Below are 57166 nucleotides of genomic sequence, written 5' to 3'. Positions count from 1 at the left end.
GATCGTAGCGTCTCGGTGCGACTCGTTGTTGACCGCTACCGTTGACGGCTATTCAGTTGATCTTGCTTTACGTCTCTGACCTGCAGAAACTTGGTGGAGCTAAGGGGACTCGAACCCCTGACCCCCACACTGCCAGTGTGGTGCGCTACCAGCTGCGCCATAGCCCCGTGTTGAGTTGTTCTCTGCGCTTCGGGAGTGACTCCCTCGTGCTGAAAGAAAGTTACACCACCGCCGTCACCGACTACAAATCGGCTGGTCAGAGGCGATAAGCCCCTCGGTGGCCGGTCCGCTTCGGACCGGCCACCGGCAGCTTCTACTGCGAAACCTGCGAGACCCAGTCCGGATCACCCAGGGCGTCGATCACCTGGCCGTTGTGGACCACGGCCGGGGTGCCGGTCGCACCCGACGCGGCGAGGGCCTGACGGCCCGTCTCGGCGTCTGCGGCGGCCTGCTGCATCCGCTCACCACTGGTGATGCAGTTGACGGCGGCCTCGTTGGCGCCGGCGTCCTTCGCGAGCGTCGCGAGCTGTTCGTTGGACAGGTCCGACTTGCCGTTCTCGGCGGGCTGGTTGGCGGGCGAGAACAGCTCGGCATGGAACTTCGAGTACGCGATCGCATCGCCGGTCTGCGCGACGCACTGCGACGCGGCGACGGCGCGCGTCGAGTAGTCACCGCTGGCCGAGAGCCGGTTGAGGAAGTTGAGGATGTGGTAGTTGACCGCGAGCTTGCCCTCGTCGATGGCCTGCGCCACCTCCTGGCCGTGCTTCTCCTCGAGCTGCGCGCAGTACGGGCACATCGGGTCCTCGAACACGTCGATGGTGTTCGTGACGTCCGGCAGACCCAGCCGGACGACGCCCGCGTCGCCCATCGTCACCTGGACGGCGGAGTTCTGCACCGCCCCGTATCCCTCGTTGCGGGGCTTGTTGCTGTCCCGCGTGAGCAAGATGCCGCCGATCACCAGCGCGGCGATCACCGCGATCGCGATGCCGCCGACGATGTAGGTGGCCTTGCTGGAGGTCGGTTGCGGGTTGTACTTCGCCGACTTCGGTTTCTTCGAACTCACTTCGCGTCCTTCGTCTGTTGTGAGATCCGTGCGGAACTGACCGGAGCGCCTACCGCGGGGCCGCGTGCAGGCACTACTCGGCTCCTACTCTGCCACCGTCGCCTGAGCAGGCACTGAGAACGGGGCGCGAGAGCGCGGCCCGAGCGCGAACGGACTGCGCGGGAAGATGACGAGCCACACCGCCAGCGCGAGGAACCCGACGTCCCGGGCGATCTCCCGGGCGTAGTCCCAGCCGTCGACGTCGGCAGCGCCGCCGCCGCCGAAGCAGCCGCAGTCGATCGACAGGCCACGCGCCCAGACCGAGATGATGACGCCGATGAGCACCAGCAGGGCCGCGGCCGACAGGAGCGCCGTGGCCCGCACGCCGAGTCCGATCACCAGGAACAGGCCGAGCGCGATCTCGAGCATCGGCATCGTCGTGGCGACCGGCTGAACGAGGCTTTCGGGCAGGAGCTGGTAGGCCCGGACCGCCACGACCGTCTGCGTGGGGTCGATGAACTTGATCCACCCGGAGATCAGCCACACAGCGGCCAGACCGAGGCGCGCGAGGAGGCTCACAATGCGTATCCACACGCCTCACACGCTACCGAACAGGTATGCCTCGGCTTTCTAGATCATCCGCGTTTCCGCAGCTAGATTCGGGCGTGTGAACGAAGCTGTCCCCGATCCCGAGAAGCCGAGCGCGTCGACGCCCCCGCCGCGGCCGCACGAGTTCGACCACAAACACTCGGACGTCTCCGGCGGCTGGCTGCGGGCGGCGGTGTTCGGTGCGATGGACGGCCTGGTCACCAACACGTCGCTGATCGCCGGTGTGGGCGGTGCGGGCGTGGACGCGCAGACCGTGATCCTCAGCGGCGTCGCGGGCCTGGTGGCCGGCGCCTTCTCGATGGCGCTCGGCGAGTACACGTCGGTGTCGACGTCCAACGAGCAGATCGACGCCGAGGTCCGCGTCGAGCGGCGTGCGCTGCGCAGACACCCGGAGGCGGAGGAGGCGGAACTGGTCGAGACCTTCACCGCGCTGGGCATGAGCGAGCAGACCGCGACGGCTGCCGCGGCGGAGGTCCACGCCGATACCGAACGTGCGGTCGACATCCACATCACTCACGAGCTGGGCGTCAATCCCCAGGAGAAGCCGTCCCCGCTCGTGGCCGCCGGATCGTCGTTCGTGATGTTCGCGATCGGCGCGATCATCCCGCTGATCCCCTACCTGCTGGGGTTCGAATCGCTCATCGCCGGGCTCGCGCTCGGCGGTGTGGGCCTACTGTTCGCGGGCGGGCTCGCCGCGTACTTCACCGCCCAGTCCAAGGTCCGTGGGGCCGTCCGGCAGTTGCTGTTCGGCGCGATCGCCGTCGGTGCCACGTACGTCGTCGGCGCGCTCATCGGGGTCGGGGTCAGCTGATTCGCCCGGGCCGAACCCCTTGGGCACCAGCACCCACAGCAGGATCGGCAACAGCATGATGCCGCCGGTCACGGCCCACGCCGCCTCGAAGGACAGCTTCTCTGCGAGCGTGCCCGCCACGAGGGGGCCGGCGAAGCCACCGATGTCGCTGGTCATCTGGAATGCGGCCAGCAACGGCCCACCGCGCCGCCCGGACCCGACGACGTCGGCCACCGCGGCCTGCTGGGCCGGTCCCATGATGCCCGAGCCGATCCCGGAGACCGCCGTCGCGATGTAGAAGAGAACGAGGTTGTCGGTCAGGCCCATCGTCATGGTCGACACGCCACAGATGAGGAGTCCGGCGATCACGAACGGTTTGCGCCCGATGCGGTCGGACAGCCGACCGGAGCGCAACAGGACCAGGGCGTTGCCGACCGCGAACACGGTGAGTGCGACGGCGGTGGCCGCGGTGTCGCCGTCCAGGGCCGTGACGACGAAGAGCGGGACGAGCGCGATCCGGACGCCGAAGATCACCCAGCCGGTGGCGAGATTCGACGCCAGCGCCGCCCGGAACATCGGCACCCGCAATCCCTCGCGCAGGGTCATCGTCCGTAGACCGCTGTCTCCCTCGGGCGCAGCGAGACGCGAGTTCCGGAGCGCGACGAACACGACCGCGGCCGCCAGCACGAGCGCGACGGTGTAGATCGCGAACGGCACCCGCAGCCCGAACCGGGCGAACACGCCGCCGAACAACGGGCCGGTGATGGTGCCGATGAGGAACGAGGCGGTGTAGATCCCCGACACCCGGCCGCGGCCCTGCGGCGGGGACATCCGGATCAGCAGGCCGAGCGCGGAGACGGTGAACATCGTCGATCCGATGCCGCCGAGGGCCCGGAAGACGAGCAACTGCCAGTACTCGGTCGCGACGGTGCAGGCGCCCATCGATGCCGCGGTGATGAGTAGGCCGGACATGTAGGTGGGGCGCTCACCGAGCTTCTGGACGAGGCGACCGCTCATGGGCGCGAACAGCAGGCGCATCAACGCGAACACGCTGATGACCGCGCTGGCCGCGGTGAGACCGACCCCGAAGCTGCTCGCGAACTGCGGCAGCGCCGGGGCCACGATCCCGTACCCGAGCGCGACGATGAACGCCGACACGACGAGGACCCAGATCTCCTTGGGCAGTTTCGTGTCGGCGCTCGCCGTCGCGTCAGTGTGTCTCATTGCCGATGAATCTATCGGCGTCGGTGAACGGCCGTTCAGCCCAGTCCCAGTGCGCGGGAAACGACGTCCTGCGCGGCGGCCTGCACCTGCGCGAGATGTTCGGGGCCACGGAAGGATTCGGCATAGATCTTGTACACGTCCTCGGTGCCGGACGGGCGCGCCGCGAACCACGCGTTCTCGGTGGTGACCTTGAGGCCGCCGATGGCCGCACCGTTGCCGGGCGCGGCGGTGAGCGTCGCGGTGACCGGTTCGCCGGCCAGCTCGGTCGCGGTGATCTGTTCCGGCGACAGCTTCGCCAGCACCGCCTTCTGCTCGCGGGTCGCGGGCGCGTCGATGCGGGCGTACGCGGGATCGCCGTGCTGCCGGGTGAGTTCGCGGTACCGGGCCGAGGGGCTCTGCCCGGTGACGGCGGTGATCTCGGCGGCCAGGAGCGCCAGGAGGATCCCGTCCTTGTCGGTGGTCCACACGGTGCCGTCGTGCCGCAGGAACGACGCGCCCGCGCTCTCCTCGCCGCCGAAGCCGAGCGAGCCGTCGAGCAGTCCCGGCACGAACCACTTGAATCCGACCGGCACCTCCACCACGGGCCGGCCGAGCCCGCCGGCGACACGGTCGATCATCGACGAGCTGACCAGTGTCTTGCCGACCTTCGTCGTCGGCGACCACCCCGCGCGGTAGGTGTAGAGGTAGTCGATCGCGACCGCCAGGTAGTGATTGGGGTTCATCAGGCCACCGTCGGGGGTGACGATGCCGTGCCGGTCGGCGTCGGCGTCGTTGCCGGTCGCCAGATCGAACCGGTCGCGGGCCGCGATGAGCGAGGCCATCGCGTGCGGCGACGAGCAGTCCATCCGGATCTTGCCGTCGCCGTCGAGGGTCATGAACCGCCACGTGGCGTCGACGAGCGGGTTGACGACGGTGAGATCGAGGCGGTGCCGCTCGGCGATGGCCGCCCAGTAGTCGACGGCGGCGCCGCCGAGCGGATCGGCGCCGATACGCAGACCGGACGCCCGGATCGCGTCGAGGTCGAGGACGCTCGGCAGGTCGTCGACGTACTCGGCCAGGTAGTCGTACCGTCCGGCCTCCGCGAGGGCTCGCGCGAGCGGCACCCGGGCGATCCCGGACAGGCCGGCGCGGAGCAGTTCGTTGGCGCGGTCGGCGATCACGGTGGTGGCGTCGCTGTCGGCCGGGCCGCCGTGCGGCGGGTTGTACTTGAAGCCGCCGTCGCGCGGCGGGTTGTGCGACGGCGTGACGACGATGCCGTCGGCCCGCGCCGCGGGACCGGATGCGTTGTGCCGCAAGATCGCATGGCTCACCGCCGGCGTCGGCGTGTAGCGGTCACGCGAATCGATCACCACTACAACATTGTTGGCAACGAGGACCTCGAGGGCGGTGGCCCACGCGGGCTCCGACAGCGCGTGGGTGTCGCGGCCGAGGAACAGCGGCCCGGTGATGCCCTGCGCCGCGCGGTACTCCACGATCGCCTGCGTCGTCGCGAGGATGTGGGCCTCGTTGAACGCCGAATCGAGGCTCGAGCCGCGGTGGCCGGACGTCCCGAACACCACCTGCTGCAACGGGTCGGACGGATCGGGAGTGCGCGTGTAGTACGCGGACACCAGGTGCGCCAGATCCTCCAGATCCTCCGGCAACGCCACCTGTCCCGCTCGTTCGTGCACCATCGACCCCTCCGAAATCTCGTACCGAAAACTCGGTTCCATCGTGCCAGCACCGGGGGCTACCGGCGCGTTCAAGCGGTGATCCGAAACCCCAACCACGCGAATCCGATACCGATCGCGACACTCGCCGCGACATACACGACGGATGTGACGGACTGCCGAACGCGCGCGAGGCCGACCGACTCGACGGCGAACGTCGAGTAGGTGGTCAGTCCACCGCAGAAGCCGGTGCCGAGCAGGGCGAACACGGCGGGCGGCAGCGTGGCGCCGGACAGCAGGCCCAGAATGAGGCAGCCGACCACGTTCACGACGAACGTCGGCACCGGGAAACTGCCGTACGACGCGAGGTGCCGCCCGGCGAGGTAACGCACCCCCGCGCCGACGCCGCCGCCGAGTGCGACCCACAAGACCGTCACGACGCCGTCCCCCGTCGGGTGTGCCATGCCTCGCCGATCCGCATCCCGAGTCGGGCCGCCAGCAGCGCCGGCAGCAGCGTCGCGAGGATGTAGACGACTGCCGACCCCGGGTTCTCCACGACATCGACCGCGAACGTCGAGAACGTGGTGAAGCCGCCGAGTACACCGACGCCGAGGAACAGCCGCCACAGCCGGTCGGGTCCGAGGACGGCCGCGAGGATGCCGAGCAGTAGCGACCCGACGATGTTGATCACCAGCACGGTCCAGATGCCCGGGAACTGGTGCGCGAGCAGGTACCGGGCACTGGCGCCGAGTGCGCCGCCGGCGGCGACGACAACCAACGTTCGCGCCTCGGTCATCGCCCACCTGCCCCACGGGATCGGCCGCGCGAACCGGGTGTCCGCGCCCTCATGATCATCGCCGCCACGAAGTAGCGGCACGGCGATTGTCCGACATTGGCGAACCGGTGCGTGGCGTCCGCCTCGAAGTACAGGGTGTCCCCCGGGCCGAGCATCCACTCCCGCTCCCCCACCCCCACCGTCAACTCCCCGTCGAGAACGTGCACGAACTCGTGCGAGTTGGGTGCGTAGGCAGGGAACTCGCCGGCGTCGCACCCGGCCGGCAACGTGACGTCCATCCACTCGAAGTTCACGCCCGGCACGACGGGAGTGACGACGGTGCGCGCCCATCCGCCCTCCTCGTGTGCGACGTCGTGCTCGTCGGCACGCCGCACCACGGTGCGCTCCCGCTCGTCGCCGGTGACCAGCGCGGCGAGGTCGACGCCCAGCCCGCGCGCGATGCGGTCGAGAACGACGACGGTCGGTGCCTTGTCGCCTCGCTCGATCGCCGAGATCATGCTCACGCTCACATCCGTCTGCGTCGCCGCTTCCGCCAGCGTGAGGCCTGCCGCGCGGCGGGCGCGTTGAACCCGACTACCGAGTGCCACCAAATCCATGTGCTCTATAGTAGTTTCAAAATCACCTCTATAGGAGAATTTGGAGGCAGTCGTGTCGGAGAACGCAGTGCGTCCGGCCTGGCCCGCCGACCTGGCCGACATCGCGTCGATCTACAGCCACTACGTCGCCACCACCACCGTCACGCTCGACGAGACACCGCCCGACCGCAGCGCATGGAGCAGCAAGTACTGGACGCTCGCCGAACGCGGCCTGCCGTTCCTCGTCGCCGAGGTGGACGGACGCGTCGCCGGCTACTCGTACTGCGCGCCGTGGAAGACACGTTCGGCGTACCGGTACTGCGTCGAGGAGTCGATCTACCTGGCGCCGTGGGCCACCGGACGACGCCTCGGCGGCACGCTGCTCGACCACACCCTGGACGAGTGCGCCCGCCGCGGGATCCGTGAGGTGATCGCCGTCCTGACGTCGGAAACCGATGCGCCCGAATCGAGCTCGCTGCATCTGCACCGCAGCCGCGGATTCGTGGTCGCGGGCCGGTTGTCCGGTGTCGGTTTCAAGCACGAGACGCCGGTCGACACCATCCTCATGCAGCGGGCGATGAGCGGTCAGGTTCGCGGCGGCCTCGGCACGAAATAGGCGGTGCGCTGCTGGTAGTCGCGGTAGCCGGGGCGCTGCGCCATGTGCTGCTCGAGCAGGCGAGCGCCGGTGGCGTAGACGAGGAAGTACGTCATCGCGAGCGGGGAGAGGATCGTGAGGACTCCCGGCCACGTCTGCGCGGCGATCAGGAAGATGCCCCACCACACGCACGCGTCGCCGAAGTAGTTGGGGTGCCGGGTCCAGCCCCAGAGTCCGCGGTCCATGACGGTGCCGCGGTTGGCGGGATCAGCCTTGAACGCCGACATCTGGGCGTCGCCCACCGACTCGAACACGAAGCCCACCAACCACACCGCGACACCCAGGACGGTGAACACCCCGACACCTCCGTGCGTGACGGCGGCGACCTGGACGGGCAGTGAGACGAACCACAGCGCGACGCCCTGCGTGAAGTAGATCTTGCGGATCGCGGTCAGGGTTCGGTTGCCGCCGGCGTCGTCGAGCAGCTTCTCGTAGCGGGGATCCTCGCCCTTGCCGCTGGTGCGCCGCGCCATGTGCGACGCCAGGCGCAACCCCCACACCGCGACCAGTGCGGCGAGCAGCCAGCGCCGCCACGCGTCGCCGTCACCGAACGCGGCCGCGACGAGCGCGATGACGACGAAGCCGGCACCCCACGACACGTCGACCACGTTGTGCCGGCCCCGCGCGAAGCCGAACGCCGCCGTCACGACCATGAGGATCGCCGCGGCGACCAGGCTGGTGATCGTGACGAGCGCGAAACCGCCCCAGTCGAAACCGTTCATCGCGCCGTCCATTCCATCCGATCGGGCAGGTCCGTTCCCCCGGGCCGGACCGCGAGGATCTGGTCGACGCCCATCCGCCCGTCCCGGAACGCCATTCCGCCGCCGACGAGGTACAGCCGCCACACCCGGGCCACCTCCTCGCCGACCATCGCGACCGCGTCGTCCCAGCGGGACTCGAACGTCCGGTACCAGGCGGCGACGGTGCGGACGTAGTGCTCCCGCAGCGCGTGCACGTCCCGGACCTCGAGGCCGGAGTCCTCCAACAGCGCGACGGTCTCGCCGACCGGGCGCATGAACATGTCCGGCGCGATGAAGGATTCGATGAACGGGCCGCCCCCGGGGTGCCGACCGGTGCGCGACATCTGCTGCACCAGGACCCGTCCGCCGGGGACGACGTTGTCGCGCAACGCCCGCGCGTACACCGGGTAGTTGCGCCTGCCCACGTGCTCACCCATCTCGAGCGAGGCGACGGCGTCGAACGCCCGATCCGGCACGTCGCGGTAGTCCTGCACGCGGATCTCGACGCGGTCGCCGAGACCACGCTCGGCGATCCGCTCGTCGACGAACCGCTTCTGTTCGCCGGACAGCGTCACCCCGACGACGTGGGCGCCGTACTCGGCGGCGGCGTGCAGGCTCAGCGAACCCCACCCGCAGCCGACGTCGAGCAGGCGCTGTCCGGGATGCCGGTCCAGTCCGAGCTTGCGGCACACCAGGTCCAGCTTGTCGCGTTGCGCGTCCGCGAGGGTGTAGCCGGGATCGTCCGACCTCCAGTACGCGCACGAATACGCCATGTGCGGGTCGAGGATCAGTCCGTAGAACTCGTTGGACAGGTCGTAGTGGTGACGGATGGCGGCGCGGTCGCGGACCTTCGAATGCAGGCGGCCGCGCACCCGGGCCTGCGACGCGGGCGGCGACGGCGGCGCCCCGAACACGCCGGCCCGACGCGCCAGGTGCGCGGCCCGGGCGAGCAGCGCCGGGGTGACGCGGACGCCGTGCAGTCCGCGTTCCCGCGCAACCTCCCACACGTGGGTGAGGGCGCCGTCGAGGTCGCCGAGGACGTCCAGGTCCCCCGTCACGTACGCCTGCGCGGCGCCGAGTTCGCCGGGGTGCCACAGCATGCGCCGTAACGCGTTCGGGCTGTACAGCACCACGGGCGGTGCGTCCTGCGGACCGGCGGTGCTGCCGTCCCACGCGGTGAGTCGCACCGGCAGGTCACCGCCCACGAGCGGTGCGAGGACTGCGGCGATGTCGTGCGCGATGCCGGTGTGCGTGCGCGTCGGGGCCGTGGTCATCGGGCCTCCCTACGGTCGAGGACGAACTGCTGGACGTCGAGGTAGCCGGACCGGAAACCGGCCTCCGAGTAGCAGAGGTAGAAGTGCCACATGCGGCGGAAGACGTCGTCGAAGCCGAGCTCGGTGACGCCGTCCGCCTGCGCCGCGAACCGCTCGTCCCACAGCCGCAGTGTCCGCGCGTAGTGGTCGCCCATCGACAACCGTTGCCGCACCCGCAGACTCGTCTGCCGCTCGGTGATCTCCTCGATCGCCCGCACCGACGGCAGGAACCCGCCGGGGAAGATGTACTTGTGCACCCACGTATAGGTGTTGCGAGTGGCGAGCATCCGGTCGTGCGGCATCGTGATCGCCTGGATCGCGACCCGGCCACCCGGCGCCACCAGCCGATCCAGGGTCCGGAAGTAGGTACCCCAGAACTGGTGTCCCACCGCCTCGATCATCTCCACAGACACCACCGCGTCGTACCGGCCGTCGACCTGCCGGTAATCGAGTAGGTCGACCTGCACCCGGTCGGCGTACCCGGCCTCCGCGATCCGCTTGCAGGCCAGGTCCTGCTGCTCGGTGGACAGCGTCACCGACCGCACCGTCGCACCGCGCGCGGCGGCCCGGATCGCGAGTTCGCCCCAGCCCGTGCCGATCTCGAGGACCCGGCTGCCCTCCCCGACGCCCGCGCCGTCGAGCAGGCGGTCGATCTTGCGGTGCTGCGCCGAGGCCAGGTCGTCCCATACGGGTTCCTCGACGTCGTCGCCGAACAGCGCGCTCGAGTACGTGAGGGTGTCGTCGAGGAACAGCGCGAACAGCTCGTTGGACAGGTCGTAGTGGCGGGAGATGTTCGCCCGGGTGTTGCGGGTGGTGCCCTTCTCGCTGCCCGGCGGCTTCGGGATCACCATGCCGCGCAGTCGTTGCAGCGGACGGGGAATCAGCGTCGCCGCCCGCGCGGCGAACACCTCGAGGACCGCGGTGAGATCGGGCGCCGACCAGTCCCCGGCCATGTACGACTCGCCGAAGCCGATCAGCCCGCTCTCCCCCACCCGCGCCGCGAAGTCGTCCGGGCGGTGCACCACCATCACCGGCGGATCGGTCGCCGACGGATCGCCCAGCACGGTGCCGTCCGGGAACTGCACCCGTACCGGCAGTCGCGAGACCGCGTGCCGGAACAGGCCGTCGGCCACGCGTCCGGCGACGCGGGCACGCATCCCGGTCGGCGCGCGGTGCAGGTCTCCCCACGAGCACCGGTCGACGGGCCGCCGGGTCGGGATCACGGTCGCGGTCATCACACTGCCTCCTGTCGTCGATGCGCCGGCCGCGGCCGGACGGGTAAGCCTCTGGCCCACAGTCGAATCCCCTGCCACCGGATCTGCACGGCCACGCGCAGCGGCGCGATCGGGACCGTGAGCGCTGCGCGCAGCACCTCCCGCGCCGTCGCATCTCGGCGCTCGCCCACCACGGTCGCCACGAACGGCGGCTGTCCGGGACGCTCGAGCGAGATCCCGATCCGCAGCGCGGCACCCGGTGTGGGCAGGCGCATGCGGTACTCGCCGTCGACGTCGTTGAACGGCGAGACGTAGAACTCCTTGGCCGCCCGCGCGTTGCCGCGCTCGTCGGGGCGCAGCAGGTAGCAGTGCCGCTCGCCGTACGTGTTGTGCACCTCGGCGATCACGCACACCGGGCGGCCGTCGCCGTCGTGGCACCAGAACACGCTGAGCGGATTGAACACGTAGCCGAACACCCGGGCGTTGGTGAGCAGCAGCACCTTCCCGCACTCGAGGTCGATGCCGTGCGCCGCGAGGAACGCGTCGACGTTCTGCCGCAGACTCCGCGACAGGTCACCGAGGTGGTCGGCGGAGGCGAATCCGGCGAGCGGGGCGAGGAGTCGCGGCAGCCTGGGCAGGTGGTCGACGTCGACGAGCCAGCTGTAGCTGCGGTAGCGGAAGGCGTTGCGCAGCGGCGCGGTTCGCACGTGGCTGATCGTCGTCCGGTAGATCGCCGGAGTCGACGGCAACGGCGGCGCGGTCATGTCCACTGCCCTCCCAGTCGCTGTGCGGCGCGCAGACCCGACAGCGCGCCGTCCTCGTGGAATCCCCAGCCGTGGTACGCCCCCGCGAACGCGACGACATCGTCGCTCAGCTCCGGCAGCCGGCGCTGCGCGGCGAGCGAGGCCGGGGTGTACTGCGGGTGCTCGTAGACCATCGTGTCGATCACCCGGCCCGGGTCGACGATGTCGCCGTCGCCCAACGTCACGACGTAGCGCTCCCCGGTGTCCGGCAGGCGTTGCAGCCGCGTCATGTCGTAGCTGACGAGTACCTGCTCGGGCCGCGCGGCGCAGAATGGTATGCGGTAGTTCCACGACGCCCGCGCCCGCGCCGACCGCGGCAGCACCGATTCGTCGGTGTGCAACTGGGTGTGGTTGACCGAGTACGGCATCGCGCCGAGGACCTCGTGCTGCAGCGGTGTCGGCGCCGCGAGGATCTTCAGCGCCTGCTGGGGATGCGTCGCGATCACGACGCCGTCGAAGCGGCGCAGTTCGTCGGCGGCGTCGCGGATCTCGACCCCGTCGGCGTGGCGGTGGATCGCGCGCACCGGCGTCGCCGCCCGCACCTCGCCGACGGTGTCGGCCACCCGGCGCACGTACTCGCCACTGCCGCCCCGGACGGTCCGCCACGTGGGCGAGCCGCCGACACTGAGCATTCCGTGATGCTCGAGGAAGGTGAACAGGTAGCGCACGGGGTAGCGCAGCGCGGTGGCCGGATCGCACGACCACACCGCGGAGACCAGCGGTGTCATGAAGTGCGCGGTGAAGTACGGCGAGAATCGGCCGTCGGCGAGGAAATCGCCGAGGGTCCGGTCGTCGGAATCCTCGTCGGTCGCGAGCAGCTCCCGCGCGGCGCGGTGGAAGCGCCTGACCTCGAGCAGCATTCGCACGTATTCGGCGCGCAGCACCGCGCCGACCGTGGGTACGAGGCCCCTCAGCCCCTGTCCGCCCGCGTACTCGAGCCCGCAGCCGTCGCACCGGATCGACATGCTCATGTCCGATTCCTGTGTCGGCACTTCGAGTTCGGCGAACAGGCGCAGCAGCGTCGGGTAGGTGCGGTCGTTGTGGACGATGAAGCCGGTGTCGACCGCGAGCGCCTCACCCGACGGCGACACCACGCGGTGGGTGTCGGCGTGGCCACCGAGCCTGGCGTCGGCCTCGTACAGCGTCACGTCGGCGCTCTTCGCCAGCACCCACGACGCCGTCAGCCCCGCCACCCCGGAGCCGACCACCGCGACCTTCCGCCGTCCGTCGCCACTTCGACCGCCGCTCATCCGTGCCCCTCCTCGTGTCCGGTGTTCACGAGACATTCGGAGACGTCCGGCGGCGCGATTGGTCGCGGACGAAATCGATCGCGATCCGATGCCACCGTCCCGGATTGCGCAGCATCGTGTGGCCCGCTCCCGGCATGCCGATCCACCGAGCGTCGACACCCCGCGCGCGGGCCAGCACGGCCTGTTTCCGTGACACCGCCGGGTCGGTCCACGTGTCCGCGGTGCCGTGCACGACGACCATCCGCACGCCGGTCGGGATGCAGGCACCCTCGCCGTCGGGCCACCACGGGGCCAGAGCGAGTACCCCGGACACCGATGGATCATCGGCGACGGCGGCCGCGACCCGGCCACCCATCGAATGCCCGATCAGGACCACGGAGACACCAGCCGGTCGCAGGTCGTCGAGCACCCCGCGGACGTCGTGGACCGGACTGCTGTCGGCACCGTTCCAGCCCCGGAGGCGGTAGCGCACCTGCCGCACCCGGGCGTCGGGGCATCCCCGGCGCAGGATCGACGTGAACAGTCGCATCCGCAGGTCGGCGGCCTGCCAGCGCCGGGATCGACGCCGGTCGCGGACCTTGCCGCCCGGCAGCACCAACACGATCAGCGACGGCGCCCCGCCCTCACCGTTCCTCGCTCGTTTCCGTACCGGCATGCCCGGTATTCGGAAGCGACCAGCCGACGGATGGGTGAAGGCTAGATCAGTTCGAGGTACAGATCGTGCGGACCGAAGTGGTCAGGCCGATAGCCGACGTCCACCTTGCGCGGACCGGGATCGAGGTCTTCGACCTCGGCACGCCTGTACATAGCCGCGAAGGCGTCGCCGATCGATGCCTCGTCGCCCAGATGACGATGGTGCAGGTACCTGCCCGCCGGCACCCCGACCGAACTCCATCCCTCTGGCAGCGACACCGGCGGTATGTCCACGACCACGCCGAGGATCTCCCGGTAGTCACCGCCGCCGAGGTCCGTACTGAACTCGACGAAGACGCCGTCGGATCCGGACGGCAGGTCATGGCGTCGGGCGAAGACACGCGCCCACGCCTGTGGAACGACCACGGACAGTTCCGGGAACGGCGCGACCACCTCGATGCCGACGATCGTCAGGGCCGCTCTGTCAACGATCTGCACTGGCGTTCACCTGCCCCGATCGGGCCCGGCTGCCGAAACTCGCCAGGCGTGAACTCAGGTCGGTCGCCACCATCCCGATGTACGGTTCGTCGACGATCTGGATGTGATCGCACGGCACGTGGACGATCGCGAGCTTCTCGACCGCCTCACCCCAACCGCCGTCGGGCTGACGGATGCCGAAGGCGGGCTCGAGCGCGATCTGATCGTCCAGGTAGGTCTCGGCCATGTAGAGCACGACGTCGCCGTCGTACGTTTCCAGATCGGTGGTCGGTATGGCGCGATTGTCGAGCCACGACGTGCGCTGGTGCTCGATGATGCCGCTGGGAATCTCGGAGCCGCTCATCCTCAGCAGGTCCATCAGGATCCCGATCTGCTCCTCGTCGCTACCCGCCGCCGCGAGCCGATCGAACGGCAGCGGCGCGTCGACGCCGTACGTCTTCTTCGCGAATTTCGCGTAGCGCTGCCAGCGGGCCCGGATCTCGTCCGGGGTGTCCTCGACCTTCTCGCCCGGCATGACGGTGTCGATCAGGCCGACCAGCCGAACGTCGGCCCCGCCCTTTCGCAGCTGCTTCGCCACGGCGTACGCCAGCGCGCCGCCGAACGACCAACCGGCCAGCACGTACGGGCCGTCGCCCTGGATCTCGCGCAGCAGCGGCACGTATGCCGCGGCGCGCTCGTCGATCGGGCCCTCGACCCGCTCGAGACCGAACATCGGCGTGTGCGCGGGCAGACGCTTGAGCAGCGGCTCGTACGCCACCGTCGAGCCACCCGCCGGATGGAACACGAACACCGGCACCGCATCCGAGCCCTCGGCCCGCGGCCGCAGCGTGCGGACCAGGCCGTCGATCTTCAGGCCGTCCTCGAGATGCCGACGCACCGTCTCCGCCAACTGCTCGATGGTCTCCGCATCACGCACGTCATCGACGGTGATCTCCCCGCCCGATCGCTTCGTCAGACGCGCCGCCAGCTTCTCCGCGGACCCGTCGTCCAGGATCGGCAAGGTCCCGAAGATGCCCCTCGCCGCCTTGCCGGTCACCACCGCCCACGACGCAAACGTCAGACGCTCCGCCGCATCGCGCGGCGGCACATCGACCTCGCCGGACTCGGCCGGAGTCTCCTCCACCGACGCGACAACGGCATCGCACAGCAACGCGAAGCCGGCAGCATTGACGTGCGTCGGCGAGGTACCGTCTGCCCTGCAGTGAATCCGAATCGAGGCGCCGCCGAGGTGCGGCTGCACCAGCACGTTGAGCGAACCCGTCGCCGGTAGATCAGCGAGCACGCTCGTCTGCACCTCGCCGACCCGGGTAAGTACCTGACCTGCAACCGCTCTGACGACATCGTCGAGCGTCGCCGCGACCGACACTGGCACTTCCCACGCCTACCGGCCGTCCGACAAGGCCACGCTGTGCACGCCGAAGTCGTAGTCCCCCAGCATCGAACGGCCTTCGCCGGCGCTGCTCTCGTTCGTCATTCGGTTTCCCTCCCCGCAGCAGCGCGACCCGCGCCGGGCCGAGCTACCGCCACCAAACGGATGAAGTCCGGTGTTTCCCCCTGACCGGACTCGAACGCGACCGATCATGGCACGGGTGATCGCGCCTCGACGGGGATCCGCCTGGATTCGGCGCTACGAGGCGGTCCGGTCACCCTGATGCGCGAACGAGTCGATCGCGGCGACGAGATGTTCGGTGAAGCTTCCCCCGCCGTGGCCGGCGTCGTCGACGACGACCAGTCGACTGCCCGGCCACAGCCGGGCCAGGTCCCATGCGATGGCGAGCGGGCCGGACACGTCGTAGCGGCCGTGCACGAGAACGGCGGGAATGTCGGCGAGCCGGTGCATACCGTCCAACAGTTGGTTCGGGGCGAGGAAGCAGTCGTTGCCCCAGTAGTGGGTGACCAGGCGCGCGAAGACCATCCGGAACGTCGGATCCCGATAGCGCGCGTCCGGCGTCCAGCCCGGGGTGAGGGAGACGTGGGCGTCCTCCCACTCGCACCAGCGGACGGCCGCGTGCTCGCGGACCGACGGATCGGGGTCGGCGAGCAAGCGTGCGTACGCCGCCGCCAGGTTGCCGCCCCGCTCGTCCACGGCGACCGGCTCGACGAAGCGCTCCCATTCACGCGGGAAGATCCGTCGCATGTCGCGGGTGATCCACTCGACGTCACGGCGAGGATCGGACGTGATCGCGCCCAGCGCCATCGCGATGACCCGGTCCGGATGCGCCTGCGCGTATGCCAGTCCGAGGGTGACGCCCCAGGACACACCCACCACGATCCACTTCTCGATCCCGAGGTGCTCGCGCAGTCGCTCGATGTCGGCGACCAGGTGTGCGGTGGTGTTGGTCGACAGGTCGACCGCAGGATCGTCGACGCGCGGCAGGCTACGGCCGCAGCCGCGCTGGTCGAACAGCACGGCACGGAAAGCCCTCGGGTCGAAGAGCCGACGCCTGCCGGGGCCGGCGCCCGAGCCGGGGCCGCCGTGCAGGTAGACCACCGGGACACCGTCCGGGTTTCCGATGCTCTCCCAGTACAGGTGCTGGCCGTCCGACACCTCCAGCAGGCCGGTGTCGAACGGCTCGATCGACGGGTAGCGCGTAACCATGGGCCGAGTGTGCCAGCCGGACCTTCGGGACTTTTCGGCAATGAAAAAGGGGCCCGATCGGAATGGTCTTCCGATCGGGCCCCTTCTCAGTGGAGCTGCCGGGAATCGAACCCGGGTCCTCCGCCGCTTTGTCAGGGCTTCTCCGTGTGCAGTTCGCTATGTCTCTACTTGGATCTCCCGGTCTCGCGAACAAGCCGTGATGACGATCCCAGTCGCTGTTGGTTGTCCCGACCCACTCCGCGACCGAGTGGAACGGTAGAGCCCTCTAGCTGATGCCAGGATCCGGGGCGAGGGCACACCCGGGCTGACAGACACGCAGTCGCTACTTAGGCAGCGAGGGCGTAGTCGCGCTGATTGGAATCGGCGCTTATTGGTTTGCAGCGACGCTTACGGTGGTCTCTTGCCTGCACCGACACGCTTCCCCTAACTCAACGTACGCAGTCGAAACCGTTCAGCCCCGTACGTCCCCACGTGTTTCATGGGGCTACTTACTCTAACCCGTGCGTCGGCGGGAATCATCCCAATTTCCGGTCCGCGTTCCAGGATCGCCGCCGGCCCCGCCGCCACCCCGAGCCACATCCACGCGTTTCGCCCTTCAGGTGCACTTCATTCCGTTAGTGTCTGGCCCCGGGACGGACTTTCGGTGACATTCGTCACTCGACACTCTCTGGGGGAAACTGGGATGACGTCGTTCGCGCGCCGACTCGTGGGCATTGCCGCACTCGCTCTAGCCGCCGTCACCGCGGGCACGGTCACCGCGCCGGCGGCGGGGGCCGCGCCGGCCTATCCGACGCCCTACGTCGACCCGTTCTATGCGGCCCCGGCCGACATCGCAACCAAGGCTCCGGGAGACGTGCTCGAGGTCCGCCGCACGGATACGTGGCTCGCCCCGGGCCAAGAGGTGTGGCAGATCAAGTACCGCTCCACCAATTCGTCGGGCGACCCGATCCCCGCGGTCACCACGGTGATCAAGCCGGTCAATTCGCCGACCGACATGCCCGTGCTGTCGTACCAGGCGATCGTCAACTCGCTCGGCCTGAAGTGCGCGCCGTCGGCCGCGCTGTTCACCGGCGAGATCAAGGACGTGTTCGGGCTGCCCCTGGCCCTCGCGCAGGGCTGGGCGGTCGCGATCCCCGACCACCTGGGCCCCAACAGCGCCTACGGCGCCGCCAAGCTCGGCGGCATGATCACCCTCGACGGCGTCCGCGCGGTCAAGCGACTGCCGGAACTGCGGCTGGCGAACAGCCCCGTCGCACTCGCCGGCTACTCGGGCGGCGGCATGGCCACCGCGTGGGCGGCGGCCCTCAACCCGACGTACGCCCCGGACGTGAAGCTCGCGGGCGTCGCACAGGGCGGCGTGCCGGCAGACATCGAGGAGATGGCGGTCGGGCTCGGCCTGGCGGACCGACACCCGGGATTCGGGCTGGGCTTCGCCGCCGCGGTGGGTCTCGAACGCGAGTACCCCGATCGGCTGCCGATCGGCGACCAGCTCACCCCGTCGGGGCTCGGGCTGCGAGAGGAGCTCAAGGACGAGTGCCGCACGATCATCATCGCGAAGGGTCTGCTGCACGGCGTGAGCGAGGTCGCCAAGTCCACGAGCCTGCTGCAGGACGAGCGGGTGCGCGCCGTGATGCGCGAGAACAGCCTCGTCGACTACCCCGGCATCCCGACCGCCCCCGTCTTCATGTGGCAAGGGTCGACGGACGGACTGACACCTTTCGGGTCCGTCGCCAGGACCGCCGACCGCTACTGCAAGGCCGGCGCGAATCTCGTCTTCCGCGGGTATCCCATCGCCGAACACATGACGAACGCGATCGTCGGACTGCCCGAGGCCTTCCTGTATCTCAAGGATCGCTTCGCCGGGGTGCCCGCCCCCACGGACTGCTGAGCAGCATTTACGTCGGCCAACAAATCGTATATGTCCACTCCTCGGGATTTGTCCGCGAAAGCACCTGGACGGCCGTTCAGCTTCCCCTAACCTCCCCGTCTGAAGACGAGTGCGCTTGTTAGGGGACCCCCGAATGTCCGTCCGCTCCACTTTCGTTCGCCGCCGACTGCTCCCGGCGCTCGGCGCCTCGCTCGCGTTCGCGCTTGCCGGGACCGCGATTGCCGTGTCGGTGCCGCTGTCCCCCGATCCCACCGACCCCGGACCGCCCACCGATCCGGTCTACGGGCTCGCCGGCAACTGCTACGCCGTCGCGTCCGAGACCAATCCGGGCTTCGTCGTGCGCGACGGTGACGGCTACCGGGTCGGCGCCGACGCCGCCGGGGCCACGAAGTTCCGGATGCAGGCCGCCCAACTCGGACGGTTCCTCTTCCTCGGCAACGACACCGCACTGATCGCGGGCGAGCCGGGCCGCGCGTTCGCCGCGCCGCAGCCCACGCCGGCCACCGACTGGACGCTCACGTTCACCGACGGCGCCTACACCGCGACCTCGACGACCAACGGAAAGCAGTTGGGCGTCAACCGCGCCGACGGCCGGCTCACGGTGACCGATCCCGGACACGATCCCGAGGCCGGACGGTTCCGTCTCGAGCCCGCGAACGGCTGCGCCGACTTCCCCGAGGCCGAGGTCGGTGCGCGCGGGGTTCCGCTCACCACTTCCCCCGACGAGGTCCGCGGCTTCATCGACGCACACGTCCACATGAACGCCAACGAGTTCATCGGCGGCGAGATTCGCTGCGGCGAGCCCTATTCACCGCTCGGCGTCACGGTCGCGCTGCAGGACTGCGAGGACCACAAGCCCGACGGTCTGCCCGCGCTGCTCGAGAACGTCCTCTCGCACGGCAGCCCGTTCGAGTCGCACGACACCACGATGTGGCCGAGCTTCGCCGACGTCCCGTCGTACGACTCGATGACGCACGAGCAGATGTACTACCGCTGGGTCGAGCGCGCGTGGCGGGGTGGCCAGCGGATCATGACGAACCTGCTGGTGTCGAATCGCGTGCTGTGCGAGCTGTATCCGCTGCGCAGCAACCCGTGCGACGAGATGGAGACCGCCCGACTCGAGGCCCGGCAGGCGCACGAGATCCAGGACTACGTGGACGCGCAGTACGGCGGCCCGGGCCGCGGTTGGTTCCGGATCGTCAGCTCCCCGGAGCAGGCGCGGGCCGTGGCGGCGTCCGGCAAGCTCGCCGTTACGCTCGGTATCGAGGTGTCCGAGCCGTTCGGCTGCGGACTGCGTAACGGAGTCCCGCAGTGCGACGAGCGCGACATCGACGCCGGCCTCGACGAGCTGTACGCGATGGGTGTCCGGCAGGTGATCCTGACGCACAAGTTCGACAACGCCTTCGGCGGCGTGCGGTTCGACGAGAGCATCACCGGTATCGCGGTCAACATCGGCAACTTCATCGGCACCGGCGAGTTCTGGAAGGCCGAGCCGTGTACCGGCGTCGCGAAGGACAACCCGATCGGCAACGTCGACCAGGCCACCGCCGAGCTGACGAAGTCGCTACCGCCGGGCGTGAGCCTGCCCGTGTACCCCGAGGGTGACGCGTGCAACGCCCGCGGTCTGACCCCGCTCGGCGAGTACGCGATCCGGGCGATGATGCAGCGCGGCATGATCGTCGACATCGACCACATGGGCGTCAAGACCGCCGACGCGGCGCTGAACATCCTCGAGGACGCGCAGTACTCGGGTGTCGTGTCCAGCCACGGCTGGACCGACCCGTCGAACTACCCGCGCATCTACAAGCTCGGCGGGTTCGTGGCGTCGTACGCGGGGCCGTCGGAGAACTTCGTGAAGGAGTGGCGCTCGGCCCGCGCGGACCGTGACGAGCGGTACTACTTCGGCTACGGGTTCGGAGCCGACACCAACGGCTTCGGGTCGCAGCCGGCGCCCCACAAGGACGGCGCGCGGTTCGTCGAGTACCCGTTCACGACGTTCGACGGCGGAACCGTGATGGAGCAGCAGCGCGCGGGCACCCGCACGTTCGACTTCAACACCGACGGCCTGGCGCAGTACGGGATGATCCCGGACTGGATCGAGGACATGCGGGTGTTCGCGGGCGCGGACGGTGCCCAGTTCATCGACGACATGTCGCGCGGGGCCGAGGCGTACCTGCAGATGTGGGAGCGCGTCGCCCGCTAGAAGCTGCGGTGGCCGCCGCGTTCACCCCTCACGCGGCGGCCACCGCTACCACCTCGACTGTTGCGACGTCAGCGGCTCATGCCCTTGACGCGACGTCCGAGCTCACGGGTGACCTCGCGCTCGGCGGTGCGTCGGGCCAGATCCTGACGCTTGTCGTAGTCCTGCTTGCCCTTCGCGAGGGCGAGTTCGACCTTGACCTTGCCGTCGGAGAAGTACATCGACAGCGGCACCAGCGTCTGGTTGCCCTCGCGGGTCTTGCCGACCAGGTGCTCGATCTCACGCTTGTGCAGCAACAGCTTGCGGGTACGACGCGGTGCATGGTTGGTCCAGGTGCCCTGCGTGTACTCGGGGATGTGCAGTCCGCGCAGCCACACCTCGCCGTCGTCGACGGTCGCGAACGCGTCCACCAGCGATGCCTTGCCCTCGCGCAGGCTCTTCACCTCGGTACCGACGAGCGCCACACCGGCCTCGTAGGTGTCGATGATGGTGTAGTTGTGTCGCGCCTTGCGGTTGGACGCGATGACCTTGCGGCCCTTCTCTTTCACGTGCGGGCCCTCACTGTCGTCGATCCGCTGTCACATTCGTCGTACCACTCCAGCATAGGAGCGCCGGCAAGCCGATTACCTATCGCGTCAGTCCCGGACGTAGAGACGGAGCGCGATGTACCCGGTGATCGCCGCCATGCCGGCGCCGACGATCACGATGAACGGGGAGACCAGCAGCACGTCGCTGTTGGAGATCCGCGCCACGATGTTCGCGTCGTAGATCTCGCCGAGCATGTCGTCGACGAACAGACCCTTCGCGGTGAACAGGCCGGCGATCGCCAGCCCCGCACCGATGAGTGAGGCGACGACAGCCTCGAGCAGGAACGGCAGCTGCGTGTACCAACGGGTGGCACCGACCAGCCGCATGATGCCGACCTCGGTTCGGCGGGTGAGCGCGGCAACCTGAACCATGTTGGCGATCAGGAAGATCGCGGCGATCGCCTGGACGATCGCGATCGCGAAGGCCGCGTTGCGGATGCCGCCGAGCACGCTGAACAGCCGGTCGACGAGCTCGCGCTGGTTGAGAATGCTGTCGATGCCCGGTCGGGCCGAGAAGTCGGCGTTGATGAACGCGAACTGGTCGGGGTCGCTCATCTTGACCTTGAACGAGGCCGGGAAACTCTCGGCGCTGACCAGCGACGCCAGTTCCGGGTTGTCCTTGAACACGCGGTCCGTGGCGTCGGCGACGGCGTCGTCCTGATTGAGGTACTGCACCGCGACCACGCCGTCGGTGTTCTCGAGGTCGTTCCGGATGCCGCGGCACAGGTCCTGCACGCAGTCCGGGTCCGACGCCGAGATGTCCTCGGTGAGGAACAGCTGCACCTCGACGCGGTCGAGGAAGATCTGCTGCGTCTTGTCGGCCATCTGCACGACGAGCAGGCCGCCGCCGAACAGCCCCAGCGAGATCGCGGTCGTGAGGATCATCGCGACGGTCATCGAGATGTTGCGGCGCAGGCCGGTGAAGACCTCGCTGAAGATGAAGCTGGCACGCATCGGGGAGGGAGTCCTTACGTCGTCTGGTCGAACGGTTCGGCTGGGGTGTGCCGTCGGGGCCTAACGGCCGACGGCGTACACGCCCCGCGCTTCGTCTCGGACCACGCGGCCCAGGTCGAGCTCGACGACGCGTCGGCGCATCGAGTCCACGATGTGGTGATCGTGCGTGGCCATCAGCACCGTGGTGCCGGTGCGGTTGATCCGCTCGAGCAGCAGCATGATGTCCGCGCTGGTGTCCGGGTCGAGGTTGCCGGTGGGTTCGTCCGCGAGCAGTACCAGCGGCCGGTTCACGAACGCGCGGGCGATCGCAACGCGCTGCTGCTCACCGCCGGACAGCTCGTTGGGCAAACGATCGGCCTTGCCGGACAGACCCACCAGCTCGAGCACCTCGGGGACGGTCCGCTCGATCACCGACCGCGACTTGCCGATCACCTCGAGCGCGAACGCCACGTTCTGCGACACCGTCTTGCTCGGCAGCAGGCGGAAGTCCTGGAACACGTAGCCGACGCTCTGCCGCAGCTTCGGAACCTTGCGACCCGACAGCTTGTTGACGTGGAAGTCCGCGACGTAGATGTCGCCGGAGGTGGGCGTCTCCTCCTTGAGCAGGAGCTGCATGAACGTGCTCTTGCCGGATCCGGACGGCCCGATCAGGAAGACGAACTCGCCCTTGTCGATCTCGACGCTCACCTTGTCCAGGGCGGGCCTGGTGGAGGCCTTGTAGAACTTGGAGACATCCTTGACGCTGATCACGGGAAGCCAGTCTAGCCGTTATAGAACAGTGACCTTGGGTAACGACGCGCCCGCAGGCCGGATCAGCCGCCCGGGCTCGGATTGGTCGTCGACTCGGTGCCCGAGGTGGTCTCGGTCGGCCGCTCCGATTGCTGCACCTGCTCGGTGGTGGTCGTCGGCTGCCGATCGGTGGTTCGTTCCGTCGTCGTCGTCTCGCGGCCGGCGCCGGGAGCCGTCGTCGTGGTCGTCTGCCCGCTCGGCCGGCTCGTCTCCGTCGACGACGGTGGGTTCGACGACGTCGCGGTCTCGGACGGCGTGGTGGACGTAGACATCTCCGTCGACGGGTCCACCGCGGGCGGCTGGTACTGGCGGTCGTCGCGCTGGCTGCTCGTCTGGGCGGGCTGGTTGGAGTCGGTCTTGGTTTCCTCGTTCAGTTGCCCGTTGAGCATCGCCAGGCCCACCCACAGCAGGCACATGACGACCGTCGTGGTGCGCATCCGGCCACCGAACAGCCTGCGGGGGATCCGCTGCCACAGCCTCGCCAACTTGTCCTCGGCACTCATTCCGGATCACCTCCCACCGCGTCGGTCTCGAGTTCCGCGGCGACCGTGATTCCCGCGTTCCGAAGCGCGGTGACGACCCGGACGCGCAGCGCCCTGCCCACCTGGAACTGCTTGCCCGGCAGCGTGCGGGCGACCACCCGGATGCTGACCTGATCGACCTCGAGACTCTCGACGCCCATGACCGACGGGGTGTCGAGCAGCAGCGGCCGCAGTGCCTTGTCGGCGTACGCGTCGACACCCACGCGGTGCAGGATGTCATTGACGCGGTTGATGTCGGCGGTCGCCGGGATCGGGACGTCTACGACGGCGCGCGCCCAGTCCTTCGACAGGTTGACGGCCTTCACGATCTGCCCGTTGGGGACGGTGATGACCTCGCCGTCCGCGTTCCGCATGCGGGTCACGCGTAGCGTCACGTCCTCGATCACGCCCTCCGCGTCCGTCGACGAACCGGTGATCGCGATCTGGACGGTGTCACCGAAGCCGTACTGCCGCTCGGTGATGATGAAGAACCCGGCGAGGATGTCCTGCACCACGCGCTGCGCGCCGAAGCCGAGCGCGGCACCGAGCACGGTAGCGGGGGCGACGAGGCTGCCGAGCGGCATGTCGAGCTGGCCGAGCACCTTCACCGTGGCGAGCACGTAGACCATCGTGATGATGACCCACGTGATCACCTGCGCCACTGAGTGCCGGTGCTTGGTCGCCTCGGACCGCACCAGCGCGTCGCCCTGCTGATAGTTGTCGTCGATCCGTTTGGTGATGCGGCCACCGGCCCAGCCGACGAAGCGGGCGATGATCAGCGCGCCGAGGATCGTCAGCACAACGGGCAGGCCGGTGGCCTGCAGCCAGTTGCGCAGTTGATCCCACGGCCCGAAGGACAGGGCGAGATTGGTGGTCTGCATAGGGCCTTAGGACTGGTTTTCGCTCATCCGCCAGCGGATGCCGGCCTCGATGAATCCGTCGATCTCACCGTCGAGGACGGCGGACGGGTTGTTGACTTCGTACTCGGTCCGCAGGTCCTTGACCATCTGGTACGGGTGCAGGACGTACGAACGCATCTGGTTGCCCCACGAGCTGCCGCCGTCGCCCTTGAGGGCGTCCATCTCGGCGCGCTCTTCCTTGCGCTTGACCTCGAGCAGCTTGGCCTGCAGGACCCGCATCGCGGACACCTTGTTCTGCAGCTGCGACTTCTCGTTCTGACAGGTGACGACGATGCCGGTGGGGACGTGCGTCAGGCGCACCGCCGAGTCGGTGGTGTTGACCGACTGGCCACCCGGGCCGGACGAGCGGTAGACGTCGACGCGGACGTCGTTCTCGTCGATGTCGATGTGGTCGGTGGTCTCCACGACGGGCAGCACCTCGACCTCGGCGAACGAGGTCTGACGGCGGCCCTGATTGTCGAACGGGCTGATCCGCACCAGGCGGTGCGTGCCCATCTCGATCGACAGGGTGCCGTAGCTGTAGGGCGCCTTGACCGCGAAGGTGGCGCTCTTGATGCCGGCCTCTTCCGCGTAGGAAGTGTCGTAGACCTCGACGCCGTAGCCGCGCTTCTCGGCCCAGCGGATGTACATGCGCATGAGCATCTCGGCCCAGTCCGCGGCGTCGACGCCACCGGCGCCGGCGCGGATGTTGACGAGCGCGTCACGCGCGTCGTACTCGCCCGAGAGCATCGTCTTGACTTCCATCGCCTCGATGTCGGTGCGCAGCTGCGCCCGCTCGGCGTGGACGTCGGCGACGGCGTCGGGGCCGTCCTCCTCGGCGAGCTCGTAGAGCACCGCCATGTCGTCGAGGCGCGAGCGCAGTTCCTCCACGCGACGCAGCTCGGACTGCGCGTGCGACAGCTGGCTGGTGACCTGCTGCGCGTGTTCCTGGTCGTTCCACAGCTCCGGATCGGACGCCTGGTGTTCGAGTTCGTCGATGCGGCGGCGCAGCTCCTCGATATCGAGAACCTTCTCGACCGTGGTCAGAGTGGTGTCGAGCTCGTTGAGGTCAGCGGAAACGTCAGGATGCACAGTTATCCAGGCTACCGGGTGAATCGCCGCGTCCGACGTTGCACCGGCCACAACACGATCGTCCCCTACCGGAGTGCCACGGAATTGTCGGTGACCTACGTCATCCTGTCCGCATGATCACACGAGGCCGAGGCCGCCGCGCGCACCTGGTGGTCGGCGATCCGTGGCTCGACGCGGCCGCCGGGTTCCTGGGATTCGGTTCCCCGGACGAGGAGCCGTGGCGGCTCGGTGACGGCATCCGAACAGGCGATCTCGTCGTCACGGTGCTGGACACCGATCCACGCCTGCTGCTGTGTGTCGAGAGGGTCGACGCGATCGAGGACGACGGCATCGCCGTCGGCGAGCGGTGGACGACGAGCGGGTTCCCGCCGGTGGACGCGGTCGAACAGTGGGCGGGAGTCGCGCTCCCCACCTGTCCGGGCCCTCTCCCGCACGCTGTCGCGGACGTCCTGCTCGCGTTGATCGACGAACACCCAGGTCTGCAATTGCCGGCCCCGCCGGGCTCCGCCGCCGACGCTCAACTGCTCCTCACCCTCCGATCACCGGAGTGCGACGGCTGCCACGGCGTCCTGCATCTCGGGGATCCGATCTCTCGTCGGAGGGTTCACCTCCACGCGGCGCCCTTCTTCTCCGAGCCCGGCGCCCGCCCGGACTGGTCGACGGTGCTGTGCGCATCCTGCGTCGAAGAGATGACCGCCGCCGGGTTCACCAACTACGTCGACTACCGGTTCTCGCTGCACCCGCCGTGCCCGAACTGTGCGGCGCACACGACGGCGATGATGTGCATGGGCTTTCCGCCCGACCCTGGGCCGCGCGGGTTCGCACCGTGGGTGTCGATGGGCGGGTGCTGTGTGGGACCGGACACGCCGTCGTGGACCTGCGGCACCTGCCACCACAGCTGGTGAGGCCGCCTGTCGGGTGCAGTAGCGTCGGACCGGTGACCGATCTCGAACTCGCCCTGCGTCTCGCCGACGAAGCCGACACCATCACCCGCGCCCGTTTCGGCGCGCTGGATCTGCGGGTCGACTCCAAGCCCGATCTCACGCCGGTGTCCGACGCCGACCTCGCGGTCGAGCGCGCGCTGCGGGCCGTGCTGGGTGTCGAGCGTCCGGGCGACGACGTCCTCGGCGAGGAGTTCGGCGGCGACGCGAAGTTCGCGGGCCGGCAGTGGGTCATCGACCCGATCGACGGCACCAAGAACTTCGTCCGCGGGGTCCCCGTCTGGGCCAGCCTCATCGCACTGCTCGAGGACGGCGTCCCCGTCGTCGGTGTCGTGAGCGCACCGGCACTGAACCGCCGCTGGTGGGCGTCGGCCGGTGCGGGCGCATGGACGTCGTTCGACGGTGGCGAACCCCGCAAGCTGTCGGTGTCCGCGGTCGGTGATCTGGCGTCGTCGAGCCTGGCGTTCTCGTCGCTGTCGGGGTGGAAGGACCGCGGCATCCGCGAGCAGTTCGTCGATCTCACCGACGACGTGTGGCGCATCCGCGGCTACGGCGACTTCTTCTCCTACTGTCTGCTCGCCGAGGGCACCCTCGAGATCGCGGCCGAGCCCGAGGTGTCGCTGTGGGATCTGGCACCGCTGGACGTTCTGGTGCGTGAGGCCGGCGGACGGTTCACCAGCCTCGAGGGCGCCGACGGCCCGCACGGCGGCAGCGCCGTAGCCACCAACGGACTGCTGCACGACGAGGTCCTCACCCGCCTCCGCTGAGTCCAGCTGATTCCCCGGCCCCCGCGTTTTGCGCACTTGTCGCTCGAATTCGGGGCCCCGGAGCAGCGATAAGTGCGCAAAACGCGAGCTCGAGAGGGATGGGAGTGACAGGAATGGACGCCGACGAGGTCGACTTCGCGCACACCGATCAGGCGAGCCGCAAGCGCCGGGACAAGGCGCTCGGTCTCGCGCGGTTCGCGTGGGAGCGCGGCATCACCGGCACCGAACTGCTGGACATGCCCGACGACCGTCTCCGCAAGCTGGCCCGGGCCGCCGGGGCCAATCCGCCCAGCACCCGGGAGACGTGGACCGTAGCCGCCCAGTTGATCGACGAGAAGGATCACTGGGCCGGCCAGCACCCCGACGACCCGCGGGCGGTCCGCGACCACGCCGACGACAAGATCATGTGGGTCAAGCCGCCGATCGTGCCGTGGAATTGACCGCGCACGGCCCGAGCGGTCGGGCCTCGAGAATCTCGTGCGCCCGCGCCCGGGCGGCGTTGTAGTCGAACCCGGTTGCGCCGCCGACACGGATGCCGCCGAGGGCGCACGAGCGGGCCGGTTCGGGCAGCCGGTCCAGCGCGGGCACGGCGTCGACGGACAGCCCCTGCAGATAGGCGAGGTCGATTCTCCCGGTCTCGGTGTAGCGGTCGACGTTCCGCTCGGCGATGTAGCCGTCCGGGTCGAGGACCGCGAACCCGAGCAGACCCACCGCGGCCGCCGCCAGCACCGCCCGCGGCAGCCACCGACCCGACATCCGGATGCCCGCGACGAGCAGCAGCACGAACACCGCGCCCAGCCACAGCTCGGTCGCCATGACGCCGAGCCGCAGCCGGGTGAATCCGAACTCGTTCTCGTACAGCGCCATCCGATGCACCGCCGAGGCGACGACCACGAGACTCAACGCGCACAGCGAACCCAGTAGCACCCGGCCGAGCACCCGATCCCGTCGCTCCCCGCGATCGATCTTCCGCACGACGACGGCGATCACGAGCAGCGTGAGCACGGTAACGGCGGCCAGTTGCCAGAAGCCCTGCCGCGCGTAGTGGGAGTACGTGAGACCGGCGGTGCCCTGGACGTGGTCGTCGCCGCCGAACAGCACCGGCACCTGCACCGCGACGAAGCCGGCGAACAGCAGGTCCAGCAGCACCAGCGGCACCGCCCACTCCCACGCGGCGATCGGCCGCGCCGACGCCGGCGCGAGGGCGTCGAATCGCGGTGTGCGCCTGCGCAGGTACGTCGCCGCCAGTGCCACGGCCGCGACGAGCAGTCCGAGGAGCAGGCGTCCGCCGGGGTTCGTGACGCGCACGTCGGGCAGGAGGTCGTCGAACAGTCGACCGAACTCGGGGTCCGCGCTGACGAACAGCGCTCCGAACAGCGCCACCAAGACGGCGCTGAGCGCGGTCACCGCGGCAACCCGACCGGGCTTGACGCGGCTTTCGGTCCCCCGCCGGGACCGACCGCGCTGCACCCAGCCGACCAGCCGGACCGGGGTGAACCAGAGCGCGAGCGCACCCAGCACCATGCCGGTCCAGGTCCGGCCGCCCACCAGGGCCAGCGATCCGACCACCCAGCTCGCCACCACGCACAGCGCGACGAGCCAGTCGGCACCGCGGATCGCGGCCACCGCCAGCAGCGCCAACACGCCCGCGACCGCGACCAGTTGGGCCGGGGTGGGGCGCGGGCGAACCGTCCCGAACGCCGTCGCCGCGACCGCTGCGCCAGTGAGCACGTAGGCCACGCTCGCCGCCGGCGTCTGCACGGTCAGGGTCGCGACGGCCCCGGCACCGAGCGCGGCGGCCATCGTGGCGCGGGGCGCCACCGACGTCCGGTCACGCCGCCAGACGTCGCGGCGCCAGTGCCACAGGTCGCCGTCGGGGACGGGCTGCGGCGGGGTCAGGGTCGGTGCGGTCATGGGGTCCTCCTCGTCCACGCCGGCCCGTCGGGGCAGGCGTCATCGCGGGACGAGCGGAAGATGCTCGTCCCGAAGGGAATCGGTTCTCTCATGCCTGGGGCAGTGCCACCCGGATACAGCAGCCGGACGGGGTGTCGACGACCTCGATGCGCCCGGCGTGCAACTCCACCGCCCAGCGCGCGATCGCCAGGCCCAGCCCGGTGCCGCCGTCCTGGGCGCCGCCGCGCGCGAAGCGTTCGAAGACCCGGGAGCGGTCGGCGACGGCGATGCCCGGTCCGTCGTCGTGGACGTCCAGGAGCAGCTCACCGGCATGGGGATCGGTACGCACCCGGATCCGCACCGGCGAGTCCGGAGCCCCGTGCCGCGCCGCGTTGTCGACCAGGTTGGTGATCACCTGGTGCAGGCGGGCGCTGTCGGCGACCGCCTGCAGACCCGCGGGCACGATGTCGACGTCGACCCGCAGCGGCCGGGCGGGGCTCGACGCCTGCCGCACCACGTCGTCGAGGAACGGTGCGATCTCGAATGTCTCGCGGCGCAGCGGAACCGCTCCGCCCTCGAGCCGGGACAGGTCGAGCAGGTCCGCGACCAGGCTGCCGAGACGTTCGGTCTGAGCCAGCGCCGACCGCATGGTTGCGGGGTCCGGCTCCTCGACGCCGTCGACCACGTTCTCGAGCACCGCCTGCAGTGCCGCGATCGGGGTGCGCAGTTCGTGCGAGACGTTGCCGATCAACTCCCGCCGGTACCGGTCGTGGGCCTCGAGGTCCTCGGCCATCTGGTTGAACGCGGTCGCGAGCTGGCCGATCTCGTCGCGCGACGTCGATCGCACCCGGCGCGAATAGTCGCCGGTGGCCATGGCTTTCGCGGCGGCGGTCATCTCGCGCAGCGGGGACGTCATGCCGTGCGCGAGGATCTGCGTCACCACGAGCGCCGCGACGAGCGCGGCCAGCAGCGCGTACCGGAACTGCCACTGCGAAGTGATCCAGAACGTGAGCGACGCGAGCAGCAGCGACGCCCCGACCAGCAGGCCGGTCTTCGCCTTGAACGAGCGCAGCGGGTCGAGCGGGCGCGGCCAGTTCATCGCGGCACCTCCAACGCGTAGCCGACGCCGTGGACGGTCCGGATCACATCGCCACCGAGCTTGCGGCGCAACGCCTTCACATGACTGTCGACGGTGCGACTGCTCGCTCCGTCACCCCACCCCCACACCTGCTCGAGCAGGATCTCCCGGGCGATGGCGGCGCGGGGACGCGACGCCAGGCGCGCGAGCAGATCGAACTCGGTCCGGGTCAGGTGCACCTCGACGCCGGCGGAGCGGACCAGCCGCGCGCTGAGATCGATCGAGACGTCGCCGAGCACCAGCACGTCGGAATCGGTCGTTCGGTCGGCGCGCCGCAGCAGCGCCGAGATCCGTGCGACCAGCACTCGCATGCTGAACGGCTTGCCCAGGTAGTCGTCGGCGCCCACCCCGAGCCCGATCACCAGGTCCGTCTCGTCGGCGCGCGCGGTCAGCATCAGCACCGGCACCGCCCGTGACGCCTGGATGCGCCGGCACACCTCGAGCCCGTCGAAACCAGGCAGCATGACGTCGAGCACCACCAGGTCGGGGCCGAACGCCTCGCACTCGGTCACCGCGCTCGGGCCGTCGAACGCGGTCCGCACGTCGTAGCCCTCCGCACGCAACCGGGCGGCGATCGATTCGGAGATCGTGTGTTCGTCGTCGACGACGAGCACTCGGCGCTGGCTACCCGGTTCGCGATTGGTCACGGGTTCGACTGTATTTCGCGGTTGTGGGGATGCCCGGGAGGAGTTGTGAAGGTTGTGTGCAGGTTTCCCCACCCTCGCGTTTTGCGCACTTATCGCGCGATCCGGGGCCCCGGGACCGCGACAAGTGCGCAAAACGCGAGAAGAGGGGGTGTCCGGATCGTGATGCTCGTCACTTTCGGGATTGACTCGACTTCGTTTCTTACTCCGGAGTAAGGTAGGGGCGTCCGAGACCGCACCCCCGAGAAATGGTCATCATGAGCAAGCAAGACGTTGTGAAGACGAACGGCGCCAAGCGTGAGCCCCGCGACACCTCGGCGGTCGGCTTGAACCCGGTCAAGCGAGACGCGATGGGCGCCGCAATGCGGGTCCTGACCCGGATCACCGGTTCCGACCTGGCCGAGAAGTACAACCTGCGACAGGTCATCGACCGCGTCACCTACGAGGGCACCAAGACCGGTTTCAAGACCCTCGGTGCCGCGACCCGCACCTTCAACCGGGTCTCCGGCAACGACGCCCCCAAGCGTCTGCCCGACGGCGCTGCCAAGAACGCCGGCTACTTCGACCTGACGCCGGACGACGAGCAGAAGATGATCGTCGAGACGGTCCGCGAGTTCTCGGCCGAGATCCTGCGTCCGGCCGCGTACGACGCCGACGAGGCCGCCGCCGCGCCCGCCGACCTGCTGAAGCGCTCCGCCGAGCTCGGCATCACGCTCATCAACATCCCCGAGGCGTTCGAGGGTGTCGCGTCCGAACGCGGCGCGGTCACCAACTCGCTGGTCGCCGAGGCCCTCGCGCACGGCGACATGGGTCTGGCGCTGCCGATCCTCGCACCGAGCGGTGTGGCCGTCGCCCTCACCCAGTGGGGCACCGACGCGCAGCAGAAGACGTACCTGCCCGCGTTCGCCGGCGAGAACGTGCCGGCCGCCGCCGTCGTGGTGAGCGAGCCGCGCGCACTGTTCGACCCGTTCGCGTTGCAGACCAAGGCCGTCCGCTCCCCCAGCGGCTACAAGCTCAACGGCGTCAAGAGCCTCGTCCCCGCCGCCGGTTCGGCCGAGTTGTTCATCGTCGCCGCCGAACTCGACGGCCGTCCGGCGTTCTTCATCGTCGAGTCCGACACCAAGGGCCTCGTCGTCGAGGCGGATCCGAGCATGGGTCTGCGCGCCGCGGGTCTGGGCCGCCTGGTCCTCACCGACGTCGCGGTGCCCGAGTCCGCGATCCTCGGCGACGGCGACGCCGACCAGCGTGCCCGTGAGTACGCCGACGCGGTACGCCTCGCGCGCCTGGGCTGGGCGTCGCTCGCGGTCGGCACCAGCCAGGCCGTGCTCGACTACGTGATCCCCTACGCCAACGAGCGGGAGGCGTTCGGCGAGCCGATCAGCCACCGGCAGGCAGTGGCCTTCATGATCGCGAACATCGCGATCGAACTCGACAGCATGCGCCTGGTGACGCTGCGCGGCGCGTCCCGCGCGGAGCAGGGCCTGTCGTTCGCCCGCGAGGCCGCACTGGCCCGGAAGCTCGCCTCGGACAAGGGCATGCAGATCGGTCTGGACGGCGTCCAGCTGCTCGGCGGCCACGGCTTCACCAAGGAGCACCCGGTGGAGCGCTGGTACCGCGACCTGCGAGCCATCGGCGTGGCCGAGGGCATCGTCCTCATCTGACGCCGACCCGATTCGTTTACAGGAGACCTTTCGATGATCAATCTCGAACTTCCCAAGAAGCTGAGGGCCTCGGCGAACCAGGCGCATCAGGTCGCAGCTCAGATCCTCCGGCCCGTGTCCCGCAAGTACGACCTCGCCGAGCACGAGTACCCCGTGGAACTCGACACCATGGCGGCCATGGTGGAGGGCCTCAACGACTCCGGCCAGGGCGCGTCCGGCGCCGCGCTGGGCCGCGGCGACCAGCCAAAGGCCGTCGGCAACGCCAACGGCGGCAACATGTCGTCGCTGATGAACGTGATCGAAACCTGCTGGGGCGACGTGGGTCTGACGCTGTCGATCCCCTACCAGGGCCTCGGCAACTCGGCGATCGCCGCGGTCGCCACCGACGAGCAGCTCGAGCGGTTCGGCAAGGTGTGGGCCTCGATGGCCATCACAGAGCCCAGCTTCGGCTCCGACTCGGCGGCCGTCACCACCACCGCCGTGCTCGACGGCGACGAGTGGGTCCTCAACGGCGAGAAGATCTTCGTCACCGCCGGCGAGCGCTCCACCCACGTCGTGGTGTGGGCGACGGTCGACAAGACCAAGGGCCGCGCCGCGATCAAGTCGTTCGTCGTCCCGCGCGAGGCACCGGGCCTGAGCGTGGCCCGGCTCGAGCACAAGCTCGGCATCAAGGCGTCCGACACCGCCGTGCTGCTGCTGCAGGACTGCCGCATCCCCAAGGACAACCTGCTCGGTGATCCGGAAGTGAACGTGGAGAAGGGTTTCGCGGGCGTCATGCAGACGTTCGACAACACCCGCCCCATCGTCGCGGGCATGGCTATCGGCCTCGGCCGCGCCGTGCTCGAGGAGCTGCGCGGCATCCTGGAGGAGGCGGGCGTCGAGGTCTCGTACGACACCCCGGCCAACAACCAGCACGCCGCGGCCGCCGAGTTCCTGGCGCTCGAGGCCGACTGGGAGGCGTCCTACCTGCTGGCGCTGCGCGCGGCGTGGATGGCCGACAACAAGAAGCCCAACTCGCTCGAGGCGTCGATGTCGAAGGCCAAGGCCGGACGCACCGGAACCGCGGTGTCGCTCAAGGCCGTCGAACTGGCCGGCAGCTACGGCTACTCGCAGCGCCCGCTGCTCGAGAAGTGGGCCCGTGACAGCAAGATCCTCGACATCTTCGAGGGCACCCAGCAGATCCAGCAGCTCATCATCGCCCGGCGCCTGCTGGGCAAGTCGTCGGCCGAGCTGAAGTAGCCCGGGCTCTGTACCCGCTTCGACGTCTCGATTCGTCCCCGTCGCTCGATGAGCGGCGGGGACGAATCGCTTGTACCGAAAGGTCTCGAAACCCGACGGCCATTCCGCTCCGCCAGCGCCGAGTCGCACTCAACGCCGGATGTACTCCTGCAGGCACGACACCGTCTCGACCTGCTCGCCTTCGCTCCCGAAGACCCACGCAAGATACTCGGTCGCCCCGGCCACGCGCAGCCCGTCGAGGCGATCGAGAACCTCACTGTGCGAACCGATCAGTGCGACGTCCGCAGGATCGACCGCGCCCTCCCGGTCGAGCATCGCGCGGTAGGACGGGGTGTTGGTGTACGCCGCGAACTCCTCCCGGCACCGCTGTCGGGCCGACTCGACGTCGGACGTCACACAGATCGGCAGGCCCACCACGATCCGCGGAGCCGGCCGCCCGGCCGCCGCGGCGGCGACGCTGATGGTCGGGACGATGTGCTCGGCGACCGTCCGCACGCCGGTCATGAGCGTCACCGTCCCGTCGGCGTGTTCGCCGGCCAATTGCAGCATCGCGGGTCCGAGCGCCGCCACCAGCACCGGGGGCGGTGGGGTGTCGAATGTGTCCAGCGGGCGCGGCAATTCAGCCCGCAACCGCACGCCGTCGACGTGCGTCTGCTCACCGTTCAGGGTGGGCACGAGCGCCGCGAGATAGTCCCGGGCCCACTGCACCGGACGCTCGAAGCTCAGGCCCCACACGTCCTCGACGATGAACCGGTGCGAGACCCCGATGCCGAGTTGGAGGCGTCCACCGACCGCCGCCTGCGTGGTGAGCGCGGACGCCGCCAGCAGCAGCGGATGCGTCGGATGTGTCGGCAGCACCGCGGTTCCCAGACGAATCGACGACGTCCGCTCCCCCGCCAACGCGAGCACGGTCAACGCGTCCCACCCGAAGATCTGCGGCACCCACGCGGCGGCGAATCCGTCGACCTCGACCTGCGATACCCGCGTGACCACCTCGTCGAGCCGCGCCGAAGGCCACACCATCCGACCGATCTCCATCACCAACCGCCCCTTTTCGACGACGTCAGGGGCAGTCTCCCAGCCCGACAGCCGGCGGGAGCCATGATCGACAGGAAGTCGAACCGGCGCAACGCATTGCAGCGGTAGGAAATGCCGAAGCGCCTCCCGCGCATGGGTCGCGGGAGGCGCTTCGCATCGAGGACTCAGGAGGCGCCCCGGCCCTCGGGTTCATGGGTCGACGCGAGGCCCTCGCCAAAGAGAACACTCGAGAACGACGTCAACTCGCACTGCACATTTCTCACATAATTCCGAATACGAAATCTACGGAAGAGCACTGTTCGACCTCTCGAAAACCGGCCAGGAGAAGCCTTTTGACCCCCTCCACCTGCAGGGGAGCCACTCGCCACCGGCTCGAATGAATGTGACCGTACACCCACCCAAACCGACCGTCCACCCTTTTCGGAAAAAGAGCCCAAACCAATCAAATTGCACTGCAGTACATTTACAGTTCGCCGGAAGGCGCCGAACTCCCACCGAGCAGAAGCGTGCCCGTCAGGTCGGGGTCGTCGACCATCGGCACGTGTCCGATCCCGGGCAGGACCACCACCCGTGCCTGCGGGAAGACGCGGCGCACCCGCCTGGCCTGATACACGGGGTGAATCATGTCCCTCCGACCCCACACCACGGTGATCGGGACCGCGGCATCGACCACGGGCGGGAAGTCGAACGAGGCTGTCCGCGCCCTGTCGATCACGGTGTTCGCGGCAAGCGAGTTCGCGCTGATCACGGCATCGTCGTACGACACCCGGCCAGGATGCCTGTAGAAGGCAGCCAGCGATGGATACCGGACCGCTCTGTATCGCATGAGCTTCGGCATCCACGAACCCGACATCCGGGTGAGCGAACGCGGGATCCGGAACAGGAGAGCGGCGCGCGCCCGATCGACGCGCCCGACGTAGAAGCCTGCCGGAGAGAGCGCAGTCGCCGACGCGACCTCGCCGCGAGCTGCAAGAGCGAGGGCGAGCCAGCCCCCGAGGGAGTTTCCGGCAACATGTGAGCGCTCGCCCGGCGGTGTCACCGACCGGACGAATCCGTCGAGTTCCTCGAGGAGTCGACCCAATACGTCCTGACCGTCGGCGAGCGGCGGGGATTCGCCGTGACTCGGAAGGTCGACGGTGACCACCCTGCGATAGGGCGTCAACCCGTCCAGCAGTCCGTTCCAGACCTGCCGACGATCGGTGATCCCGTGTACGAGCACCAGGGTCGGCCCGGAACCTGCGATGTCGTGGCGCAGTTCCATGTGCAAATGCTACTGCCGACACGAAGAAGGGTGCCCGCCGCGGACGCGACGGGCACCCTCTCGAGCCTTCGGCGACTCAGCGCTGCATGAGATTGGAACGCCCGGCGACCACCGGGATCCACAGCACCGCGAGGAACGCCATCGCCGCCCACTCGACCAGCAGGCCGTAGCCGAGGCTGCCGGTCTCGGCGCTGCGAACGCTGTGCTGCGACCAGTACGTCAACAATCCCAGCGCCGTGCCGACCGTGACGCCGGCCATCGCGACCCACGCGAACACCCAGCGCCGGGTCCACGCCGCGAGCGCCGACACCCCGATCCCGAACACCACCACGAACCACGTGAACAGCCGGGCCAGGGCAGCGACCTCGTCGTGCCCGCCGGCCAGGACCTGCCAAGCACGAAGGCCGTCGACCTGAGGAGCCGCGAGCGCGATCAGCAGGATCAGCACGGTCGCCGCGATGAACGGGCCCCGCCCACGCGGGTCGACTTCACGCGCCACCTTGGCCTCGATCGACGCGAGTTCGCGTCGCAGCAGCGATATGTCGTCACTCATTCGTTCGTGCCGGTCGATGCTCGTCTGCGCTGAAACACACCGACGACCATATCGACGACGACGAACCCGAGCAGCGTCAGCCCCAGCAGCGGCACGAACCATCCGACCAGTACGGAACCGATCACAATCGCGCCGATCACGGCAGGATGGAGACCCCGGAGCGCACCCCGAACCGGCGGCCGACCCCAGCGCTGCGTGCCGCGCGTGGGACGACGCAGCCACCACATCCGGTAGCCGAGGACGATCACCGCGACCAGTGCGATCGCCAACGCCAGCAGAACGATCTGGTTCAACAACCCGAACAGGATGCCCATGTGCAGGGCGATGCCCCACGTGGTGAGCTTCGTCGCGAGCGGCCAGTCGGCGAACCGCGATTCGTCGGTGACCTGCCCGGTCGCGCCGTCCACCGCAACCGCATCCGTCGAGAACTGCCACGGCTGACGGGTCTGGGTCACAACGACGGCCGTGTCGGCCGTCGCCGGGATCGACGCCTCCACTTCACCGGTCACGCCGGCGTTCGCGGCGACGGCGAGGACGTCGTCGATGCGTCCGACGTTGGCGGTCAGCACATCCACGCCGACAGGAGCCGGAACGTGCCCGCCGTGACCGTCGTGCCCACCCGACGGAGCGGCGTCGGTGCCGGACAGCGTCTTCGACACTGACGGCGTCGTCCAGCCCAGCGACGTCCGCAGGTCGGTGACGTTCTCGCCCGCGTACTTCGACCAGGTCAGGCCAGTCGCAGACAGGAACACCAGGCCGATCGCGATCCACAGCCCGACGGCGCCGTGCCGTCCGAGCGCCCGGTTGCGGCCGCGCGCACCCCGGTCGACGGTCCACAACCGCGGTGCGGCGGCCGCGCTGCGGGCGCGGGCCGTGCGGTAGCGCCGCACCCACAGGTAGACGCCGCCGAGCGCGATCACCCACAGCCACGACGCCGCGAGCTCGCTGTAGAGACGGCCGGGCTCGCCGAGGTGCAGGTGCCGGTGCAGTTGCGAGATCCACGTCCGCAGCGGCAGCGCGTTGCTGCTGCCGTAGACGACGAGCTCGCCGACCGGCTGCGCGGTCACCGGGTCGACGAACACCGAGAGCCGCTCGGACTCCCCGAGTGTCGGATCGGTGAACAGCACCCTCGTGGTCTGTCCTTCCTCCGACGACGGCCGCACCGCCGACACCGTCAGGTCGGGGCGCTCGGCCTGCGCGGCCGCGACCTGCTCGCTCACCGGCGCGGCGGGGCCGGTCGACTCGACGTGTAGGTAGTCGCGGTAGACGAACTGCTCGAGTGTGGGTGCGATCGCGTACAGACCACCGCTGATCGCCGCGATGACAAGGAACGGCGCGACGAAGATGCCGGCGTAGAAGTGCACGCGGAGCACCAGTTTGCGGAGCGCACCGGGCGGAGACGAATCATTCGACTCCGGGCGGGATTTCGGCTCGTTCGGAATGTGCGCAGGGTTGGTCCCCACGCCTTCGGAAGCGTGCATGACACAGGCTCTTTCCTGAAGTCTCGGATCGGCGCGCGAAACGAACGCGCGCCGCAAGGAACCCGCCGACGGGCCCCGGCACACGGGTCGTGTGGGACATCGGCGGTGAAGACGACGGCAGATACCGGACACGCGAGCGCGTGACCGGTCGGCTACCAGGAAAGAGCGGGCGGGCCGCGGGTACCGCCGGCGGCACGGGCGACGCGTGAGGTCGTCGGGTCGAGACGACGGACGACGGTGGGTGTCCACCTGCGGATGTCGGGGACGGGAGGCGCGGACAGTACCGCGACGACGACCCGGAGCACCGATCCGATGACGCTGAGCAGCGACCGCTCGGCGGCCCGGATCAACGCGACGCCGACGACGGTCGCCGCGGCGTGCGCGCCGAGCATCTGCGGGGTGAGCTGCAGGCCGTGCGCATGCTCGGACGCCAGCGTGAGGGTGAAGTGGCCGATGCCCTGCCCCGCCGCCAGCATCAGCGCGAGAAGCACGAGCGGTCCACGGCGGGTGCGCACCGACGCGACCGCAGCGCCGACGACGGCACTCGCCGCAACCAGCAGCACGATCGCCTCGTCGCCGGGGAACGCGGACCCACCACCGAACCCGTGCGCGGCGACGCTGATCGCCCCGGACAGCGCGCCGACGACCGTGCCGCGCAGTTGCGCAGCGGCGTCGGCTCCGGATTTCACTCCGCGAGACTAACTGTCGCCGCCGGGATCGCTCCCTCCACTGACCTTCGGACCAGGACGAATCCACCCACTGTGACGCATATCACCGCTAGTCTGGGGCTGCCGACGTCACCGATGGGAGCAACCATGCAGGACGTTCTGACGAAGATCACCGACACGCTCAGCGCCGTCCGCGTGATGCAGCGGTCCGGTCTCATCCCCTTCCCCCGCGTCGACGAGGGCATCCGCGTCCTCCTCGCCGTCGACAAGTACGGCCCGTTCGCCGGTTCGGTGCACGCCCATGCCGCCGCCGGCCACGGCCGGATCGCGCTCGTGGACGAACGCGGCCGGCTCACGTACTCCGAACTCGAGGCGCAGTCCAATGCGCTGGTGCGCGCGTGGAAGGCCGAGGGCATCGGCGTCGGCACCTGCGTCGGGGCGATGTGCCGCAACCACCGCGGCCTGATCCTCACGATGCTCGCCGCCGCCAAGAGCGGCGTGCGCCTGGTGCTGATGAACACCGGCTTCGCGCGGCCCCAGCTGGTCGACGTCGCGGCGCGGGAGAAGGTGCAGTTCTTCGTCTTCGACAGCGAGTTCGCCGACATCGCCGACGCCCTGCCGTCCGACGTCACGACGTTCCTGTCGTGGGTGGACGGGCCCGTGCGCACGCCCCCGGCCGAGACCCCGCCCCGGACCCTCGACGACCTCATCGCCGACAGGCCCACGGGCACCGTGCCGGCCCCGGAACAGCCCGGCGTCTTCATCCTGCTCACCAGCGGCACCACCGGCACCCCCAAGGGCGCGCCGCGCGGGCACACCTCCCCGTTCGTCACCGCGCAGTTCCTCGACCGGATCCCGTTGCGCCCCAAGCAGACCATGCTGATGGCCGCGCCCGCGTTCCACGGCACCGGTATCTCGCAGCTCGGCCTGGGGATGGCTCTCGAGAACACCGTCGTGATGCAGCGCCGCTTCGATCCGGAGACCACGGTCCGCCTGATCGCCGAACACCGCGCCGACACCCTCGTACTGGTGCCGACGATGCTGCAGCGGATCATCGACCTCGGCCCCGACGTGCTCGGCAAGTACGACACGTCGTCGCTGAAGGTGATCTTCGCGGCGGGATCGGCCATCCCGCCGGACCTGTGCATCCGCACGCAGCAGGCGTTCGGGAAGGTGCTGCACAACTTCTACGGCTCCACCGAGGTCGCTGCCGTCACCGTCGCCACCCCGGACGACCTCGAACGCGCCCCCGGCACCGCCGGACGCCCGCCGGCCACGTGCCACATCGCCCTGTTCGACGACGCCGGTAAGCGGATCACCGAACCCGACGTCGTCGGGCGCATCTTCGCCAAGTCCGGCCTGAGCTTCGAGGGCTACACCGACGGACGCGACAAGGAACGCATCGACGGCATGCTCTCCACCGGCGACGTCGGCCACTTCGACAGGGACGGACTGCTGTTCGTCGACGGCCGCGACGACGACATGATCGTCTCGGGCGGTGAGAACGTCTACCCGCTCGAGGTCGAGAACCTCATCGCCGAGCGGCCCGACGTCCTCGAGGTCGCGGTGATCGGCGTGACGGACGACGAGTTCGGCCACCGCCTGCGGGCCTTCGTCGTCGCGGCGGCCACGTCCTCACGCGATCCCGACGAGATCCGCGCCCACGTGAAGTCGAACCTCGCCCGCTACAAGGTGCCTCGCGACGTCGTCTTCATCGAGGAACTGCCCCGCAACGCGACCGGCAAACTGTTGCGCCGCGTGCTCGTGGAGATGGACGTCGAGTCGCCGTGACCTGGTCCGGAGGGATGCACCCCACCACCGGACCGTTGCACTGAGCGCAACTCCTTGTTCGTTCAGCGCGACAAACTCGTGCCGATGCAGGAGAATGCGGGAGGTTTTGCCAAAGCAAACCAACCGCAACATTTGTGCGCCCATCCAGGAGTACGACCATTTCTACAGCTATCGCGCGCCCACTCGCCCGAATTATCCCATTTCTCGCTGCCGCCGTGGCGGCGGTGACGCTTGCCTCCGGCTGCGCTCCGTCGACAGCGGACGCGAACTCGACGCCCGAGCCCACCGTCGTCGCCCACAGCAAGGGCGAAACCACGATCGCGGCCGTCCCGCAGCGCATCGTCGCGCTGTCCTCGTCGTGGGCCGATGTCGCGCTCGCGCTCGGGGTCGACCCGGTCGGGATCGGCACCCTCACCTCGATCGGCCCCGCCGACGGCAAGTTCCCGTGGCAGGGCGACTTCGACGCCCGGGCGATCGGCCTCTCACTGGTCGGGGCCCCGGACTACGAGGCGATCGCCGCCACCGAGCCCGACCTCATCCTCGCCGACTTCTCGGCTCGCAACGCCGACGTCTACGAGCGACTGTCGGCGATCGCACCCACCGTCGCCCCGCTGGGCGCCACCGGGTTCGTGGACCGCTGGCGCGATCAGACCCGCACCCTCGGCCGGATCCTGCAGAAGGACGCCGAGGCCGACGCAATCGTCGCCGGTGTCGAGGCACGCATCGCCGCAACGCGCGACGCCGCACCGCGAACCCGCGGCGCGACGTTCGTGCTCGCCACCACCGGCCCGGAATCGGTGGGCGTGGTCGCCGACCCCGAGGATCCCGCGGTGCAACTGATGAGCGAACTCGGCCTGACCCTGCTGCCGGCGGTGCAGGCACTGGGCAACGGCAAGACCCGCACCACGGTGTCGTACGAGCACGCGAACAGCCTCACGGCTGCGGATCTCACGCTCGTCTGGAACAAGGGCGGACGTCAGGTGTGGAGTGAGCAGCAACCGAGCGTCGTCGCCGTCAACGGACCCCTCGCGAGCGCCCTCAGCGACCCGAGCCCCCTCAACATCGCGTACACGCTGGACGCCGTGTCGCCCGCCCTGCAGGCGATCACCGCGTGAGCAATCCCGCGAACGAATAGCCGAGCACAAAAGGAAGAACCCCCGCCCTGAATCAGGACGGGGGTTCTTCGTTGGTAGCGGGGACAGGATTTGAACCTGCGACCTCTGGGTTATGAGCCCAGCGAGCTACCGAGCTGCTCCACCCCGCGATGCATGAACGAAGTTACACGAGCCTCGGAACGGAAGGCAAATTGCCTGCAGCGGGCGGGTTCCGGACCCACGGAACCACACCCACCAGCCGGCAGGCGTGACCGGGCTCACGAAATTCCGGTAATCCATCTCACATAACACGTATGTAACGGAGCGGATTCGAAATGGCAACGCGCCGTCGCGACCTGCGGCGATGCCGTTCGGTAGCACTTCCAAACGGGTCGACCGGCCTGTTTTGTCGACATGACTTTCCCTCGAGCGTCCCCGTACGTTCGTTACCAGCTCGTGATGTTCGAGTGCAGGACCGACCCGCCGCTGCCAGCTCTGCCCCCGCGGGATCCGGACGAACACAAACCCTTCGAGGGGCAGGGACGCGACACCGCGAACACCGCGCGCCCGGGACGACGACCCCGTCTCCCGCCGGCGCCCGTCGCGTCGGCGCAGGAGAGGAATCACCCGCATGACCAACACCAGCTTCACCAAGCGCGCCCTCGGCTGGGCCGCCGTCACCGGCGCCCTCGTCGCGGTCCCGTTCGCCGCGGGCACCGCCACCGCGAGCGCCGCCACCCACAACTGGGACGGCGTCGCGCAGTGCGAGAGCGGCGGCAACTGGGCCATCAACACCGGCAACGGCTACTCCGGCGGTCTGCAGTTCTCGCAGAGCACCTGGACGGCCAACGGCGGCACCGGCTCCCCGCACAACGCCTCCAAGGAGGAGCAGATCCGCGTCGCCGAGAACACCCTCGCGTCGCAGGGCCCGGGCGCATGGCCGACGTGCGGCAAGTACCTGACCGAGGCCGAGCCGGCCTCGATCGCCGAGCCCACCCCGGCCCCCGCCGTCGTCGCGCCCGCGCCGGCCCCGATGCAGGCGCCCTCGGCCGCCGACCTCGTCGACCAGGCCGTGAGGCTTGCCGGGGACACCGCCGCCCAGCACGGCTACGGCGACGAGTTCCAGCAGCTGCTCGACACCCACGGCGCCGCCGTCACCGACGTGAAGGCCGCACTCACCCGCTAGTCGTCACCAAACGAAGGGACCCTTCATACGCTCGGAGCGTATGAAGGGTCCCTTCGGCTGTCACCGGACTCGGAACCTACCGATCAGCCACCGGCCGACTGGTAGGCGTTGACCGCCTTCTGCAGCCGCTCGAGCGCCTCACCGTAGGCCTTGAAGTCGCCACCGGACTGTGCCGACTGCAGATTGGCCAGTGCCGCATCCAGTTCCGCAACCGCGGCGGCCTTGTCCGGCGTCTGACCGGCGGCCGGCGGCGCCGGGGTGGGCGCAGTCGTCTGTCCACCCGCCTCCGGCTGGGTCGCGGTTTCACCGCTCGGCCGCGTGGCCGAGCTGCCCGTGCCGGAACCGAACACCTGATCCAGTGCCTCCGCGAGCGTCGGCGCGTAGCCGACACGGATGCCGGTGGTGTCGGTGAAGCTGACCATCACCCTGGCGAGCTGCGGGAACGCATTGGCCGAGTTGCGCTGCGTGTACAGCGGCTCGACATACAGGATGCCGCCGTCCGCGATCGGCAACGTCAACAGGTTTCCGAAGATCACCTTGTTCGACTGCCGCAGCAGTGCCAACTCACTCGCCACACGCGGATCCGACGTCATCGCGGACTGCGCCTGCTGCGGACCCTGCGTCTGCGTGTTGGTCGGCAACTGCAGCACCCGGAACTTGCCGTAGTTCTCGGGATCCGACTGCACCGAGATGTACGCCGACAACAGCTCACGCTGATAGCCGACCATCGGGCTGGTCAGGACGAACTGCGGCTTCGCCGTCTCCGGATTGCCGGCCAGCACGTAGTACGGCGGCTGGTTCTTGTCCGTCTCGACCGTCGGGTCGCTGGGCACCGACCAGAACGCGTTGTTGCTGAAGAACTCGCCCGGATCGTCCACGTGGTACTTCGCGAGCATCTCGCGCTGCACCTTGAACAGATCCTCCGGGTACCGGAAGTGCGCCTGCAGATCCGCGCTCACCTCGGACTTGGGCTTGACCGTGTCCGGGAACACACCCATCCACGCCGAGAGCACCGGATCCTTGTCGTCCACCTGGTACAGGGTCACCGTGCCGTCGTACGCGTCGACGGTCGCCTTCACCGAGTTGCGGATGTACGAGACTTCCTTCTTCGGCAGCATGCGGCCGTTGGCCTGGTTGGTGCTGTCCTGCACCAGACCGTCGAGCGAGGAGCGCTGCGCGTACGGGTAGTTGTCGAGCGTGGTGTACGCGTCGACGATCCACTGCATGCGCCCGTTCACGACGGCCGGGTACACGGTGCCGTCCGTCGTCAGCCACGGCGCGACCTTGTTGACGCGATCCGCAGGATCACGGTTGTAGATGATCTTCGAATCCGAACCGATCGCACCGGAGAACAGGATGTTGCGCTCGGTGTACTTGGCTGCGAACGCCAGGCGGTTGAACCAGTTCCCGATTCCGACGCCGCCCGAACCGGTGTACGTGTACTTGCGCGAGTCGGTGTCGTACTCGCGGGGAGCACTGCCCGGCTCGCCGCCGACGATCGCGTAGTCCGCGTCCGACGACGCGATCACCGGACCGTAGTAGGTACGCGGATTCTCGACCTCGAGAGCGGGATCCGCCGGCTTGGTCTCCAGGTCACTGACGCTGTAGATCGGGTAGCCGCCGGTGTTGTTCTGGGTGTCACCGCTGACGGCGGTCACCTGGTTCGCGTACGCCGCGACGAAGCCGTTTCCGTGCGTGTACACGGTGTGCTTGTTGATCCAGTCCGTCTGGTTGCCCTGCAGGCTCGACGGCGACAGCTCACGTGCCGCGACGACGAAGTCGCGGAGCGCGCCGTCCATCTCGTAGCGGTCGATGTTCAGCGACTTGGGGAACGCGTAGAAGTTCTTGAGCTGCTTCTGCGCCGTGAACGTCGGCGAGAGCACGTTCGGATCCAGCAGGCGGGTGTTCGCGATGGTCGTGACGTCCGCCGGAACATCCTTGGGCTGCTTGGTCGACGTGCCCGAGTAGTCGACGTATTCGACGGTCTGGTCGGTGATCCCGTACGCCTGCCGGGTCGCCGTGATGTTCCGCTCGATGTACGTGCGCTCCTTGTCGGCCGCGTTCGGCTTGACCGAGAACTGCTCGACGACGAGCGGGTACACCGCACCGACCAGAACCGACGACAGCACCAGCAGTGCGACGGCCATCGCCGGGATCCGCAGATCACGCAGGAAGATCGCCGCGAAGAACGCGATCGCGCAGATGACGGCGATCGCCAGCATGATCAGCTTGGCCGGCAGCACCGCGTTGATGTCGGTGTAGCCGGCGCCGGTGAACGTGGGCTCCTTGCGTGAGCTCGACAGCAGCGCGTACCGGTCGAACCAGTACGAGATCGCCTTGAGGAGCACGAACGTGCCGGCGAGCACCGCGAGCTGCACCCGCGCGGACCGGGTCAGTGCGCCCTGACGGCCGCTGAGCCGCAGCCCGCCGAAGATGTAGTGCGTGATCAGGCTCGCGAAGAACGCGATGACCACGGCGACGAACAGCCAGTTCAGGACGAACTGGTAGAACGGCAGGTCGAACGAGTAGAACCCGATGTCCTTGCCGAACTGCGGGTCCGTGATCCCGAAGTCCTGTCCGTTGAGGAACAGCTGCACCGTTGCCCAGCTGGCCTGTCCGGCGAGCCCGGCGAACAGGCCGATCACGACCGGGATGCCGATGCCGAACAGCTTCTGACGCGTCATCACCGCGGTGCGGTAGCGCGCGACCGGGTCGTTCGAGCCCGGCGAGGGCAGGAACATCGGACGCGATCGATACGCCAGCAGCAGCGCCAGCCACACGATGGCGCCCACCACGAGGCCGACCACGAAGAACAGCGCGATCCGGGTCAGCAGCACCCTGCTGAACACGCTCCGGAAGTCGACCTCACCGAACCACAACCAGTCCGTGTAGATGTCGATGAATCGCGGGCCGACCAGCAACAGCGCTGCGGCGATCAACGCCAGGATCAGCAGCACCCGTGTGCGTTTCGACAACGAAGGTAAACCGGCGGGGGGCCTCATGCCCACGTGCCACGCTCCCAACAATCCGGCGACGCCTTCGCGCCGCAGCCAATGCACCGTCCAGCGTCACCTGAGAGTGACCGTTTCGTCCCACTCTACGTAACCACCCGTCGACGTCGCGCCCCGTGACCGAGCCACAGCGTCGTCGGGCCATGGTGCAAGGATAGGGACGTGATCGATAGCGATGGTGTTTTCCACGGCGACGGGTTCCCGCGAAACAGCGGAAAAGTGAGTCTGTCCAGCGAATCCTTGAGCCGATGCGTGCACGAGGTGATCGACTTCGTCGACGCCGGAGGGTGGGGTCAGCCCCCCACGATCTTCGCCATCGTCCCGACGGCCCTCGTCGCCGCGGCCGAACCGTCGCTCCTCGACCAGCTCGACGACGGTGCCGAGCTGACCCCGATCGAGCAGGAGCAACTGCCCGACGACGTCGAGGGCGGCTCCCCCGCACTCGACGAGTTCCTCGCCACCACCACCTGGCCGTCCGAGGTCGTCGGCTGCGCGCTCGTGCAGGAGATCGTGGTGTTGCCGCCCGAGGCGGAGTCCGACCTGGACGACGCCGTCGCCCCGACGCTCGCCGATCGGCACGCCGAGAACGCGGCCGCCCGGAACGCCGCCGCGTCGCACCCCGATCGGCGCGAGGCCCGGCTGATCGCCGCCGTGTTGCGCGACGGACCGTCCCTCGCACTGTTGCAGCTGCGCCCGACGGACGACGACGACCCCTTCGCCGGGATCGAACTGCGCACCTACGACAACCTTGCGCCCGGCATCGTCTCCGCGCTCTACGGGACGCTCGAAGCGGACGAGCTCTAGCAGCTCGGTGCGGGCCGGCCCTCGTTGATGTCGGCGAGGGCGTCGATTGCGCCGGTGAGCGTCTCGACCTTCACCAGGTCGAGTCCGTCGGGCCGATTCGCCACCGCCTCGTCGCAGTTCTTGGCCGGCACCAGGAACGTGGTCGCGCCTGCTTCCTTCGCGGCGATCATCTTGTAAGGGATGCCGCCGATCGGCCCCACGTCACCGTCGGGGTCGATCGTGCCGGTGCCTGCGACGAAGTCGCCGCCGTTGAGTTCACCCGGGCTGAGCTTGTCGACCAGCGCGAGGCTGAACATCAGACCCGCCGACGGCCCGCCGATGTCGGCGAGGTTGAAGTCGATCGTGAACGGCACCTCGGGAACAGTGGTGGCGCCGACACCGAGGTAGCCCCGGTTCGCGTCGTCACCGTCCGCATCGGGGCGGGAACCGAGGGTCACGGGTCCGGTGGTCTCCACCCCGTCCCGCACGAACGTGATGTCGACGGTGGATCCGGCCCCGGCAGCGCCGACCGCTTCCTGCAGTTCCTCGACGCTCTCGACGGGGGTGCTGCCGACTCGCAGCACGCGGTCTCCCTCGCGTAGCACCCCGGCGGCCGGGCCGCCGTCGCCGACGGTGCGGATCTCGACGACCACGGGCAGGTTCAGGTACCGGAGGGCCGCGAGTTCGGCGCTGTTCTCCGACTTGGCGAACTGTGCCGTGTTCTCTTCCTTCACCTCGTCCTTCGACTTCTGCGGCGGGTAGACCTCCTCGCGGGGCACCAGACCTTGTCGCCCGCTGACCCACAGACCGAGCGCGTCGAACAGCGTCAGCTTGTCGCGCACCGCGACCGTCGTCATGTTGAGGTTGCCGCTCGTGGGGTCCACCGCGGTGCCGTCGATCTCGACGACGGGCTTGCGCACGATCTCGCCGTTCTCCTCGACGTCGGTCTCGCCGAGTGTGTTGAAGGTCGGGCCGGGGCCGAGCGCGACGAACGGGACCTTCACCGTCGTTCCGAGGACACCCAGTGCCAAGACCGGGGCCAACGTAGCCAGCAGGGTCACCATCCGTCGGTTCACCTGGCCAGGATAGAGGCCGCCGTTCGGTGCACCGCCGGACCCCGGCCGGTGTTCGCCGTGAGCGTGATCTCCGCACGGGCCATGCGCCGCTGCGCCTTGTACCGTTGAACTATGAGCGATCTGCCCTTTGGCTTCTCCAACTCCGACGATGACCCGGACCGTAAGAAGGATTCGGCAGGCGAGGGGCAGGGGGGTTCGGCCGGTCAGCCGTTCGGGTTCGACCCGAGCGCGTTCGGCCTGGGCGGTGCGGGCGGCCCCGGCGGCGCCGGGTTCGATCCGGCCGCGCTCGGCCAGATGCTCTCCCAGTTCGGGCAGATGCTCAGCGGCATGGGCAGCGCGATGGGCAAGGGCGACCAGTCCGGCCCCGTGAACTACGAGATCGCGAAGAACCTCGCGCGCCAGCAGATCGGCTCGGTCACGCCGATCGGCGAGGGCACCGCGTCCGCAGTCTCCGACGCCGCCCGCCTCGCCGAACTGTGGCTCGACGGCGCGACGACGCTCCCCGCCGGTGCCACCCGGACCCTGGCGTGGACCCCGAACGACTGGCTCGACGGCACCCTCGACACGTGGAAGCGGCTGTGCGACCCGGTCGCCGAGCAGGTCTCCGGCATGTGGGTGCAGGGCCTGCCCGAGGAGGCCCGCAACATGATCGGCCCGATGGCCGGGATGTTCACCCAGATGGGTGGTCTCACGTTCGGTTCCCAGCTCGGCCAGGCACTCGGCCAGCTGTCGAAGGAGGTCCTCACCTCCACCGACATCGGCCTGCCGCTCGGCCCCGCCGGCACCGCGGCCCTGCTGCCCGCCGCGATCGAAGCCTTCAGCGAGGGTCTCGAACAGCCGCACCGCGAGGTCCTCGTGTTCATCGCCGCGCGCGAGGCCGCATACCAGCGTCTCTACAACCACGTGCCGTGGCTGCGGCAGCGACTGCTCGCGACCGTCGAGGACTACGCGCGCGGGATCAAGATGGACTTCTCCGCGATCGAGGAGGCCGCGCAGGGACTCGACCCGTCGGCGCTCACCGATCCGTCACAGCTCGAGAAGATCCTGCAGCAGGGCGCGTTCGAGCCGCAGACCACGCCCGAGCAGAAGCAGGCCCTCGAACGCCTCGAGACCATGCTCGCGCTCGTCGAGGGCTGGGTGGAGACCGTCGTCGCCGAGGCACTCGGCGAACGCCTGCCCGGTGTCGCCGCGCTCACCGAGACGCTGCGCCGCCGCCGCGCGACCGGCGGACCGGCCGAGCAGACCTTCGCGACGCTGGTCGGCCTCGAGCTTCGTCCGCGCAAGGTCCGCGAGGCGGCTCAGCTGTGGCACCGGCTCACCACCGACACCGGCATGGACGCCCGCGACGGCGTCTGGGCGCATCCTGACCTGCTGCCCGACTCGTCCGACCTGGACAACCCGGCCGCGTTCGTCGACCGCATCCTCGGTGGCGGCGAGGCGAGCACCTTCCACGACCCGATCGCGCAGCTCGAGCAGACCGAGGCGCGCGAGCGCGAGGAGAAGGACCGCGAGCAGGGCGGCTCCGGCGAGTCCGACGCCTAGTCGAGCACGCTGAAGTCGGCGGCGGCGCACTCGTCGGCGTCGCCGTCGAGCAATCCGGGCTTCCGCGTCACCACCGCGTACGCCTCGAGGTAGCCCATCGCCCGCTCGGTGCGGGGGTACTGCCGGACCTCGCGCCAGAACCGCTCGTTGTGGCCGCCCGAGACGTACAGGTGCACGAGTTCGTGCACCAGCACGTAATCCAGCACGTAGGCCGGCACCGTTCGCAGCAGTTCGCTGACGCGGATGGTGCCGTCCACCGGCGTGCACGACGCCCACCGCGTCTTCATCGACGGCACCCAGCGCACCGACACGGGGGTGGCCGCACCGCCGAGCCAGCGCGCGGACAGTCGGGCGGCGCGCTCGGCGAGTTCGACGTCGCTGCGCTCGGCGCGACTCGCGGCGCGGCGATCCGCCCGCTCGAGCTTCTCGATCATCTCCGCGACCAGATCCGCCTCGGCCTTCCTCGACAGCCCGGTCGGCATCAAGACGACGACCTTGTCGCCCTCGCGGCGCGCGCTCACCGTGCGCCGCCGGCGGGCGCTGCGGCGAATTTCCACCTCGGGATGCGCACCGCTGTTCGACGTCTCCGACCCAGTCACGGGCCATCACGCTAGCCGCCCGGTGCGACATCACCGCACGCGGATTTCGGAGCAATCCGTCCGGGATGACGAAAGACCTGTTCGTAGCGTGTTTCCGCCTGTGGACAACCCCCGTTTTCCGGCGAGGTGACGGCGCCCGGGATGGGATCGTCTGCGCATGACCTCGGTAGCAGCTCCGCACCTGCGACGTCTCGTCCTCGATCCCCGGCTGCCCATCCTGGTCCGGCCGAGCGGTCGCATCCAGATCGGGTGGGATCCCGAGACCGCGATGATCCTGACGCCACCGGCATCGGTGGATCCGCAGGCGCTGATCTCGGTGCTGGGGCTTCTCGACGGCCGCACGTCCCGGCCCGGCGTCGTGTGGCGGGCGGTCGAGCACGGGATCACGCCCGCGGACATCTCGACGATCCTGAGCGAACTGGAGGAGGCGGGCGTGCTCCGGCCCGCCCCGACACCGCCGGATCCCGCCCCGATCATCCGGGTGCACGGGCGCGGTCCGCTCGCCGACGCGATCTCGACCGCGCTCGCCGTCGGCCCGGCGCGGGTCAGCCGATCCACCCACTTCACCGCCGACACGGACGTCACCACCTGGAACTGCCTGTGCGTGGTTCTCACCGACGACCTCGTCGTCGACCCCCGGCTGGTGGACGCGCTGCTGGTGGCCGGTATTCCGCACCTGCACGTCCGGCTGCGGGACGGCCGCGGCGTGGTGGGCCCGTTGGTCTTGCCGGGCAGCACGAGCTGTCTACGCTGCGCAGACCTCACCCGGTCCGACGCCGACGAGGAGTGGCCGCACGTGGCCGCGCAGCTGCTCGGCCGGGTGGGTCACGCCGGCCCGGCAACGGTGCTGGCCACCGCGGCCGTGGCGCTGGGACAGCTGGAACTGGTGCTGTCACGCGTCGCGTCTCCCGCGCCGGCGAGCCTGGACGCGACCCTCGAGATCGACCTCGGAACCCACCGGTTCGCGGTCCGGGAGTGGCCCCGCGACCCGCGGTGTGGATGCTCACGTTCCACAATCTTCTTGGACGAACCCGCGAATCTTCCGCCATGATGGTCTGGTGTCCGACATCCCACGCAGAAGCACCGCCCGCACCGCCAAGCTCGCGAGCATTCCGCTTGGCATCGCCGGGCGGGCCGCGATGGGCTTCGGACGGAAGCTGGCCGGCGGCGATCGGGACGAGATCGATGCCCAGCTGACCGCGAAGGCCGCCGAGCAGCTCTTCACCGTGCTCGGCGAGCTCAAGGGCGGCGCGATGAAGCTCGGGCAGGCCCTCAGCGTGATGGAGGCGGCCATCCCGGAGGAGTTCGCCGAGCCCTACCGCGAGGCACTCACCAAGCTGCAGGCCGAGGCGCCGCCGCTGCCCGCGAAGCAGGTGCACCGGGTCCTCGACCAGCAACTCGGCACCAAGTGGCGCGAGCGCTTCGCCGAGTTCGACGACACCCCGACCGCGTCCGCGAGCATCGGACAGGTGCATCGCGCGGTGTGGGCCGACGGTCGCGAGGTGGCCGTCAAGGTCCAGTACCCCGGCGCCGACGAGGCACTGCGCGCCGACCTGAAGACACTGACCCGGTTCGCCGGGCTGTTCACGTCGGTGATGCCGGGAACGGACATCAAGCCGATCCTCGACGAGCTGAGCGCCCGCACCGAGGAGGAGCTCGACTACCGCATCGAGGCTGACAACCAGCGCGCCTTCGCGAAGGCGTTCCACGGCGACCCCCGGTTCGTGGTGCCACGGGTCGTTGCGAGCGCCCCCAAGGTCGTGGTCACCGAGTGGATGTCGGCCACCCCGCTGTCCGCGATCATCACCGGCGGCACGACCGAACAGCGCAACACCGCGGGCGCACTGCTCGCGGAGTTCCACTTCGTCTCCCCGGCCCGCGTCGGGCTGCTGCACTGCGATCCGCACCCGGGCAACTTCATGCTGCACGACGACGGCCGCCTCGGCATCATCGACTTCGGCGCCACCGCGCCGATGCCGAACGGGCTGCCCCCGGTGCTCGGCCGCATGGTGCGGCTCAACCTCGAAGAGCGCTTCGACGAGCTGACGGAACTGTTGCGCGCCAACGGGTTCGTCCTTCCCGGCCGGACGGTCACCGACAAGGAGATCGCAGACTACCTGCGCCCGTTCACCGATCCGATCCGCACCGACTCCTTCCACTTCACTCGTGCGTGGTTGCAGCGGGCGGCCGGGACGGCGACCGACCTGTCGGGCGCGCACTTCCGGACGGCTCGTGCCCTCAACCTGCCACCCGAATACCTGATGATCTTCCGGGTGCTGCTGGGCTCGGTGGGCATCTGCGCCCAGCTCGACGCGTGCGCGCCGTACATGGCGATCCTCACCAAGTGGCTGCCCGGATTCTCCGACGACGCCGACGCCCTCGAGAGTCTCGACGGCGCATAGACACCAGATGGCCGAATGTCACACCGGTTCAGTTCAACTGAACGCGTGTGACATTCGGCCACTGTCAGGTCAGGCGCACACGAGCGCCTTGCGTTGATCCGGGTTCTTCCGGGGCCGCCCTCGCGGCCGCTTGCGGGCGATCACGACCCCCTGCTCGAAGATCTCACCGCCCCACACACCCCACGGCTCGGCGCGGTCGAGGGCGGCGCTCAGGCACCGGTTGCGGACCGGACACTGTCCGCACAGCGTCTTGGCCTGCTCGAGGTCGGCAGGTGTCTCGGCGAACCACAGGTCGGGGTTTCCCGCTCGACAGGGCAGCTCCGGGCGTGCCGAGTCGACGACTGCCAATCCGCCGGACACGGTGCTGGTCTCGTTCTGTACTCGGCATGTCACGGTAGACACGTCGTTCTCCTCTGTTTTGTTTCGCGGCTCACGCCGGCTTTCGGTGGTCACACGAACCGAGGTCGAAGGCCTGGAGCTATGGGGCTCGAAACACGAAGGCCACGGTTCGCAGTTGCGATCCGTGGCCTCGAGAGGATGGGCGGGAAGTGCCTACCGAACGAAAAGTCGGTGTCTACTCCGGGCCACGGATGCGGGGGCTGCTGCTGCTTCTGCTGCTGCGCGCAGACGGATTGCGTGCGGTGCGGCGGCTGCGTTCCTCGCAGCGACCGGTGCGGCCGCAGGGAGGTATGCGCCAGCGATTGCGGGCACCGATGCACGCGCCGCTGCTGCTGCAAATGCAGTTGCGTTCCAGTCGTTCATCGTTTTGCCACCTCCCTTTCTTCTCGGTCCGACAGTTACCGCACACGAGTCTTACCCCGTGGCGTGCAGTCCAGGGTATGCAACCCGAACAGACGGCACAAGTTATTTTTGACCTGCGGTTTTACCGCGGATCGTCGATCACGTCAGATCCAGCGTCGCCGACGACCGCTCGCCCCGCACCACCGCGAGGACGTCGGCGCCGTACTGTTCCAGCTTCTTGGCGCCGATCCCGGAGATTGCGGTGAGCGCGCCCTCGTCCTGTGGTTGCTGCTCGGCGATCGCCTGCAGTGTGTTGTCCGTGAACACCACGTACGCGGGCACCTTCATCTCCCGCGACGTCGCCCGGCGCCACTCCTTGAGCGCCTCGAACAACTCGAGGTCGAGGTTCGACGGGCAGCCTTCGCAGCGGCCGAGGGTGTGCGCGGTCGCGTCGAGCAACGGCTTGCCGCACACGCGGCACCGGGGCCGCTGCTTCGTGGACCGGGCAGGCTGGGCGATCCGCGACGCCGGCGAATCGTCCGGGATCACGTTGGTGAGGAAGCGGGACCGGCGCCGGGACTTGCGTCCGCCCTCGCTGCGCGCGAGCGCCCACGACAGCGCCAGATGCACGCGCGGGCGCGTCACACCGACGTACAGCAGGCGGCGCTCCTCCTCGATACCGTCCTGGTCGTCGGGCGACTTGGAGTCGCCGAGCACGTGCATGATCGGCAGCGTGCCCTCGGTGAGACCGACCAGGAACACCGCATCCCACTCGAGTCCCTTCGCGGCATGCAGCGATGCGAGCGTGACGCCCTGCACGACCGGTGGGTGCCGGGCCTCCGAGCGTGCCGCCAGCTCGGTGAGTAGGCCCGCGAGCGTGAGCTGAGAGTCGTGCGAGAGCAGCTCCTCGGTGAGCGTCACCAGCGCGGTGAGCGATCCCCACCGCTCCCGAGCCTGGGCGCCGGTGGGCTCGACGTCGGTGAGCCCCAACGGAACCAGTACCGCCCGGACCAGCGTGACCAGCGACGCACCGGTATCGGCGCCGTCGGGCAGATCGTCGCGTCCGGCTGTCTGCCGCAGCGCGTTGATCGCCTGCCGTACCTCCTGTCGTGTGAAGAAGCCCTCACCGCCGCGCACCTGGTACGGGATACCGGCCTCGGTGAGCGCCTGCTCGTGGACCTCCGACTGTGCGTTGATGCGGTACAGCACCGCGATCTCGGCCGGTTCGACGCCCTGCTCGATGAGCTTCTTGATCTGCCGGGCCACCGCGGCGGCCTCCGCGGGCTCGTCGTCGTACTCGGCGAACGTCGGTTCCGGGCCGGACGGCCGCTGCCCGATCAGCTGCAGACGGGTGCCGGCGATGCGGCCCCGCGCCTCCCCGATCACCCGGTTGGCGAGCGAAACCACCTCCGGGGTGGACCGGTAGTCACGCTCGAGCCGCACGACGGTGGCGTCCGGGAACCGGCGCGAGAAGTCGAGCAGGTACTTCGGGGTGGCGCCGGTGAACGAGTAGATGGTCTGGTTGGCGTCGCCGACGACGGTCAGATCGTCACGGTCGCCGAGCCACGCGTCCAGCACCCGCTGCTGCAGCGGCGTCACGTCCTGGTATTCGTCGACGACGAAGCAGCGGTACCGATCGCGGAACTCCTCGGCGACCGCCGAGTGTTCCTCGAGCGCGGCCGCGGTGTGCAGCAGCAAGTCGTCGAAGTCGAGCAGCATGCCGTCGTAGTTGCGGGCCTTGAGTTCCTCGTAACCGGCGTACACGGCGGCGACCTTCGCGGCGTCGGCCGGGATGTCGCGGCGAGCCTGGGCCGCGACCGCCGGATAGTCCTCCGGCGCCACGAGCGACCCCTTGGCCCATTCGATCTCACTCGCGAGGTCGCGGATGCTCTCGGTGCTGGTGGAGAGACCGGCGCGGCTCGCGGCCTGCCCGACGATCGCGAACTTGCGGTCCAGCAGTTGCCATTCGGTGTCGCCGATCACCTGCGGCCAGAAGTACCGCAGTTGCCGCAGCGCGGCCGCGTGGAACGTGCGGGCCTGCACCTGGGCGCCACCGCCTCCGATGCCGAGACCCCGGAGCCGACCGCGCATCTCCCCCGCCGCGCGAGCGGTGAAGGTCACCGCCAGCACCTGGCCCGCCGAGACGTGACCGCCCGCGACGAGGTGCGCGATCCGGCGGGTGATGGTGCGGGTCTTGCCGGTGCCGGCGCCCGCGAGCACGCACACCGGGCCGCGCGGCGCGAGCACCGCGGCGGACTGCTGCGGGTCCAGGCCCTCGTCGGGCCGGGTTCCAGTGCGCTCCGGGGTGACATCCGCTGACATGCCGTCCATCCTGTCAGGGCGCACCGACACGAGCCGCCCGCACCCACCCCGGTGTGACGTACGCCCGCGCGGGAACAGTACGGACCGACCGTGGTGTTATAGGCGCCGTGACTACCGAAGCTCCCGCCCTGACCATGTACTCGACCACGTGGTGCGGCTACTGCCGCCGCCTCAAGAAGCAGCTCGACGAGAACGGCATCTCGTACGCCGAGATCGACATCGAGCTCGATCCCGCGTCCGCCGAGTTCGTGGGCAGCGTCAACGGCGGCAACCACGTCGTGCCCACCGTGAAGTACGCGGACGGCAGCACCGCCACCAACCCGAGCCTCGCGCAGGTCAAGCGGGCCCTGGGTCTCTAGTCCCTCGGTCGGCCCGTCAGTCGACCTTCGCCCACGACTCGATCATCACCCGCGCGATCGAGATCGATCCGGGCAGCAGCAGCTCGGCGTCCGACCGCGACGTCCAGTCGCCGGCGTCGAGTGCGGCCCGGACCTGCTCGCGGGTGAACCAGTGGGCCTCGGCGATCTCGCCGTCCGCGAATTCGAGCGGAGCGGCGGGATCGCCCACCGCCGAGAAGCCGATCATCACCGAGCGCGGGAACGGCCACGGCTGGCTGCCGAGATACCGGACGTCGTGCACGTCCACCCCGACCTCCTCGCGGATCTCCCGCACCACGCACGTCTCGAGCGACTCCCCGGCCTCGACGAATCCGGCGAGAACCGAGAACATCCGCGGCGGCCACACCGGCTGACGCGCGAGAAGCACCCGGTCGCCGCCGTCGTGCACCAGGCAGATCACCGCGGGATCGGTGCGCGGGAACTCCTCGTGCCCGGTGCTCGAACTGATCCGGGACCACCCCGCCATCGTCGGTTCCGTCACTGCCCCGTCGATCGCGCTGAAGCCCGCGTGGTCGTGCCAGTTCAGCAGCGCCACAGCCGTTGTCAGCAGTCCGGCACTCGACTCGTCGAGCCGGTGGCCGAGCATCCGCAGGTCGCCCAGTTCACCGGTCATCGCCGGCACCCGCACCGCCCACACGTGGCGGGCGTCGTGCAGCCCGAGAAACACCGCGTCGGGAGCCGGCTCGTCACCCAGCGTCGACGCCGGCTCGAGCACGAGCTCACCGTCGGTCACCCGCACCTGTCCGCGCGGATTGACCCGCAGCAGCAATGCCTCCGCCCATCCCGCGCGCAGAGCCTCGGTGTCCGAACGCAATTCCTCCGCCCGGTCCAGGGCGGCACGGGACAACAACGGGGTCTCGGTCAGTTCGAAATGCGGCACGGGAACGACCCTACTGCGGCCGCCCGGGCCCGACGCGCTTCGCTCAGTTGGTGACGCGCCGGATGTACAGCAGGAGGTCGTCGGCCTCGACGGCGTCGACCTCGGGCGAGCCCACGCGCAGCAGGCGGCCGTCGCGCACCACGCCCAGGACGATGTCCGACAGGTGGCGAGGCGAGCCGCCGACCTCCTCCGGTTCGACCTCGCGCTCGGCGATTGCGAACCCGGCCTCCGGGGTGAGCAGGTCCTCGACCATCTCCACGACGCTCGGCGTGGTTCGGGCGATGCCGAGCAGTCGGCCGGCGGTCTCCGAGGACACGACCACCGAGTCGGCGCCCGACTGGCGCAGCAGGTGCGCGTTGTCGGTCTCGCGGATGGCGGCGACGATCTTCGCCTTGGGCGCGAGTTCACGCGCGGTGAGGGTGACCAGGACGGCGGTGTCGTCGCGGTTCGCGGCGACGATGATCGACGCCGCGTTCTGCACGCCGGCCAGCCGAAGCACGTCGGACTTGGTGGCCGATCCGTGCACGGTCACCAGCCCCATGCTGGCCGCGGTGTCGAGCACCACCTGATCGGTGTCGACCACGACGATGTCGGAGGGCACGATGCCGTCACCGAGCATCGCGTCGATGGCGGTACGCCCCTTGGTACCGAATCCGACGACGACGGTGTGGTTACGCACGCGGTGCCTCCAACGCTGAATCTTGAATGTCTGGCGGGAGCTCTCGGTGAGCGCCGAG

At 69.2% G+C, this 57166-nt stretch carries 52 protein-coding genes, 2 tRNA genes, 1 other RNA gene and 2 pseudogenes (1 of these 57 only partly in view); 17 read left to right on the top strand and 40 right to left on the bottom strand.

Going from position 1 to position 57166, the window contains the following annotated elements; all coding sequences use genetic code 11:
• Positions 1-91: 91 nt before the first annotated feature.
• From LCL87_RS12555 to LCL87_RS12545, 3 genes are all read right to left on the bottom strand, one after another.
• Positions 92-167: transfer RNA gene (locus LCL87_RS12555), tRNA-Ala, on the bottom strand.
• A gap of 146 nt (positions 168-313) precedes the next feature.
• Positions 314-1063 carry a DsbA family protein gene (locus LCL87_RS12550; RefSeq protein WP_225019965.1) on the bottom strand — a complete coding sequence of 250 codons (750 nt, stop codon included), beginning with the start codon at positions 1061-1063 and terminating at the stop codon, positions 314-316.
• Between the two features lie 84 nt (positions 1064-1147).
• On the bottom strand, positions 1148-1636 hold the full coding sequence (locus LCL87_RS12545) for a MauE/DoxX family redox-associated membrane protein (protein ID WP_225019963.1): 489 nt from the start codon (positions 1634-1636) through the stop codon (positions 1148-1150).
• Positions 1637-1709: 73 nt separating this feature from the next.
• On the opposite strand from LCL87_RS12545, the gene LCL87_RS12540 reads away from it, so the two are divergent.
• Entirely contained in the window at positions 1710-2462 is a 753-nt protein-coding gene (locus LCL87_RS12540) for a VIT1/CCC1 transporter family protein (RefSeq protein ID WP_225019960.1), read from the top strand.
• Between the two features lie 78 nt (positions 2463-2540).
• Here the strand turns inward: LCL87_RS12540 and LCL87_RS12535 are convergent.
• From LCL87_RS12535 to LCL87_RS12515, 5 genes and pseudogenes are all read right to left on the bottom strand, one after another.
• Positions 2541-3665 (bottom strand): annotated as a pseudogene (locus LCL87_RS12535) (MFS transporter); the annotation flags it as partial.
• 35 nt (positions 3666-3700) lie between these two features.
• Positions 3701-5338, bottom strand: coding sequence for a phosphoglucomutase (alpha-D-glucose-1,6-bisphosphate-dependent) (gene pgm / locus LCL87_RS12530; RefSeq protein ID WP_225019958.1), 1638 nt, complete (start codon positions 5336-5338; stop codon positions 3701-3703).
• A 68-nt stretch (positions 5339-5406) separates the two neighbouring features.
• Positions 5407-5751 (bottom strand): fluoride efflux transporter CrcB, encoded by a 345-nt coding sequence (gene crcB, locus LCL87_RS12525; protein WP_225019957.1) that lies wholly within the window; start codon positions 5749-5751, stop codon positions 5407-5409.
• Positions 5748-6110: a FluC/FEX family fluoride channel gene (locus LCL87_RS12520; protein ID WP_225019955.1), complete on the bottom strand. Its 363-nt coding sequence runs from the start codon at positions 6108-6110 to the stop codon at positions 5748-5750. Before LCL87_RS12520 ends, crcB begins: the two co-directional genes overlap by 4 nt.
• On the bottom strand, positions 6107-6706 hold the full coding sequence (locus LCL87_RS12515) for an XRE family transcriptional regulator (protein WP_225019953.1): 600 nt from the start codon (positions 6704-6706) through the stop codon (positions 6107-6109). Before LCL87_RS12515 ends, LCL87_RS12520 begins: the two co-directional genes overlap by 4 nt.
• A gap of 52 nt (positions 6707-6758) precedes the next feature.
• Here LCL87_RS12515 and LCL87_RS12510 point away from each other — a divergent pair, with 52 nt between their 5' ends.
• A complete protein-coding gene (locus LCL87_RS12510) occupies positions 6759-7301 on the top strand; it encodes a GNAT family N-acetyltransferase (protein ID WP_225019951.1) in 543 nt (180 codons plus the stop codon).
• On the opposite strand, the gene LCL87_RS12505 is transcribed toward LCL87_RS12510, so the two are convergent.
• The 10 genes and pseudogenes from LCL87_RS12505 to ssrA all read right to left on the bottom strand — a co-directional run bounded on the left by LCL87_RS12505 (position 7271) and on the right by ssrA (position 16849).
• Positions 7271-8062 carry a DUF1295 domain-containing protein gene (locus LCL87_RS12505; RefSeq protein WP_225019949.1) on the bottom strand — a complete coding sequence of 264 codons (792 nt, stop codon included), beginning with the start codon at positions 8060-8062 and terminating at the stop codon, positions 7271-7273. The genes LCL87_RS12510 and LCL87_RS12505 overlap by 31 nt on opposite strands.
• The gene (locus LCL87_RS12500; RefSeq protein ID WP_225019946.1) at positions 8059-9354 is read right to left on the bottom strand and encodes an SAM-dependent methyltransferase; all 1296 of its coding nucleotides are present in this window, start codon (positions 9352-9354) and stop codon (positions 8059-8061) included. Before LCL87_RS12500 ends, LCL87_RS12505 begins: the two co-directional genes overlap by 4 nt.
• Positions 9351-10628, bottom strand: a complete 1278-nt coding sequence (locus tag LCL87_RS12495) for an SAM-dependent methyltransferase (protein WP_225019944.1) — start codon at positions 10626-10628, stop codon at positions 9351-9353. Before LCL87_RS12495 ends, LCL87_RS12500 begins: the two co-directional genes overlap by 4 nt.
• Positions 10628-11371: a DUF1365 domain-containing protein gene (locus LCL87_RS12490; protein ID WP_225019942.1), complete on the bottom strand. Its 744-nt coding sequence runs from the start codon at positions 11369-11371 to the stop codon at positions 10628-10630. Before LCL87_RS12490 ends, LCL87_RS12495 begins: the two co-directional genes overlap by 1 nt.
• Positions 11368-12660: an FAD-dependent oxidoreductase gene (locus LCL87_RS12485; protein WP_225019940.1), complete on the bottom strand. Its 1293-nt coding sequence runs from the start codon at positions 12658-12660 to the stop codon at positions 11368-11370. Before LCL87_RS12485 ends, LCL87_RS12490 begins: the two co-directional genes overlap by 4 nt.
• A 25-nt stretch (positions 12661-12685) precedes the next feature.
• Positions 12686-13315, bottom strand: a complete 630-nt coding sequence (locus LCL87_RS12480) for an alpha/beta hydrolase (RefSeq protein WP_225019938.1) — start codon at positions 13313-13315, stop codon at positions 12686-12688.
• Between the two features lie 41 nt (positions 13316-13356).
• A complete protein-coding gene (locus LCL87_RS12475) occupies positions 13357-13791 on the bottom strand; it encodes a GyrI-like domain-containing protein (RefSeq protein WP_225019936.1) in 435 nt (144 codons plus the stop codon).
• Positions 13778-14908 (bottom strand): annotated as a pseudogene (locus LCL87_RS12470) (thioesterase domain-containing protein); the annotation flags it as partial. The gene LCL87_RS12475 and the pseudogene LCL87_RS12470, both read right to left, overlap by 14 nt.
• A 510-nt stretch (positions 14909-15418) precedes the next feature.
• Positions 15419-16390, bottom strand: coding sequence for a prolyl aminopeptidase (gene pip / locus LCL87_RS12465; RefSeq protein WP_225019934.1), 972 nt, complete (start codon positions 16388-16390; stop codon positions 15419-15421).
• 87 nt (positions 16391-16477) lie between these two features.
• Positions 16478-16849, bottom strand: a transfer-messenger RNA (tmRNA) gene (ssrA, locus tag LCL87_RS12460).
• Positions 16850-17072: 223 nt separating this feature from the next.
• Between ssrA and LCL87_RS12455 the strand changes: the two genes are divergently transcribed.
• Together LCL87_RS12455 and LCL87_RS12450 are read left to right on the top strand one after the other, a co-directional pair.
• Positions 17073-18278, top strand: coding sequence for a lipase family protein (locus tag LCL87_RS12455; protein ID WP_225019931.1), 1206 nt, complete (start codon positions 17073-17075; stop codon positions 18276-18278).
• Between the two features lie 133 nt (positions 18279-18411).
• Positions 18412-20481 (top strand): membrane dipeptidase, encoded by a 2070-nt coding sequence (locus LCL87_RS12450; RefSeq protein WP_225019929.1) that lies wholly within the window; start codon positions 18412-18414, stop codon positions 20479-20481.
• Positions 20482-20549: 68 nt separating this feature from the next.
• Here the strand turns inward: LCL87_RS12450 and smpB are convergent, their stop codons facing one another.
• From smpB to prfB, 6 genes are all read right to left on the bottom strand, one after another.
• Positions 20550-21026 (bottom strand): SsrA-binding protein SmpB, encoded by a 477-nt coding sequence (gene smpB / locus LCL87_RS12445; RefSeq protein WP_225019927.1) that lies wholly within the window; start codon positions 21024-21026, stop codon positions 20550-20552.
• A gap of 87 nt (positions 21027-21113) precedes the next feature.
• Positions 21114-22019 (bottom strand): permease-like cell division protein FtsX, encoded by a 906-nt coding sequence (ftsX, locus tag LCL87_RS12440; protein ID WP_225019925.1) that lies wholly within the window; start codon positions 22017-22019, stop codon positions 21114-21116.
• Between the two features lie 60 nt (positions 22020-22079).
• Positions 22080-22769: a cell division ATP-binding protein FtsE gene (gene ftsE, locus LCL87_RS12435; RefSeq protein WP_225019923.1), complete on the bottom strand. Its 690-nt coding sequence runs from the start codon at positions 22767-22769 to the stop codon at positions 22080-22082.
• Between the two features lie 62 nt (positions 22770-22831).
• Entirely contained in the window at positions 22832-23311 is a 480-nt protein-coding gene (locus LCL87_RS12430; protein WP_225019921.1) for an Rv3103c transmembrane domain-containing protein, read from the bottom strand.
• Complete coding sequence (locus LCL87_RS12425; protein ID WP_225019919.1) at positions 23308-24210, bottom strand: mechanosensitive ion channel family protein; 903 nt, start codon at positions 24208-24210, stop codon at positions 23308-23310. Before LCL87_RS12425 ends, LCL87_RS12430 begins: the two co-directional genes overlap by 4 nt.
• 6 nt (positions 24211-24216) lie before the next feature.
• Positions 24217-25320 (bottom strand): peptide chain release factor 2, encoded by a 1104-nt coding sequence (gene prfB / locus LCL87_RS12420; RefSeq protein WP_225019917.1) that lies wholly within the window; start codon positions 25318-25320, stop codon positions 24217-24219.
• A 113-nt stretch (positions 25321-25433) separates the two neighbouring features.
• On the opposite strand from prfB, the gene LCL87_RS12415 reads away from it, so the two are divergent.
• The 3 genes from LCL87_RS12415 (at position 25434) to LCL87_RS12405 (ending at position 27468) form a co-directional block, all read left to right on the top strand.
• Positions 25434-26225, top strand: a complete 792-nt coding sequence (locus LCL87_RS12415; RefSeq protein ID WP_225019915.1) for a hypothetical protein — start codon at positions 25434-25436, stop codon at positions 26223-26225.
• Positions 26226-26257: 32 nt separating this feature from the next.
• Positions 26258-27028, top strand: coding sequence for a histidinol-phosphatase (gene hisN / locus LCL87_RS12410; protein ID WP_225019913.1), 771 nt, complete (start codon positions 26258-26260; stop codon positions 27026-27028).
• A gap of 113 nt (positions 27029-27141) precedes the next feature.
• Entirely contained in the window at positions 27142-27468 is a 327-nt protein-coding gene (locus LCL87_RS12405; RefSeq protein ID WP_225020057.1) for a hypothetical protein, read from the top strand.
• On the opposite strand, the gene LCL87_RS12400 is transcribed toward LCL87_RS12405, so the two are convergent.
• From LCL87_RS12400 to LCL87_RS12390, 3 genes are all read right to left on the bottom strand, one after another.
• Positions 27440-28942: a DUF4153 domain-containing protein gene (locus tag LCL87_RS12400; protein WP_225019911.1), complete on the bottom strand. Its 1503-nt coding sequence runs from the start codon at positions 28940-28942 to the stop codon at positions 27440-27442. The genes LCL87_RS12405 and LCL87_RS12400 overlap by 29 nt on opposite strands.
• A gap of 88 nt (positions 28943-29030) precedes the next feature.
• On the bottom strand, positions 29031-30020 hold the full coding sequence (locus tag LCL87_RS12395) for a sensor histidine kinase (RefSeq protein WP_225019909.1): 990 nt from the start codon (positions 30018-30020) through the stop codon (positions 29031-29033).
• Positions 30017-30673 (bottom strand): response regulator transcription factor, encoded by a 657-nt coding sequence (locus LCL87_RS12390; RefSeq protein ID WP_225020035.1) that lies wholly within the window; start codon positions 30671-30673, stop codon positions 30017-30019. Before LCL87_RS12390 ends, LCL87_RS12395 begins: the two co-directional genes overlap by 4 nt.
• A 278-nt stretch (positions 30674-30951) precedes the next feature.
• Here LCL87_RS12390 and LCL87_RS12385 point away from each other — a divergent pair, with 278 nt between their 5' ends.
• Complete coding sequence (locus tag LCL87_RS12385) at positions 30952-32364, top strand: acyl-CoA dehydrogenase family protein (RefSeq protein WP_225019907.1); 1413 nt, start codon at positions 30952-30954, stop codon at positions 32362-32364.
• 33 nt (positions 32365-32397) lie between these two features.
• A complete protein-coding gene (locus LCL87_RS12380; protein WP_225019905.1) occupies positions 32398-33603 on the top strand; it encodes an acyl-CoA dehydrogenase family protein in 1206 nt (401 codons plus the stop codon).
• A 129-nt stretch (positions 33604-33732) separates the two neighbouring features.
• On the opposite strand, the gene LCL87_RS12375 is transcribed toward LCL87_RS12380, so the two are convergent.
• From LCL87_RS12375 to LCL87_RS12355, 5 genes are all read right to left on the bottom strand, one after another.
• Positions 33733-34641 carry a TIGR03564 family F420-dependent LLM class oxidoreductase gene (locus LCL87_RS12375; protein WP_225020033.1) on the bottom strand — a complete coding sequence of 303 codons (909 nt, stop codon included), beginning with the start codon at positions 34639-34641 and terminating at the stop codon, positions 33733-33735.
• 463 nt (positions 34642-35104) lie between these two features.
• Positions 35105-35902, bottom strand: a complete 798-nt coding sequence (locus LCL87_RS12370) for an alpha/beta fold hydrolase (RefSeq protein WP_225019903.1) — start codon at positions 35900-35902, stop codon at positions 35105-35107.
• Positions 35903-35978: 76 nt separating this feature from the next.
• Complete coding sequence (locus tag LCL87_RS12365) at positions 35979-36455, bottom strand: Rv2732c family membrane protein (protein ID WP_225019902.1); 477 nt, start codon at positions 36453-36455, stop codon at positions 35979-35981.
• On the bottom strand, positions 36452-37936 hold the full coding sequence (locus LCL87_RS12360) for a PepSY-associated TM helix domain-containing protein (protein ID WP_225019900.1): 1485 nt from the start codon (positions 37934-37936) through the stop codon (positions 36452-36454). The genes LCL87_RS12365 and LCL87_RS12360 overlap by 4 nt, the downstream gene beginning before the upstream one ends.
• A gap of 152 nt (positions 37937-38088) precedes the next feature.
• Positions 38089-38625, bottom strand: a complete 537-nt coding sequence (locus tag LCL87_RS12355) for a hypothetical protein (RefSeq protein WP_225019898.1) — start codon at positions 38623-38625, stop codon at positions 38089-38091.
• A gap of 126 nt (positions 38626-38751) precedes the next feature.
• On the opposite strand from LCL87_RS12355, the gene LCL87_RS12350 reads away from it, so the two are divergent.
• Together LCL87_RS12350 and LCL87_RS12345 are read left to right on the top strand one after the other, a co-directional pair.
• On the top strand, positions 38752-40395 hold the full coding sequence (locus tag LCL87_RS12350) for an acyl-CoA synthetase (RefSeq protein WP_225019896.1): 1644 nt from the start codon (positions 38752-38754) through the stop codon (positions 40393-40395).
• A gap of 224 nt (positions 40396-40619) precedes the next feature.
• Positions 40620-41510 (top strand): ABC transporter substrate-binding protein, encoded by an 891-nt coding sequence (locus LCL87_RS12345; RefSeq protein WP_225019894.1) that lies wholly within the window; start codon positions 40620-40622, stop codon positions 41508-41510.
• A 72-nt stretch (positions 41511-41582) separates the two neighbouring features.
• Here the strand turns inward: LCL87_RS12345 and LCL87_RS12340 are convergent.
• A tRNA-Met gene (locus tag LCL87_RS12340) sits at positions 41583-41659 on the bottom strand.
• Between the two features lie 461 nt (positions 41660-42120).
• Between LCL87_RS12340 and LCL87_RS12335 the strand changes: the two genes are divergently transcribed.
• On the top strand, positions 42121-42675 hold the full coding sequence (locus tag LCL87_RS12335) for a transglycosylase family protein (RefSeq protein ID WP_225019892.1): 555 nt from the start codon (positions 42121-42123) through the stop codon (positions 42673-42675).
• Between the two features lie 83 nt (positions 42676-42758).
• On the opposite strand, the gene LCL87_RS12330 is transcribed toward LCL87_RS12335, so the two are convergent.
• On the bottom strand, positions 42759-45677 hold the full coding sequence (locus LCL87_RS12330; RefSeq protein ID WP_225019890.1) for a UPF0182 family protein: 2919 nt from the start codon (positions 45675-45677) through the stop codon (positions 42759-42761).
• Between the two features lie 228 nt (positions 45678-45905).
• Here LCL87_RS12330 and LCL87_RS12325 point away from each other — a divergent pair, with 228 nt between their 5' ends.
• On the top strand, positions 45906-46490 hold the full coding sequence (locus tag LCL87_RS12325) for a PPA1309 family protein (RefSeq protein WP_510850750.1): 585 nt from the start codon (positions 45906-45908) through the stop codon (positions 46488-46490).
• Here LCL87_RS12325 and LCL87_RS12320 read toward each other — a convergent pair.
• Positions 46487-47545: a YlbL family protein gene (locus tag LCL87_RS12320; protein ID WP_225019888.1), complete on the bottom strand. Its 1059-nt coding sequence runs from the start codon at positions 47543-47545 to the stop codon at positions 46487-46489. The genes LCL87_RS12325 and LCL87_RS12320 overlap by 4 nt on opposite strands.
• A 111-nt stretch (positions 47546-47656) precedes the next feature.
• Here LCL87_RS12320 and LCL87_RS12315 point away from each other — a divergent pair, with 111 nt between their 5' ends.
• Positions 47657-49087 (top strand): zinc-dependent metalloprotease, encoded by a 1431-nt coding sequence (locus LCL87_RS12315; RefSeq protein WP_225019886.1) that lies wholly within the window; start codon positions 47657-47659, stop codon positions 49085-49087.
• Here LCL87_RS12315 and LCL87_RS12310 read toward each other — a convergent pair.
• Entirely contained in the window at positions 49084-49686 is a 603-nt protein-coding gene (locus LCL87_RS12310) for a M48 metallopeptidase family protein (RefSeq protein ID WP_510850749.1), read from the bottom strand. The two genes, LCL87_RS12315 and LCL87_RS12310, sit on opposite strands and share 4 nt — an antisense overlap.
• 157 nt (positions 49687-49843) lie before the next feature.
• Between LCL87_RS12310 and LCL87_RS12305 the strand changes: the two genes are divergently transcribed.
• Entirely contained in the window at positions 49844-50737 is an 894-nt protein-coding gene (locus LCL87_RS12305) for a TOMM precursor leader peptide-binding protein (RefSeq protein ID WP_225019884.1), read from the top strand.
• A 7-nt stretch (positions 50738-50744) separates the two neighbouring features.
• Complete coding sequence (locus LCL87_RS12300; RefSeq protein WP_225019882.1) at positions 50745-52088, top strand: AarF/UbiB family protein; 1344 nt, start codon at positions 50745-50747, stop codon at positions 52086-52088.
• Between the two features lie 69 nt (positions 52089-52157).
• Here LCL87_RS12300 and LCL87_RS12295 read toward each other — a convergent pair whose 3' ends face one another.
• Together LCL87_RS12295 and LCL87_RS12290 are read right to left on the bottom strand one after the other, a co-directional pair.
• On the bottom strand, positions 52158-52490 hold the full coding sequence (locus LCL87_RS12295) for a WhiB family transcriptional regulator (protein ID WP_510850748.1): 333 nt from the start codon (positions 52488-52490) through the stop codon (positions 52158-52160).
• A 498-nt stretch (positions 52491-52988) separates the two neighbouring features.
• Positions 52989-55160, bottom strand: coding sequence for an ATP-dependent DNA helicase UvrD2 (locus LCL87_RS12290; RefSeq protein ID WP_510850747.1), 2172 nt, complete (start codon positions 55158-55160; stop codon positions 52989-52991).
• Positions 55161-55285: 125 nt separating this feature from the next.
• Between LCL87_RS12290 and LCL87_RS12285 the strand changes: the two genes are divergently transcribed.
• Positions 55286-55510, top strand: a complete 225-nt coding sequence (locus tag LCL87_RS12285) for a mycoredoxin (protein WP_225020029.1) — start codon at positions 55286-55288, stop codon at positions 55508-55510.
• 16 nt (positions 55511-55526) lie between these two features.
• Here LCL87_RS12285 and nudC read toward each other — a convergent pair whose 3' ends face one another.
• Positions 55527-56429 carry an NAD(+) diphosphatase gene (nudC, locus tag LCL87_RS12280; RefSeq protein ID WP_225019878.1) on the bottom strand — a complete coding sequence of 301 codons (903 nt, stop codon included), beginning with the start codon at positions 56427-56429 and terminating at the stop codon, positions 55527-55529.
• A 43-nt stretch (positions 56430-56472) separates the two neighbouring features.
• A protein-coding gene (locus tag LCL87_RS12275) for a potassium channel family protein (protein WP_225019876.1) crosses the window boundary here: on the bottom strand, positions 56473-57166 show its 3' portion. 374 nt of this gene lie beyond the right edge of the window; the window shows 694 of its 1068 coding nt (coding positions 375-1068); the start codon falls outside the window, past its right edge — the gene reads right to left on this strand; its stop codon occupies positions 56473-56475.

Origin of the sequence: Prescottella equi (assembly GCF_020171745.1) — a bacterium.
Taxonomy (GTDB): domain Bacteria; phylum Actinomycetota; class Actinomycetes; order Mycobacteriales; family Mycobacteriaceae; genus Prescottella; species Prescottella equi_A.
This window is presented reverse-complemented; position numbering and strand designations above follow the sequence as displayed.

Coding starts and splice junctions, on each gene's coding strand:
- LCL87_RS12430 (WP_225019921.1), bottom strand. CDS start 23,311: ATGAGTGCCGAGGACAAGTTGGCGAGGCTGTGGCAGCGGATCCCCCGC.
- LCL87_RS12520 (WP_225019955.1), bottom strand. CDS start 6,110: ATGACCGAGGCGCGAACGTTGGTTGTCGTCGCCGCCGGCGGCGCACTC.
- LCL87_RS12385 (WP_225019907.1), top strand. CDS start 30,952: ATGGTCATCATGAGCAAGCAAGACGTTGTGAAGACGAACGGCGCCAAG.
- LCL87_RS12425 (WP_225019919.1), bottom strand. CDS start 24,210: ATGCAGACCACCAATCTCGCCCTGTCCTTCGGGCCGTGGGATCAACTG.
- LCL87_RS12370 (WP_225019903.1), bottom strand. CDS start 35,902: ATGGAACTGCGCCACGACATCGCAGGTTCCGGGCCGACCCTGGTGCTC.
- LCL87_RS12350 (WP_225019896.1), top strand. CDS start 38,752: ATGCAGGACGTTCTGACGAAGATCACCGACACGCTCAGCGCCGTCCGC.
- LCL87_RS12305 (WP_225019884.1), top strand. CDS start 49,844: ATGACCTCGGTAGCAGCTCCGCACCTGCGACGTCTCGTCCTCGATCCC.
- pip (WP_225019934.1), bottom strand. CDS start 16,390: ATGGTTACGCGCTACCCGTCGATCGAGCCGTTCGACACCGGCCTGCTG.
- LCL87_RS12380 (WP_225019905.1), top strand. CDS start 32,398: ATGATCAATCTCGAACTTCCCAAGAAGCTGAGGGCCTCGGCGAACCAG.
- LCL87_RS12490 (WP_225019942.1), bottom strand. CDS start 11,371: ATGACCGCGCCGCCGTTGCCGTCGACTCCGGCGATCTACCGGACGACG.
- LCL87_RS12450 (WP_225019929.1), top strand. CDS start 18,412: ATGTCCGTCCGCTCCACTTTCGTTCGCCGCCGACTGCTCCCGGCGCTC.
- LCL87_RS12335 (WP_225019892.1), top strand. CDS start 42,121: ATGACCAACACCAGCTTCACCAAGCGCGCCCTCGGCTGGGCCGCCGTC.
- LCL87_RS12405 (WP_225020057.1), top strand. CDS start 27,142: ATGGACGCCGACGAGGTCGACTTCGCGCACACCGATCAGGCGAGCCGC.
- LCL87_RS12330 (WP_225019890.1), bottom strand. CDS start 45,677: ATGAGGCCCCCCGCCGGTTTACCTTCGTTGTCGAAACGCACACGGGTG.
- LCL87_RS12515 (WP_225019953.1), bottom strand. CDS start 6,706: ATGGATTTGGTGGCACTCGGTAGTCGGGTTCAACGCGCCCGCCGCGCG.
- LCL87_RS12400 (WP_225019911.1), bottom strand. CDS start 28,942: ATGACCGCACCGACCCTGACCCCGCCGCAGCCCGTCCCCGACGGCGAC.
- LCL87_RS12395 (WP_225019909.1), bottom strand. CDS start 30,020: ATGAACTGGCCGCGCCCGCTCGACCCGCTGCGCTCGTTCAAGGCGAAG.
- LCL87_RS12485 (WP_225019940.1), bottom strand. CDS start 12,660: ATGAGCGGCGGTCGAAGTGGCGACGGACGGCGGAAGGTCGCGGTGGTC.
- LCL87_RS12285 (WP_225020029.1), top strand. CDS start 55,286: ATGTACTCGACCACGTGGTGCGGCTACTGCCGCCGCCTCAAGAAGCAG.
- LCL87_RS12500 (WP_225019946.1), bottom strand. CDS start 9,354: ATGACCACGGCCCCGACGCGCACGCACACCGGCATCGCGCACGACATC.
- LCL87_RS12365 (WP_225019902.1), bottom strand. CDS start 36,455: ATGAGTGACGACATATCGCTGCTGCGACGCGAACTCGCGTCGATCGAG.
- LCL87_RS12455 (WP_225019931.1), top strand. CDS start 17,073: ATGACGTCGTTCGCGCGCCGACTCGTGGGCATTGCCGCACTCGCTCTA.
- LCL87_RS12360 (WP_225019900.1), bottom strand. CDS start 37,936: ATGCACGCTTCCGAAGGCGTGGGGACCAACCCTGCGCACATTCCGAAC.
- pgm (WP_225019958.1), bottom strand. CDS start 5,338: ATGGTGCACGAACGAGCGGGACAGGTGGCGTTGCCGGAGGATCTGGAG.
- LCL87_RS12495 (WP_225019944.1), bottom strand. CDS start 10,628: ATGACCGCGACCGTGATCCCGACCCGGCGGCCCGTCGACCGGTGCTCG.
- LCL87_RS12290 (WP_510850747.1), bottom strand. CDS start 55,160: ATGGACGGCATGTCAGCGGATGTCACCCCGGAGCGCACTGGAACCCGG.
- ftsX (WP_225019925.1), bottom strand. CDS start 22,019: ATGCGTGCCAGCTTCATCTTCAGCGAGGTCTTCACCGGCCTGCGCCGC.
- LCL87_RS12375 (WP_225020033.1), bottom strand. CDS start 34,641: ATGGAGATCGGTCGGATGGTGTGGCCTTCGGCGCGGCTCGACGAGGTG.
- LCL87_RS12505 (WP_225019949.1), bottom strand. CDS start 8,062: ATGAACGGTTTCGACTGGGGCGGTTTCGCGCTCGTCACGATCACCAGC.
- LCL87_RS12315 (WP_225019886.1), top strand. CDS start 47,657: ATGAGCGATCTGCCCTTTGGCTTCTCCAACTCCGACGATGACCCGGAC.
- LCL87_RS12480 (WP_225019938.1), bottom strand. CDS start 13,315: ATGCCGGTACGGAAACGAGCGAGGAACGGTGAGGGCGGGGCGCCGTCG.
- LCL87_RS12415 (WP_225019915.1), top strand. CDS start 25,434: ATGATCACACGAGGCCGAGGCCGCCGCGCGCACCTGGTGGTCGGCGAT.